The 56,715-nt window shown below is 66.3% G+C and carries 55 protein-coding genes, 1 other RNA gene and 1 pseudogene (3 of these 57 cut by a window edge); 23 read left to right on the forward strand and 34 right to left on the reverse strand.

Annotation, left to right across the window (positions count from 1 at the left end; genetic code table 11):
- The 8 genes from WI26_RS08625 to ffs all read right to left on the reverse strand — a co-directional run.
- Nucleotides 1-609, reverse strand: partial view of a peptidoglycan DD-metalloendopeptidase family protein gene (locus WI26_RS08625; RefSeq protein WP_069225750.1) — the 5' portion only. Its footprint begins 270 nt before the window's first position; only the first 609 of its 879 coding nucleotides appear in the window; the start codon lies at nucleotides 607-609; the stop codon falls past the left edge of the window.
- Between the two features lie 5 nt (nucleotides 610-614).
- The gene (locus WI26_RS08630) at nucleotides 615-1,544 is read right to left on the reverse strand and encodes a protein-L-isoaspartate(D-aspartate) O-methyltransferase (RefSeq protein ID WP_069226387.1); all 930 of its coding nucleotides are present in this window, start codon (nucleotides 1,542-1,544) and stop codon (nucleotides 615-617) included.
- The gene (gene surE, locus WI26_RS08635; RefSeq protein WP_059464399.1) at nucleotides 1,541-2,302 is read right to left on the reverse strand and encodes a 5'/3'-nucleotidase SurE; all 762 of its coding nucleotides are present in this window, start codon (nucleotides 2,300-2,302) and stop codon (nucleotides 1,541-1,543) included. The genes WI26_RS08630 and surE overlap by 4 nt, the downstream gene beginning before the upstream one ends.
- A gap of 230 nt (nucleotides 2,303-2,532) precedes the next feature.
- The gene (locus WI26_RS08640; RefSeq protein WP_069225751.1) at nucleotides 2,533-3,738 is read right to left on the reverse strand and encodes a CaiB/BaiF CoA transferase family protein; all 1,206 of its coding nucleotides are present in this window, start codon (nucleotides 3,736-3,738) and stop codon (nucleotides 2,533-2,535) included.
- Between the two features lie 48 nt (nucleotides 3,739-3,786).
- Entirely contained in the window at nucleotides 3,787-4,383 is a 597-nt protein-coding gene (gene recR / locus WI26_RS08645; RefSeq protein ID WP_069225752.1) for a recombination mediator RecR, read from the reverse strand.
- Between the two features lie 31 nt (nucleotides 4,384-4,414).
- Complete coding sequence (locus tag WI26_RS08650) at nucleotides 4,415-4,741, reverse strand: YbaB/EbfC family nucleoid-associated protein (protein ID WP_006755698.1); 327 nt, start codon at nucleotides 4,739-4,741, stop codon at nucleotides 4,415-4,417.
- A gap of 94 nt (nucleotides 4,742-4,835) precedes the next feature.
- On the reverse strand, nucleotides 4,836-7,184 hold the full coding sequence (dnaX, locus tag WI26_RS08655; protein ID WP_069225753.1) for a DNA polymerase III subunit gamma/tau: 2,349 nt from the start codon (nucleotides 7,182-7,184) through the stop codon (nucleotides 4,836-4,838).
- A gap of 129 nt (nucleotides 7,185-7,313) precedes the next feature.
- Nucleotides 7,314-7,412, reverse strand: an RNA gene (ffs, locus tag WI26_RS08660) — signal recognition particle sRNA small type.
- A 411-nt stretch (nucleotides 7,413-7,823) separates the two neighbouring features.
- Here ffs and trxA point away from each other — a divergent pair.
- Together trxA and rho are read left to right on the forward strand one after the other, a co-directional pair.
- Nucleotides 7,824-8,150: a thioredoxin TrxA gene (gene trxA, locus WI26_RS08665; protein ID WP_006402348.1), complete on the forward strand. Its 327-nt coding sequence runs from the start codon at nucleotides 7,824-7,826 to the stop codon at nucleotides 8,148-8,150.
- Between the two features lie 194 nt (nucleotides 8,151-8,344).
- Entirely contained in the window at nucleotides 8,345-9,607 is a 1,263-nt protein-coding gene (rho, locus tag WI26_RS08670; protein WP_006478662.1) for a transcription termination factor Rho, read from the forward strand.
- 56 nt (nucleotides 9,608-9,663) lie between these two features.
- Here the strand turns inward: rho and WI26_RS32180 are convergent.
- Nucleotides 9,664-11,027 (reverse strand): IS3 family transposase gene (locus WI26_RS32180; RefSeq protein ID WP_155768733.1). Its coding sequence is split into 2 segments (ribosomal slippage): nucleotides 9,664-10,565 and nucleotides 10,565-11,027, totalling 1,365 coding nucleotides; the frame shifts between segments, so codons are not numbered across the junction.
- A gap of 142 nt (nucleotides 11,028-11,169) precedes the next feature.
- Between WI26_RS32180 and WI26_RS08685 the strand changes: the two genes are divergently transcribed.
- The 6 genes from WI26_RS08685 (at nucleotide 11,170) to WI26_RS08710 (ending at nucleotide 17,867) form a co-directional block, all read left to right on the forward strand.
- Entirely contained in the window at nucleotides 11,170-11,670 is a 501-nt protein-coding gene (locus WI26_RS08685; protein ID WP_059538115.1) for a MerR family transcriptional regulator, read from the forward strand.
- Complete coding sequence (locus tag WI26_RS08690; RefSeq protein WP_069225754.1) at nucleotides 11,667-13,223, forward strand: MFS transporter; 1,557 nt, start codon at nucleotides 11,667-11,669, stop codon at nucleotides 13,221-13,223. Before WI26_RS08685 ends, WI26_RS08690 begins: the two co-directional genes overlap by 4 nt.
- Nucleotides 13,224-13,261: 38 nt before the next feature.
- Nucleotides 13,262-14,092 (forward strand): zinc-dependent peptidase, encoded by an 831-nt coding sequence (locus WI26_RS08695; RefSeq protein ID WP_059464394.1) that lies wholly within the window; start codon nucleotides 13,262-13,264, stop codon nucleotides 14,090-14,092.
- Nucleotides 14,093-14,252: 160 nt separating this feature from the next.
- On the forward strand, nucleotides 14,253-14,516 hold the full coding sequence (locus tag WI26_RS08700; protein WP_040144297.1) for a type B 50S ribosomal protein L31: 264 nt from the start codon (nucleotides 14,253-14,255) through the stop codon (nucleotides 14,514-14,516).
- A 226-nt stretch (nucleotides 14,517-14,742) separates the two neighbouring features.
- A complete protein-coding gene (locus WI26_RS08705) occupies nucleotides 14,743-16,500 on the forward strand; it encodes an ArnT family glycosyltransferase (protein ID WP_069225755.1) in 1,758 nt (585 codons plus the stop codon).
- A gap of 2 nt (nucleotides 16,501-16,502) precedes the next feature.
- Nucleotides 16,503-17,867: an MATE family efflux transporter gene (locus WI26_RS08710; protein ID WP_069225756.1), complete on the forward strand. Its 1,365-nt coding sequence runs from the start codon at nucleotides 16,503-16,505 to the stop codon at nucleotides 17,865-17,867.
- Nucleotides 17,868-17,882: 15 nt separating this feature from the next.
- Here WI26_RS08710 and lipA read toward each other — a convergent pair whose 3' ends face one another.
- From lipA to WI26_RS08735, 5 genes are all read right to left on the reverse strand, one after another.
- Entirely contained in the window at nucleotides 17,883-18,848 is a 966-nt protein-coding gene (gene lipA / locus WI26_RS08715; RefSeq protein ID WP_069225757.1) for a lipoyl synthase, read from the reverse strand.
- Nucleotides 18,849-18,850: 2 nt separating this feature from the next.
- Nucleotides 18,851-19,966 carry an acetoin dehydrogenase dihydrolipoyllysine-residue acetyltransferase subunit gene (locus WI26_RS08720; protein WP_059595191.1) on the reverse strand — a complete coding sequence of 372 codons (1,116 nt, stop codon included), beginning with the start codon at nucleotides 19,964-19,966 and terminating at the stop codon, nucleotides 18,851-18,853.
- A 4-nt stretch (nucleotides 19,967-19,970) separates the two neighbouring features.
- Nucleotides 19,971-20,975, reverse strand: coding sequence for an alpha-ketoacid dehydrogenase subunit beta (locus WI26_RS08725; protein ID WP_069225758.1), 1,005 nt, complete (start codon nucleotides 20,973-20,975; stop codon nucleotides 19,971-19,973).
- Nucleotides 20,976-21,043: 68 nt separating this feature from the next.
- On the reverse strand, nucleotides 21,044-22,027 hold the full coding sequence (locus WI26_RS08730) for a thiamine pyrophosphate-dependent dehydrogenase E1 component subunit alpha (RefSeq protein WP_069225759.1): 984 nt from the start codon (nucleotides 22,025-22,027) through the stop codon (nucleotides 21,044-21,046).
- A 101-nt stretch (nucleotides 22,028-22,128) separates the two neighbouring features.
- Nucleotides 22,129-23,187, reverse strand: coding sequence for an ATP-NAD kinase family protein (locus WI26_RS08735; protein WP_069226388.1), 1,059 nt, complete (start codon nucleotides 23,185-23,187; stop codon nucleotides 22,129-22,131).
- Between the two features lie 521 nt (nucleotides 23,188-23,708).
- Between WI26_RS08735 and WI26_RS08740 the strand changes: the two genes are divergently transcribed.
- Nucleotides 23,709-25,625, forward strand: a complete 1,917-nt coding sequence (locus WI26_RS08740) for a sigma-54-dependent Fis family transcriptional regulator (RefSeq protein WP_069225760.1) — start codon at nucleotides 23,709-23,711, stop codon at nucleotides 25,623-25,625.
- Between the two features lie 19 nt (nucleotides 25,626-25,644).
- On the opposite strand, the gene WI26_RS08745 is transcribed toward WI26_RS08740, so the two are convergent.
- Together WI26_RS08745 and WI26_RS08750 are read right to left on the reverse strand one after the other, a co-directional pair.
- A complete protein-coding gene (locus tag WI26_RS08745) occupies nucleotides 25,645-26,079 on the reverse strand; it encodes a carboxymuconolactone decarboxylase family protein (RefSeq protein WP_069225761.1) in 435 nt (144 codons plus the stop codon).
- Nucleotides 26,063-26,524: a MerR family transcriptional regulator gene (locus WI26_RS08750; RefSeq protein WP_059538103.1), complete on the reverse strand. Its 462-nt coding sequence runs from the start codon at nucleotides 26,522-26,524 to the stop codon at nucleotides 26,063-26,065. The genes WI26_RS08745 and WI26_RS08750 overlap by 17 nt, the downstream gene beginning before the upstream one ends.
- A 286-nt stretch (nucleotides 26,525-26,810) precedes the next feature.
- Between WI26_RS08750 and WI26_RS08755 the strand changes: the two genes are divergently transcribed.
- Both WI26_RS08755 and WI26_RS08760 read left to right on the forward strand, forming a co-directional pair.
- Complete coding sequence (locus tag WI26_RS08755; RefSeq protein ID WP_069225762.1) at nucleotides 26,811-27,407, forward strand: ComEA family DNA-binding protein; 597 nt, start codon at nucleotides 26,811-26,813, stop codon at nucleotides 27,405-27,407.
- Nucleotides 27,408-27,496: 89 nt separating this feature from the next.
- The gene (locus WI26_RS08760; protein ID WP_069225763.1) at nucleotides 27,497-27,928 is read left to right on the forward strand and encodes a YidB family protein; all 432 of its coding nucleotides are present in this window, start codon (nucleotides 27,497-27,499) and stop codon (nucleotides 27,926-27,928) included.
- Between the two features lie 128 nt (nucleotides 27,929-28,056).
- Here WI26_RS08760 and clpB read toward each other — a convergent pair whose 3' ends face one another.
- Nucleotides 28,057-30,654 carry an ATP-dependent chaperone ClpB gene (gene clpB, locus WI26_RS08765; protein ID WP_059464382.1) on the reverse strand — a complete coding sequence of 866 codons (2,598 nt, stop codon included), beginning with the start codon at nucleotides 30,652-30,654 and terminating at the stop codon, nucleotides 28,057-28,059.
- A 156-nt stretch (nucleotides 30,655-30,810) separates the two neighbouring features.
- Nucleotides 30,811-31,329: an Rrf2 family transcriptional regulator gene (locus WI26_RS08770; RefSeq protein WP_059464381.1), complete on the reverse strand. Its 519-nt coding sequence runs from the start codon at nucleotides 31,327-31,329 to the stop codon at nucleotides 30,811-30,813.
- Nucleotides 31,330-31,593: 264 nt separating this feature from the next.
- Between WI26_RS08770 and WI26_RS08775 the strand changes: the two genes are divergently transcribed.
- A complete protein-coding gene (locus WI26_RS08775; protein WP_059595186.1) occupies nucleotides 31,594-32,154 on the forward strand; it encodes a group III truncated hemoglobin in 561 nt (186 codons plus the stop codon).
- Nucleotides 32,155-32,221: 67 nt separating this feature from the next.
- Here the strand turns inward: WI26_RS08775 and WI26_RS08780 are convergent, their stop codons facing one another.
- The 6 genes from WI26_RS08780 to WI26_RS08805 form a co-directional block, all read right to left on the reverse strand.
- A complete protein-coding gene (locus tag WI26_RS08780; protein ID WP_059464379.1) occupies nucleotides 32,222-32,698 on the reverse strand; it encodes a molybdenum cofactor biosynthesis protein MoaE in 477 nt (158 codons plus the stop codon).
- A 10-nt stretch (nucleotides 32,699-32,708) separates the two neighbouring features.
- Nucleotides 32,709-32,966, reverse strand: a complete 258-nt coding sequence (gene moaD / locus WI26_RS08785) for a molybdopterin converting factor subunit 1 (protein ID WP_006758354.1) — start codon at nucleotides 32,964-32,966, stop codon at nucleotides 32,709-32,711.
- Nucleotides 32,967-32,985: 19 nt separating this feature from the next.
- Entirely contained in the window at nucleotides 32,986-34,233 is a 1,248-nt protein-coding gene (glp, locus tag WI26_RS08790) for a gephyrin-like molybdotransferase Glp (protein ID WP_069225764.1), read from the reverse strand.
- 264 nt (nucleotides 34,234-34,497) lie between these two features.
- Entirely contained in the window at nucleotides 34,498-35,949 is a 1,452-nt protein-coding gene (gene thrC, locus WI26_RS08795) for a threonine synthase (RefSeq protein WP_069225765.1), read from the reverse strand.
- 14 nt (nucleotides 35,950-35,963) lie between these two features.
- A complete protein-coding gene (locus WI26_RS08800; RefSeq protein ID WP_059464376.1) occupies nucleotides 35,964-37,292 on the reverse strand; it encodes a homoserine dehydrogenase in 1,329 nt (442 codons plus the stop codon).
- A 51-nt stretch (nucleotides 37,293-37,343) separates the two neighbouring features.
- A complete protein-coding gene (locus WI26_RS08805) occupies nucleotides 37,344-38,582 on the reverse strand; it encodes a pyridoxal phosphate-dependent aminotransferase (protein ID WP_059464375.1) in 1,239 nt (412 codons plus the stop codon).
- Between the two features lie 315 nt (nucleotides 38,583-38,897).
- On the opposite strand from WI26_RS08805, the gene WI26_RS08810 reads away from it, so the two are divergent.
- From WI26_RS08810 to WI26_RS08850, 9 genes are all read left to right on the forward strand, one after another.
- On the forward strand, nucleotides 38,898-39,272 hold the full coding sequence (locus WI26_RS08810) for an Mth938-like domain-containing protein (protein ID WP_069225766.1): 375 nt from the start codon (nucleotides 38,898-38,900) through the stop codon (nucleotides 39,270-39,272).
- Between the two features lie 116 nt (nucleotides 39,273-39,388).
- Nucleotides 39,389-41,065 carry a glycosyltransferase family 39 protein gene (locus WI26_RS08815; RefSeq protein ID WP_069225767.1) on the forward strand — a complete coding sequence of 559 codons (1,677 nt, stop codon included), beginning with the start codon at nucleotides 39,389-39,391 and terminating at the stop codon, nucleotides 41,063-41,065.
- 13 nt (nucleotides 41,066-41,078) lie between these two features.
- Nucleotides 41,079-41,450: an SMR family transporter gene (locus tag WI26_RS08820; protein WP_059464372.1), complete on the forward strand. Its 372-nt coding sequence runs from the start codon at nucleotides 41,079-41,081 to the stop codon at nucleotides 41,448-41,450.
- Between the two features lie 137 nt (nucleotides 41,451-41,587).
- The gene (locus WI26_RS08825; protein ID WP_069225768.1) at nucleotides 41,588-42,739 is read left to right on the forward strand and encodes a DegT/DnrJ/EryC1/StrS family aminotransferase; all 1,152 of its coding nucleotides are present in this window, start codon (nucleotides 41,588-41,590) and stop codon (nucleotides 42,737-42,739) included.
- Between the two features lie 6 nt (nucleotides 42,740-42,745).
- The gene (locus WI26_RS08830; protein WP_059464370.1) at nucleotides 42,746-43,768 is read left to right on the forward strand and encodes a glycosyltransferase; all 1,023 of its coding nucleotides are present in this window, start codon (nucleotides 42,746-42,748) and stop codon (nucleotides 43,766-43,768) included.
- Nucleotides 43,765-44,712: a formyltransferase gene (locus WI26_RS08835; RefSeq protein ID WP_059464369.1), complete on the forward strand. Its 948-nt coding sequence runs from the start codon at nucleotides 43,765-43,767 to the stop codon at nucleotides 44,710-44,712. The genes WI26_RS08830 and WI26_RS08835 overlap by 4 nt, the downstream gene beginning before the upstream one ends.
- Nucleotides 44,709-45,764, forward strand: coding sequence for a bifunctional UDP-4-keto-pentose/UDP-xylose synthase (locus tag WI26_RS08840; protein ID WP_059464368.1), 1,056 nt, complete (start codon nucleotides 44,709-44,711; stop codon nucleotides 45,762-45,764). Before WI26_RS08835 ends, WI26_RS08840 begins: the two co-directional genes overlap by 4 nt.
- A 12-nt stretch (nucleotides 45,765-45,776) precedes the next feature.
- The gene (locus WI26_RS08845; RefSeq protein WP_059538091.1) at nucleotides 45,777-46,673 is read left to right on the forward strand and encodes a polysaccharide deacetylase family protein; all 897 of its coding nucleotides are present in this window, start codon (nucleotides 45,777-45,779) and stop codon (nucleotides 46,671-46,673) included.
- Between the two features lie 106 nt (nucleotides 46,674-46,779).
- Nucleotides 46,780-47,241 (forward strand): peroxiredoxin, encoded by a 462-nt coding sequence (locus WI26_RS08850; RefSeq protein ID WP_059464366.1) that lies wholly within the window; start codon nucleotides 46,780-46,782, stop codon nucleotides 47,239-47,241.
- Between the two features lie 192 nt (nucleotides 47,242-47,433).
- Here WI26_RS08850 and WI26_RS33315 read toward each other — a convergent pair.
- A pseudogene (locus tag WI26_RS33315) lies at nucleotides 47,434-47,678 on the reverse strand (hypothetical protein); the annotation flags it as partial.
- Between WI26_RS33315 and WI26_RS08855 the strand changes: the two are divergent.
- Entirely contained in the window at nucleotides 47,574-49,382 is a 1,809-nt protein-coding gene (locus WI26_RS08855) for a PhoH family protein (protein WP_069225769.1), read from the forward strand. The pseudogene WI26_RS33315 and the gene WI26_RS08855 overlap by 105 nt on opposite strands.
- 237 nt (nucleotides 49,383-49,619) lie before the next feature.
- Entirely contained in the window at nucleotides 49,620-50,678 is a 1,059-nt protein-coding gene (locus tag WI26_RS08860; protein ID WP_069225770.1) for a C40 family peptidase, read from the forward strand.
- 115 nt (nucleotides 50,679-50,793) lie between these two features.
- On the opposite strand, the gene WI26_RS08865 is transcribed toward WI26_RS08860, so the two are convergent.
- Nucleotides 50,794-51,804: an inorganic phosphate transporter gene (locus WI26_RS08865; protein WP_059464363.1), complete on the reverse strand. Its 1,011-nt coding sequence runs from the start codon at nucleotides 51,802-51,804 to the stop codon at nucleotides 50,794-50,796.
- A 10-nt stretch (nucleotides 51,805-51,814) separates the two neighbouring features.
- A complete protein-coding gene (locus WI26_RS08870) occupies nucleotides 51,815-52,441 on the reverse strand; it encodes a DUF47 domain-containing protein (protein WP_044847234.1) in 627 nt (208 codons plus the stop codon).
- A gap of 146 nt (nucleotides 52,442-52,587) precedes the next feature.
- Complete coding sequence (locus tag WI26_RS08875) at nucleotides 52,588-53,970, reverse strand: replicative DNA helicase (RefSeq protein WP_044847233.1); 1,383 nt, start codon at nucleotides 53,968-53,970, stop codon at nucleotides 52,588-52,590.
- 135 nt (nucleotides 53,971-54,105) lie between these two features.
- Nucleotides 54,106-54,558, reverse strand: a complete 453-nt coding sequence (gene rplI, locus WI26_RS08880) for a 50S ribosomal protein L9 (protein ID WP_059449913.1) — start codon at nucleotides 54,556-54,558, stop codon at nucleotides 54,106-54,108.
- Nucleotides 54,559-54,585: 27 nt separating this feature from the next.
- Nucleotides 54,586-54,861, reverse strand: coding sequence for a 30S ribosomal protein S18 (gene rpsR / locus WI26_RS08885; RefSeq protein WP_004193360.1), 276 nt, complete (start codon nucleotides 54,859-54,861; stop codon nucleotides 54,586-54,588).
- 4 nt (nucleotides 54,862-54,865) lie between these two features.
- A complete protein-coding gene (priB, locus tag WI26_RS08890) occupies nucleotides 54,866-55,165 on the reverse strand; it encodes a primosomal replication protein N (protein ID WP_006486250.1) in 300 nt (99 codons plus the stop codon).
- Nucleotides 55,166-55,205: 40 nt separating this feature from the next.
- Entirely contained in the window at nucleotides 55,206-55,580 is a 375-nt protein-coding gene (rpsF, locus tag WI26_RS08895) for a 30S ribosomal protein S6 (RefSeq protein ID WP_006755436.1), read from the reverse strand.
- A gap of 240 nt (nucleotides 55,581-55,820) precedes the next feature.
- Nucleotides 55,821-56,715, reverse strand: the 3' portion of a protein-coding gene (locus WI26_RS08900; protein ID WP_069225771.1) for an anti-sigma factor family protein. 5 nt of this gene lie beyond the right edge of the window; only the last 895 of its 900 coding nucleotides appear in the window; the start codon falls outside the window, past its right edge; the stop codon is at nucleotides 55,821-55,823.
- Nucleotides 56,710-56,715, reverse strand: the final stretch of a protein-coding gene (locus WI26_RS08905; protein WP_069225772.1) for an RNA polymerase sigma factor. The gene runs 642 nt beyond the window's last position; the window shows 6 of its 648 coding nt (coding positions 643-648); its start codon lies off the right edge, out of view — the gene reads right to left on this strand; the stop codon is at nucleotides 56,710-56,712. The genes WI26_RS08900 and WI26_RS08905 overlap by 11 nt, the downstream gene beginning before the upstream one ends.

Raw genomic sequence — 56,715 nt, forward strand, 5'->3', positions numbered from 1 at the left:
CTCGCCGGACGTGCCGCCGATATTGACGCCCTTGTTCTTCGCGTCGTCGAAACCGTTCAGCACCGGGCCGCGCACGGGCCATGCAAACGTCACGGGGCCGCTCGGCGCAGCGGCCGTATCGCTCGATGCGGCAGCGGGCGGCGTGACCGCGGACGACGAACCCGCGGCCGGCGTGGCGGGACCGCTGCTGAGCGGTGCGGTCGCGACGGCGGCGCCGGCGATCGGCGCGGCGGCCGGCGAGCCGGCAACCGCGGCACCGCCCGGCGGCGCGACGCGCAGCAACTGGTCGACTTCGATCTGGTTCGGGTTCGCCAGGTTGTTCCACGCGGCGATGTCGCGATAGTTCTGCCCGTTTTCGAGCGCGATCCGGTACAACGTATCGCCCGGTTTCACACGGTAGAAGCCGGGCGGCGGCGGGCCGAGCGGCACCGTCGGCTGCGCGGCGGCGGTCGTGCCGAGCGTTCCGGAGCGGTCGACGACGGGCGCGTTGTCGAGCCGCGTCGCACAGGCGGCCAGTAGCGTGGAGAACGCAGCCACACAGATCGCGCGCTGGGCGAACGTGAGCGGTTCCCGGGTTCGGTTGTTTTGCATCGCGCGCAACATACTCATCGGTTTCAAATCACTCCGGATTTTAAAGGGACAAAGAAAACGCGATCAAGCCGCGACTCCCGCCATTGCGCGTGCGCGACACGCTCGACGAGCGTGAGCACCTGGGGCTGCCCGCTCTGCGCGCCGACCGGCGCGACGAGCCGCCCGCCGATCGCGAGCTGCTCGAGCAGCGCCTGCGGCACATCGAGCCCCGCCGCCGCGATTACGATCGCGTCGAACGGGCCCGCGGACGGCAAGCCGACACGCCCGTCGCCGTAATGCAGACGGATGTTCGGCACGCGCAGCGGCCGCAGGTTCAGCTTCGCGCGCTCGTAGAGCGGCTTGATGCGTTCAATCGAATACACGTCGCGTGCCACGTGACTCAGCACCGCGGCCTGGTAGCCGCAACCGGTGCCAATCTCGAGGACGCGCTCGAGCGTGCGACCGGCCATCGCGAGCTCGATCATGCGCGCGACGACCGACGGCTTTGAAATCGTTTGCTGATGGCCGATCGGCAGCGCGGCATCCTCGTACGCCTGCGTCGCGAGCCCCGGATCCACGAACATGTGGCGCGGCACCGCGGCCATCGCATCCAGCACGCGCGCGTCGGTCACGCCGTTCGCGCGCAGGCGTTCGACCATGCGCTCGCGCACACGTTCCGACGTCAGCGCGAACGCACCGGCCGGCGCGACGCTCGGCGCAGCCGGCTTGGGCACCGCAGGTTTCGGCGCGGTCGGTTTCGGCGCGGTCGCCGGCTTCGCGGCCGTCGTGCCGGGCACCGTGCGGGCGACGGCCGTCTTCACCGCCACCGGCTTCAGCACGGCGGCGGACTTGTCGACAGCCTTCGCCACCGCGCCCGCCGCATGGCGTTCGCCGGCCCGGCCTTCCGATTTGCGTGGCGCTCGCTTGAGATCTTCGAGCGCGAGCGGAAACCGCTTCGCGCGCTCGCCGCTCATGAAGTCCGCCCTCCTGCGCGCGCCCATTCGCGCGTTGCAGGCAGCATTTGCGTATGCGTGAGATCGAGTTGCAGCGGCGTGATCGATACGAAACCGTTTGCGACGGCGTGGAAATCGGTGCCTTCGCTCGCGTCCAGTGCCGCACCCGCGGCACCGATCCAGTAGATCGGCTCGCCGCGCGGGTCGGTCTGGCGAATCACCGGCTGGGACGGGTGACGCTTGCCGAGGCGCGTGACCTGCCAGCCTTTCAGTTCGTCGTACGGCAGATTCGGGATATTGACGTTCAGCAGCGGCTGACCGGGCAGCGGATTCGCGAGATAGTGCTCGACGATTTCCGCAGCGACGCGCGCCGCGTCCGTCAGATGCGCCCAGCCCTTCTCGGCCAGAGAAAACGCGATGGCCGGCACGCCGAACATGATGCCTTCGGTGGCGGCCGCAACTGTCCCTGAATAGAGCGTGTCTTCGCCCATGTTCTGGCCGTTGTTAATCCCGGACACGACGAGGTCGGGCCTCGCGTCGGCCATCCCCGTCAACGCGACGTGTACCGAATCGGTGGGCGTGCCGTTCACGTAGAAGAAACCCGTATTCGTCGCGCGCTGCACTGACAGCGGCCGCGACAGCGTGAGGGAATTCGATGCGCCGCTGCAGTTCTGCTCGGGCGCGATCACCGTGAGGTCGGCCAGCGGCTGCAGCGCGTCGCTGAGCGCGGCGAGACCGGGGGCGAGATAGCCGTCGTCGTTGCTGAGTAGGATTCGCATCCGGCGATTGTAACCGAGGAAAGATGGCGCGAGAGCGACAGTCCGGCGGCTGCGCACGGGCCGAAACGCGCGACGTGCGCGCGGTGCGCCACCGCATTGCGAGGCGGCGTGGCGCGCGTGCGAGACTACGTTGCAGCGCCCTGCATTTTCCGCCCCGAATGGCCGCCTCTCGGGAGATACCCTCTCGTGCAGGCCCGGCGCGAATCGCCGGGCCTCCGGCCTCGTCACACTCAGATCGCGCCAGCCTCGCGCAGCGCGGCAATCGCCTGCGCGTCGTAGCCGAGGCCGTGCAGCACCTCGTCCGTATGCTCGCCGAGCTCGGGCCCGAGCCAGCGCGTTTCGCCCGGCGTGTCGGACAGCTTCGGCGTGATGTTCGGCAGTGGAATATCGGTGCCATCGGCCAGCTTGAAACGCTGGATCATCTGCCGCGCGACGAACTGCGGATCGGTGAACATGTCCGCGGCGCTGTAGATGCGCCCGGCCGGCACGTCGGCCGCGTTGAGCACGACGAGCGCCTCGTCGATCGTGCGCGGCGCGAGCCACGCGGCGATCGCATCGTCGATCTCCTGCGTACGCGGCACGCGTCCGTCGTTGCTTGCAAGCGCCGGATCGTCGGCGAGGTCGTCGCGCTCGATCGCCTTCATCAGCCGCTTGAAGATCGGGTCGCTGTTGCCGCCGATCACGATGCTGCCGTCGCGGCATGCGTAGGTGTTCGACGGCACGATGCCCGGCAGCGACGCACCGGTGCGCTCGCGCACCATCCCGTACACGCCGTACTCGGGCACCACGCTTTCCATCATGTTGAATACCGCTTCATACAGCGCAACGTCGACCACCTGGCCCGCGCCGCCGTTCACCTTGCGGTGGTGAAGCGCCATCAGCGCGCCGATCACGCCGTGCAGCGCGGCGATCGAGTCGCCGATCGAGATGCCGATGCGCGGCGGCGGCAGATTCGGATAACCGGTGATGTGGCGCAACCCGCCCATCGATTCGGCGATCGCGCCGAACCCCGGCCGGTCGCGGTACGGGCCCGTCTGCCCGTAGCCGGACAGGCGCACCATCACGAGACCTGGGTTGTCGGCCGACAGCACGTCGTAGCCGAGGCCGAGCTTCTCGAGCAGGCCCGGGCGGAAGTTTTCGATCACGATATCGGCCTCGCTCGCGAGCTGCCGTGCGATTGTCTTGCCTGCATCGGATTTCAGGTTGAGCGTGACCGATTTCTTGTTGCGCGCCTGGACCGACCACCACAGCGACGTGCCGCCCTGCTCCGGATACAGCTTGCGCCATTTGCGCAGCGGGTCGCCGCCGTTCGGATCCTCGATCTTGATGACTTCCGCGCCGAATTCGGCAAAGAGGCGCGACGCGAACGGCCCCGCGATCAGCGTCCCGAATTCGAGCACTTTGACGCCCGCGAGGGGGCCCTGGCTGGTGCTCATGTGTCTCCCTGGCATGAGGAACGGCGCCGCCGGCCGGCGGCGCCCGGCTTAGATCGTCCGGCGGTCGAGCATCGCGCGGGCGATCGTGCCCGCGTCGACGTATTCGAGCTCGCCGCCCACCGGCACGCCGCGCGCAAGGCGTGTAACCGCGAGCCCGCGAGCCTTCAGCGTCTGGCCGAGGTAGTGCGCAGTGGCCTCGCCCTCGTTCGTGAAGTTGGTCGCGAGCACGACCTCCTTGACGATCCCGTCGGACGCGCGCCGCACGAGACGATCGAAATGGATTTCCTTCGGACCGATCCCATCGAGCGGGCTCAGCCGCCCCATCAGCACGAAATACAGCCCGCGATACGTCATCGTCTGCTCGAGCATGATCTGGTCGGCCGGCGTCTCGACGACGCACAGCAGCGTCGGATCACGCTCTTCGTCGCTGCACACCTCGCAAATCTGCGCTTCCGTGAACGTATTGCACTTCTCGCAGTGCTGAAGATGCTCGGTCGCGAACAGCAGCGACTGGCCGAGCCGCTCCGCGCCCTCCCGATCGTGCTGCATCAGGTGGTACGCCATGCGCTGCGCGGATTTCGGCCCGACACCGGGCAACACGCGCAACGCTTCGACGAGCGCAGACAGGGCAGACGGCTGTTTCATACGGCGGCTGAAAGCTGAACGGACGCTGCGCTCAGAACGGCAGCTTGAAGCCCGGGGGCAGCGGCAGGCCCGACGTCATGCCGCTCATTTTTTCCTGCGACGTCGCCTCGGCCTTGCGCACGGCATCGTTGAACGCGGCCGCGACCAGATCCTCGAGCATGTCCTTGTCGTCCGCGAGGAGGCTCGGGTCGATCGCCACGCGACGCACTTCGTTGCGGCAGGTCATCGTCACCTTGACGAGGCCGGCACCCGACTGCCCTTCGACTTCGATCTGCGCAAGCTGCTCCTGCATCTTCTTCATGTTTTCCTGCATTTGCTGCGCTTGCTTCATCAGTCCGGCGAGGTTGCCTTTCAACATGGGAATACTCCTTCTTGATCGTGTGAAAACCGGCACGCGGCGCGTGCCGGTCAATGTGCGCGGGCGTGATTGTGCCTGTCGCGGTGCGATTCGTTCAATGCAGCGTCGGGGGCGTGCCGTCCGGCGCCGAATCGACGAGCGGCCGCACCGAGCCTTCGACGATACGCGCACCGAAGTCACGCACGAGTTGCTGGACGAACGGATCGCCATGGATGTCCTGCTCGGCCTCGCGCTGGCGCGCCGCGCGCGCGGCCGCATCGAGCGCCGCTGCGGTGCGCCGCGCGGGCCCAATTTCGACCGCAACTTCGACAGCCTTGCCGAGCGCGTCGGCCAGAGCGGCCTTCAGCTTCGCGACCTGGGCAGCGTCCGCATACTGCGGCACCGGCACGGACAGTTTCAGCGTCGTCGCGTCGACAGCCGTCAGCTCGCTGTTGAACGCGAGCTGATACGCGACGCCCTTCAGTGGCAATCGTGCGGCCAGCGCCGGCCATTCGCCGCCGAAGCCGACCGGATCGAGCGCGATCGCAGGCGGCAGCGGGCGCGTGTCGACCGGTGCGGACGGACGCGCCTCCGCCGGCTTCGGCGCAATGCGTACGTCATCGGGGCCGCTGTCGAACACCGGCACGAAGCCGTCGTCCGCCGCACCGCCGAACATCTCGTCGGCGCTGAGCGGCACGTATTCGTCCGGCGGAATGTCTTCCCACGGCGGCGGGGCCTGACGCGTGTCGGCTGGCTGCGGCGCGCGCTCCGCCGCGCGCGGCGTCGGCACCTGCACGGCAGGTCGCGATGCCGCAGGTTTCTCCTGGGCTGGCTGGGCCGCCGCCGGTTTCGACGCGACGCCCGCCCGCGAGCGGTCGGACGACACGCGCATGCCGGCATTGCGCAGCACGTCGAGCGCGGCAGCAGCCCCCCCGCGGGCCGCCGGGCGCGCGGCGGGCTCGGCCGGGCCAGCACGCGGCGCCTGTTCGGCAGCGGGCGCTGGTTCGTCGTTGCGCTTGGCGGCAGCAGGCGATTCGGGTTCGTTGCGCACGGCAGGCAGCGCTTCGCCCGATGGCGCGGCCTGCGGTGCCGGGCCCGCTTCCGGCTGCGGCACGGCAGGCGTTGCGGCAGCAGCCGCAACCGGTGACGAGACGGGCTTCACGGCCTGCGCTGCCACTGCATCGCCGGACCGGGCCGGCGACGGACGCGCAGCGGGCGCGGCCGGAGCGGCCGCTTGCGGGCGTGCTGCGTCCGCGGCGGCTGCCGGTACCGAAGACGGCCCGGCGGGGGCCGCCGACGCGGCGGCGGCCACACGCGGCGCAGGCGCGGGTACGGCCCGCGGCACAGCCGGCTGACCGCCCGGCGCACTGCCGGTGCCGACGGTCGGTTCGAACGCGAGCATTCGCAGCAACGTCATCGTGAAGCCTGCGTATTCGTCCGGCGCAAGGCCGAGCTCCGCGCGTCCGACCGTCGCGATCTGATAGAACAGCTGAACCTGCTCGGGGCTCAGCGTTTCCGCGAAGCGGCGCAGGTCGGCCGCTTCCGGCCATTCGTCGAGGACCGAACCCGGCGCGAACTGCGCCCATGCGATCCGGTGCAGCAGGCTCGCAAGATCCTGCAGCGCGGTGGAAAAGGACAGGCTGCGCAGCGACATCTCGTCGGCGATCGCGAGAATCTCCGGGCCGTTGCCGGCCGCGAGCGCATCGAGCAGGCGCACCATATAGGTCTGGTCGAGCGCGCCGAGCATGCCCGATACGGCCGATTCGGTCACTTCGTTCGCCGAATAGGCGATCGCCTGGTCGGTCAGCGACAGCGCATCGCGCATGCTGCCCTGCGCGGCGCGCGCGAGCAGGCGCAGCGCCTGCTGTTCGAACGAGATCCGCTCTTCGCCAAGGATTCGTTCGAGATGCGACACGATGTGCCCGGCCGGCATCTGCTTCAGATTGAACTGCAGGCAGCGCGACAGCACGGTGACGGGAATCTTCTGCGGGTCGGTTGTCGCGAGGATGAACTTGACGTGCGGCGGCGGCTCCTCGAGCGTCTTCAGCATCGCGTTGAACGCATGATTCGTCAGCATGTGCACTTCGTCGATCATGTAGACCTTGAAGCGCGCATCGACGGGCGCGTACACTGCGCGCTCGAGCAGCGCGGCCATCTCGTCGACGCCGCGGTTGCTCGCCGCGTCCATTTCAACGTAATCGACGAAGCGGCCTTCGTCGATCTCGCGGCACGCGCGGCACACGCCGCACGGCTGCGACGTGACGCCGGTTTCACAATTGAGCGCCTTCGCGAAGATCCGCGACAGCGTCGTCTTGCCGACACCGCGGGTTCCGGTAAACAGATAGGCGTGATGGAGACGCCCGCCGTCGAGCGCGTGCGTGAGCGCCCTGACGACGTGCTCCTGGCCGACGAGCGAAGCGAAATCCTTCGGACGCCACTTGCGTGCGAGAACTTGATAGGTCATCGGGAAATTGTATCAGTAACGCTGCGTCGCGCCGACACGCGAAACGGTGCGGAAGACGGGCAAGGCGCAGGAAAAAAACGGAGGATGATGCGGAAATAAAAAACGCCCGGCGAACGGGGCGAGAGGAAAGGTGACGAGCCCGACCCTCGGCACTGGCGGAAAACGATTGTGGCTGCTTCGTTCCCGACCTGACCAGGTTCACCGCCCCACCATGCGAGGAGGCCCGTCACGGCATATTCTATCACCGCTTCCGCCCGAATGCGACCGTTTGTTCGCAACAAGGCGAAAGATCGCGCAAACCGACGCGCGTGCGAGCACGCCAATCCGGCGCAACTTGCAGATATATCGCAACGCTTCGTGACTCTTGCATTTTGTGCGCCGGCCTCCACCTTCAGAACACAACGGTCGAACGGCGCGCCGTACCCCTACTCGCATAGCGGCTACTATCGCCGCCCGCAGCAGATAGCAATTTAGGCTAATATGACGCCCGAACGACCCGCGAGCCGCGCCATGCAGCGCTTACGCCCCTCCTTCCGGGGAGCGGAGTGACCTGCCGCAGCGGCCGGCAGCCGACAAGGCCGCCGGAGCGCCGCAACGCGCCTAGCAGGCAGTCCCCGAACCGTAAGAGGTATTGACCCAATGAGCGAACAGATCAAACACATCAGCGACGCATCGTTCGAACAGGACGTCGTCAAATCCGACAAGCCCGTGCTCGTCGACTTCTGGGCCGAATGGTGCGGCCCGTGCAAGATGATCGCCCCGATCCTCGACGAAGTCGCGAAGGACTACGGCGACAAGCTGCAGATCGCGAAGATCAACGTCGACGACAACCAGGCAACGCCCGCGAAGTTCGGCGTGCGCGGCATCCCGACGCTGATCCTGTTCAAGAACGGCGCGGCCGCCGCGCAGAAGGTCGGCGCGCTGTCGAAGTCGCAGCTCACCGCATTCCTGGACAGCCACCTGTAATACCGGCCGTTCCTCGGACGTGTTGTCAGCCGACAACACGTCCGCCGACAAGCCGCCGATCGGCCGCTCAGGCGCGAATCGGCGTATGCTAGAATCAAAAAACGTCTACAAGACGCATTAAGTCTCAGAGCGCTTCCGCTCGCCCTCCTCCCTTATTTCTTTTCGTCGCTTCTCCTCCCTGGCGGGTTCTCCGTATGCATTTATCCGAGCTCAAGTCTCTGCACGTGTCCGAACTGATCGAAATGGCCAATGGCCTGGAGATCGAAAACGCGAACCGCCTGCGCAAGCAGGAGCTGATGTTCGCCATTCTCAAAAAGCGCGCCAAGACGGGAGAGACGATCTTCGGCGACGGCACGCTCGAAGTGCTGCCGGACGGTTTCGGCTTCCTGCGCTCGCCGGAAATGTCGTACCTCGCGAGCACCGATGACATCTACATCAGCCCGTCGCAGATCCGCCGCTTCAACCTGCACACCGGCGACACCATCGAAGGTGAAGTCCGCACGCCGAAGGACGGCGAGCGCTACTTCGCGCTGGTGAAGGTCGACAAAGTCAACGGGCAGCCGCCCGAGGCCTCGAAACACAAGATCATGTTCGAGAACCTCACGCCGCTGCACCCGAACAAGCCGCTGTCGCTCGAGCGCGAAATGCGCGGCGAGGAGAACGTCACCGGCCGCATCATCGACATGATCGCGCCGATCGGCAAGGGCCAGCGCGGCCTGCTCGTCGCGTCGCCGAAGTCGGGCAAGACCGTGATGCTCCAGCACATCGCACACGCGATCAAGCAGAACCATCCGGACGTCATCCTGTTCGTGCTGCTGATCGACGAGCGCCCCGAAGAAGTGACCGAAATGCAGCGCTCGGTCGCCGGCGAAGTGATCGCGTCGACGTTCGACGAACCGGCCACGCGTCACGTGCAGGTCGCCGAAATGGTGATCGAGAAGGCCAAGCGCCTCGTCGAAATGAAGCACGACGTCGTGATCCTGCTCGACTCGATCACGCGTCTCGCACGCGCTTACAACACCGTGATCCCGGCGTCGGGCAAGGTGCTGACGGGCGGCGTCGACGCGAACGCGCTGCAGCGCCCGAAGCGCTTCTTCGGCGCGGCGCGCAACATCGAGGAAGGCGGCTCGCTGACGATCATCGGCACCGCGCTGATCGAAACCGGCAGCCGCATGGATGACGTGATCTACGAAGAGTTCAAGGGCACCGGCAACATGGAAGTGCACCTCGAGCGCCGTCTCGCGGAAAAGCGCGTCTATCCGTCGATCAACCTGAACAAATCGGGCACGCGTCGCGAAGAAATGCTGATCAAGCCTGAGATCCTTCAGAAGATCTGGGTGCTGCGCAAGTTCATCCACGACATGGACGAAGTCGAGGCAATGGAATTCCTGCTCGACAAGATCCGCCAGACGAAGAGCAACTCCGAGTTCTTCGACCTGATGCGCCGCGGCGGCTGATCGCCCCGCCCGCAACGAACGGCTGAACTGACCCCACGAAGTTGGACGGTTAAAATCTAAGCGGCCAAGGGCTGAGTCCTGTATTGCACGGGACTCAGCCCATTTAATTTCAGCTTGATGCGTTCGTGGTTGTAGTAGTGAATGTAGCGGCTCAACGCATCTCGCAACTGCTCCACGTTCGCAAAGCGCGCCAGCCGATAGCACTCGGATTTCAGCGTGCCGAAGAAGCTCTCCATGGCTGCGTTATCAAGGCAGTTGCCTCTGCGCGACATGCTCTGGGTGAGCGCATGCTGCTTCAACAACCGACGGTAGGCGGGCATCTGATACTGCCAGCCTTGATCCGAATGCAGTAACGGCCGTCCTTCATCATCGAGCTTGGCCACCGCCTTCTTCAACATGCCGCTGACCAACTCGAAGCTCGGGCGCTCATCCATTTGGTAAGCGACGATCTCCCCGTTGTACAAGTCCATCACCGGCGACAGATAGAGCTTTGGGCCCCCTACATTGAATTCGGTCACGTCGGTCACCCACTTCTGATTCGGGCGTTCAGCATCAAACTGCCGCCGCAGTAGATTTGGGGCAACGCGGCCGACTTCGCCTCGCCAGGAACGATATCTCTTCGGGCGTACCAGAGATTTCAACTGCAGTTGTCCCATCAACCGCTGCACGGTCTTGTGATTGATCGCGTGTCCCGCTTGCCGGATCACTGTCGTGATTCGCCGATAGCCGTAACGGCCCTTGTGGTGGTCGTACACGCTCCGGATCTTCACTTTGAGATCCGCATACCGATCGCCAGCATCCAATACCTTGAGTTGGTAATAGAACGTGCTGCGTGCCAGACCTGCCGCCTTCAGTAACGCGGCTACCGGATGGCATTGCCTAAGCTCACGTATTATTTGCGTTTTTTCCTGGGCGCTGTCTGCTTCTTTGATTGCAGCAGCGCATCGAGCTTTTTTAGGTATGCCACCTCCGCTCGCAAATACACGATTTCCTTGAGCAGTTCCTCGCGGCTCGGCTCTTTCTGCACGGTATCGTCGAGGGATTTCGGTGGTGGTGAGGTGGTCATTTTCGGGGGGCGCCCTCGGCGACGAGGCGCCAACGCATCTATACCGCCCTCATGATACAGACGCTCCCAGATCGGGATGCTTCGTTCATTGCGGATGCCGAATAGCGCTGCCACCTGCGCATACGACAGCTCATCGCGCCGCATCCGCTGAAGGACTGACAACTTGAATCGCGCGTCGTAGTGGCTGTGCTTCTTGCTCAGTCCGTCTTCGCCATGCTCGCGATAGCTCGCCACCCAACGTCGCACCATCGTCCTGCCCACTCCGTAACGGTGAGCAAGTGTCTTGGTGCCGGCCTCTCCAGCCAGGTACGCCTGAACCACTCGACGCCGAAAACGTTCGTCGTACTTCGTCATGAAAAACACCCCAAAGGTTGGATCTAGTCCAACTTTTGGGCTGCAGTTCACCCGGCGGCCGTTTTTTCATGCCAACCTGAACGTGAACGTACAGGTTGATCTATAATCGCGCCATCACCCGGACCGAAGCCCCACCATACCGATGCCGAACAACGCCTCCCCCACGCTGCTGACCGTGAGCGACGCCGCGTCGCGGCTCGGCGTCACGCCGCGCACGCTGAAGTATTACGAAGAGCGCGGGCTCGTCACGCCGTCACGCAGCGGCGGCCGCTATCGCCTTTACGACGAAGCCGATCTTGAACGCTTCGCCCGCATCCTGCGGCTGCGCGCGCTCGGCTTTTCGCTACACGGCATCACCGAGATGCTCAAGCGCCCGCTGGAAGAAACGGGCGATGGCCGACGCCGCTACTCGGATGCGTCGTTGCGCGACATCCGCTCGGGGCTCGCCGGGCAAATCGACACGCTCGACCAACGGATCGCGGCAGTCCAGCGTGAGCTGAAAGAAGCCGTCGCGCTGCGCAAGGAACTGCAGCATGACATCGACTACATCGAACGGCGACTCGCAGGCGAAAACCCCGACACACTGATCGCGCAGCGGCAAGCGGAAGCCGGCACACGGCGCGCGCGCAAGGGCCGGGAATGAACGTCGCGCCCGGTCGCCCGCCGCTGTGGAGTCGTGCAAACCTGCGCGCGGACCTGTTTCCGTGGGCGCTTGCGCTCGTCACCGGCATCGACTACTTCGACAACGCGGCCTTTTCGTTCTTCGCGAGCTACATCGCTGGCGGCATCAACGCGTCGCCCGACGAGCTCGTGTGGTCGTCGAGCACGTATGCGGTCACGGCCGTGCTCGGGATCCTGCAGCAGCAATGGTGGGTCGATCGTCTCGGGCATCGCCGCTACGTCGCCGGCTGCATGCTGATGTTCTCGTTCGGCGCGATCGCGGCCGCGCTCGCGGACACGTCGCTCGAGCTCGCGTTCGCGCGCGGCTTCCAGGGCTACTTCATCGGCCCGATGATGGGCGCATGCCGGATCCTGATCCAGATCAGCTTCAAGCCGCAGGAGCGGCCGCCCGCCACACGCGCGTTCCTGATCATGATCCTGCTCGGCAGCGCGCTCGCGCCGATCGTCGGCGGGCTGCTCGTCGCGCATTCGACGTGGCGCGCGCTGTTCGCGTGCACGGCGCCGGCGGGAATTGCCTTCGCGATTCTCGCGCTCCTCACGTTACCCGATTCGGGCAGGACGCCCGACGACGAACGCGGCTCCGGACATTTCTGGCCGTACGTCGTGTTCGCGCTCGCGCAAGGCGCGCTGCAGATCGTGCTGCAGCAGGTGCACTACCAGCTCTACAGCGGCTCGCCGATGCTGATCGCGCTGACGTTCGCGGGCCTCGGCGCGCTCGCATGGTTCGCCTACCACCAGTGGAACCATCCGACGCCGCTCGTGCGGCTGCACGCGTTTCGCGAGCGCACCTTCCAGGTCGGGCTGCTGCTGTACATGTTCTATTACTACGAGTCGACGGGTTTCAGCTACCTCACCTCCCGCCTGCTCGAAGGCGGGCTCGGCTATCCGGTGGAGAACGCCGGGCGCCTGGTCGGCACGATGTCGCTGATTTCGGCAACCGCGCTGTTTGCCTACCTGCGCTATGCGAAGCTCGTCACGCACAAGAAATGGTTTGTCGTGCCCGGGTTCGCGATCGCTATCACGGCCGCTCTGTGGATGACGCGGATGACGCCGCAAATCGGCGAAGCCGCGCTGATCGTCCCGCTGCTGCTGCGCGGGCTGTTGTTGCTGTTCATCGTGCTGCCGGTCGCGAACCTGACATTCCGCATCTTCGCGATCGACGAATACACGCATGGCTACCGATTGAAGAACATCGTGCGGCAACTGACGATCTCGTTCGCGACGTCGTCGGTGATCATCGTCGAGCAGCACCGGCTGGCCGTCCATCAGACGCGGCTCGTCGAGCGTGCGAACGTGTTCGATCCGCTGTTCCAGCAAACCGTCGACGCACTCACTCGCAGCTACGCGGCTGCCGGCCATGCGCTGAACGAGGCGCACGGCCTCGCGATCGCATCGATCGCGCGGATGGTCGCGCAACAGGCGTCGTTCCTTGCGTCGCTCGACGGTTTCTATTTCCTCGCGGGCGTCGCGCTCGTCGGCGGCCTCTTCGCGGCATGGCAAAAAGAGATCGATTGAGTTAAAAGACAGGCTTTGGATTCTCCCGCGCTGCCTCCATGCTCTCGAAACTGACCCGCTGGTTCGACGACCGCCGCCGCGACCGCGCGCTGCGCAGCCATCCGATTCCCGACGCGCTGTGGCAGGACACCGTCGCGCGCCTGCCGTTCCTCGATGCGCTGCCGCCCGCCGACCTCGCCCGGCTGCGCGAGCTGACCAGCCTGTTCATCGCGAAGAAATCGTTCTCGACCGCGCACGGACTCGAGTTGACCGACGAGATGATCGTCGCGATCGCCGCGCAGGCATGCCTGCCCGTGCTGAATCTCGATTTGTCGCTGTACGATGGCTGGGTCGGCGTCGTCGTGTATCCGGGGGAATTCGTGATCCGCAAGACGGTGCAGGACGAGGACGGCGTCGTTCATGAAGTCGAGCAGGATGCGAGCGGCGAAGCGTGGGAAGGCGGCCCGGTGATCCTGTCGTGGGAAGACGCCCAGATGACGGACGGCCGCGACGCGTATAACGTCGTGATCCACGAGTTCGCGCACAAGATCGACATGGTCAGCGGCGAGGCCGACGGGTATCCGCCCCTTTTTCGCCGCTGGCACGCGCCGCACCTGGATGCGCAGGCGTGGGCCGACGTGTTCGAGCATGCGTACGACCAGTTCTGCGCGCGTGTCGACGCGGTGCCGGAGCGCGCGTGGGCGCGCTTCGAGCGCGACTCGCTGATCGATCCCTATGCGGCCGACCACCCGTCGGAGTTCTTCGCGGTGTGCAGCGAGGCGCTGTTCGTGCGCCCGCGTGCGTTCGAGTCCGAATTTCCGGAGCTCTACCGGCTGCTTGCCCGCTACTATCGGCAGGATCCGGCCCGGACCGGCGCCCTCGACGCGTGACGAAAATTATTCGTCAACCGTCTGATTTTCTGGCATAATCGCCGTTTTTCGACCTTAGGCAAGTGGCTCGCGCCGGGCTTGACGTCGGCTGAATCGCGCAAATGCGTGCGGTCCGGCACGGCAAGCGGCGGGTTGGCTACCGCTCTCACCAAGGAACATCATGAAACCTGGCATTCACCCGGACTACCGCGAAGTCGTCTTCCAAGACATGTCGAACGGCTTCAAGTTCATCACGCGCTCGACGATCCAGACGCGTGAAACCATCGAACACGAAGGCAAGACCTACCCGCTCGCCAAGATCGAAGTGTCGTCGGAATCGCACTCGTTCTACACGGGTCAGCAAAAGATCATGGACACGGCAGGCCGTGTCGAGAAGTTCAAGAACAAGTTCGGCGCACGCGCCAGCGGCAAGGTCGCGAAGTAAGCTTCGCACCGATCCGGTGGTTGCAACGCACCGGTACCGCACGAAAGGGCAGCCCAGGCTGCCCTTTTTTGTCTCCGCTCGCCGGGAAACGCCGTGTCGTCGGCAGGCGGCCCGGCAATCGTCTGACGCGCATTGGCCGGCGCGTCTACAATGCCGGATGCTCGGATCCGGCGCCGTCGGCGCATGATCGCGCCGGCCGCCCGCCCATAACAAATCGCTCATCTGCATGAAGCCAGTCGTTCGTCTCACCGCCTCCGCCACGCGCGCGCTGCCGCGCTGGCTGCTGCTCACGCTCTGCCTCGTCTACGCGGCGTTCGGCCTGTTTGGCCGCGACCCGTGGAAGAACGAGGATGCGGCAGGCTTCGGCGTGATGTGGACGATGGCCACCGGCGGCTGGCACGACTGGCTGCTGCCGAATCTGGTCGGCAAATTCATCACGACCGACGGGCCGCTCGGCTACTGGCTCGGCGCGCTGTCGATCCGCGCGCTGGCGCCGTGGGTCGACGCGAGCAATGCGTCGCGCGTCGACACGGGCGTGCTGTTCTGCGTCGCGTGCGCGTTCGTCTGGTACGCCGCCTACCTGCTCGGCCGGCGCGCCGAGGTCCAGCCGTTCAAGTACGCATTCGGCGGCGAGCCGGAGCCGCGCGACTACGGCCGCACACTCGCCGACGGCGCGCTGCTGGTCCTCGTCGCGTGCTTCGGACTCGCGGAGCGCGGCCACGAAACGACACCGCAGCTCGCGCAGTTCGCGTGGATCGCGATGTTCGTCTACGGCATCGTGCGCGGCATCGACAAGCCGATGCAGGGAGCGCTGTGGTGGGGTGTCGCGATCGGCCTTGTCGCGCTGTCCGGCAATCCGGTGCTCGTCGTCGCGCTGCTCGCCGGCACGGCCGCGCTGTGGCTCGTCACGCCGGAGATGCGCAACGTGCGCCTGCCGCTGATCGGCCTGCCGCTCGCGGCCGCGATCTTCGCACTGTGGCCGCTCGCCGCGTTCCACGCGGCGCCCGACGACGCCGCGTGGTTCTTCAACCAGTGGATCCACGGCAGCCTGATGCGCTTCTCGGGCCCGCCGACCACGGTGCTCGCCTATGCGGCGAAGAACCTGCCGCTGTTCACGTGGCCCGCGTGGCCGCTTGCAATCTGGGCCTGGTGGAGCTGGGCTGGCATGCGCCGTCGCGCGCACATCGCTATTCCGCTGTCGGTCGTGGTGCCGCTCGTCGCGCTCGTGATCCTGCAGAGCCAGCAGTCGAACCGCATGTACATGCTGCTGCTGCCGCCGCTCGCGGTGCTCGCTACCTTCGCGCTGCCGACGCTCAAGCGCGGCGCGATCAACGCGTTCGACTGGTTCGCGGTGCTGAGCTTCACGATCCTCGGCACCTTCGTGTGGCTCGTATGGCTCGCATCGCTCACCGGCTTCCCGCATCCGCTCGCGCGCAACCTCGCGCGCCTTGTGCCGGGTTACGAACCGCACTTCAAGATCCTGTCGTTCATCTGCGCGGTGATCGTCACCGCATGCTGGTGCCTGCTCGCGCGCTGGCGTATCTCGCGCCAGCCGAAGGTGCTGTGGCGCAGCGTCGTGCTGTCGGGCGCGGGCACCACGCTGATGTGGGTGCTGCTGATGACCCTGTGGCTGCCGATCGTCAACTACGGCCGGACCTACAGCGACGTCGCGCAGCAGATCGCGTCGCACCTGCCGAAAGACTATGAGTGCATCTCGCCCGTGCGGCTCGGCGATGCGCAGATCGCGACCTTCGCGTACTTCGGCGACATGCACTTCGAGTTCTCGGGCGACTGCGACGTGATCCTGCGCCAGGACCGCGCCGACTTCGGCGAGCCCAGCGCGATGTCGCAATACGTGTGGCGTCTCGTGTGGGAAGGCCGACGCGTCGCCGACCGCGACGAACGTTTCCGCCTGTACGAGCGCATCGAGCGGCCCACGACGCCCGTCAAGCGCCACGGCCCGCGCCACCGGACGGTCGATTGACGATGTTCGCCGACATCCGCCGGATCGTCGGTCTCGCGTGGCCCGTGCTCGTCGGCCAGCTCGCGATCATCGCGTTCGGCGTGATCGACACGGCGATGGTCGGCCGCTATTCGGCCATCGATCTTGCCGCGCTCGGGCTCGGTTCGTCGATCTATGTGTCGGTCTACATCGGGATGACGGGCATCCTGTCCGCGCTGCAGCCGATTACCGGGCAACTTTACGGTGCGCGGCGCTACGCCGAAATCGGCGAGGAAGTCCGCCAGGCGCTGTGGCTCGCGCTAATGCTCGCGGTGCCCGGCTTCCTGCTGCTGCATTTTCCGGAACCGCTGCTGCACATCGCCCACGCGCCGCCCGCGCTGCACGAGCGCACCGTCGATTACCTGCGGATCCTGTCGTACGGCCTGCCGGCGAGTCTCGTGTTCCGGATCTACAACGCGCTGACCAACGCGGCCGGCAAGCCGCGCCTCGCGATGATCCTGCAGGTCGGCGCGCTGCTGATCAAGTCTCCGCTCAACGTGTGGTTCATCTTCGGCGGCTTCGGCGTGCCAGCCCTCGGCGGCCCCGGCTGCGGGCTCGCCAGCACGCTGATCAACTGGGCGCTCGCGCTGATCGGCTTCACGCTGCTCGCGAAGCTCGACGTGTTCTCGCCGCTTTCGATCTTCTCGCGCTTTTGCTGGCCCGTCTGGGTACGCCAGAAGGCGATCCTGAAGCTCGGCGTGCCGATGGGCCTGTCATATCTGATCGAGGTCACGTCGTACACGTGCATGGCGCTCTTCATCGCGCAGTTCGGCACGACGACGCTGGCCGGCCACCAGATCGCCGGCAACATCGGCGCGGTGCTGTACATGACGCCGCTTTCGATCGGCGTCGCGGCGTCGACGCTGGTGGCACGCGCGCTCGGCGCCGGTCGCCCGGACGAGGCACGCCTGCTCGGCCGGCACAGCGTGATGCTCGCGTGCGCGATCGCGGCCGCGTACGGCGTGCTCGTGTTCACGCTGCGTCCGCTGATCGTCGGCGCATACACACCGAACCCGGCCGTGGCCGCGGCCGCCATGCCGCTGGTCGCGATCGTCACCTGCTATCACTTCTTCGACGCGCTGCAGATCACATCCGCATTCGTACTGCGCGCATACAAGGTCGCGGTCGTGCCGACCGTGATCTATGCGGTCGCACTGTGGGGCGTCGGGCTCGGCGGCGGCTACGTGCTCGGCTTCGACGTCGGCGGCATCGCGCCCGCCTGGCTGACCGGCGCGCGCGGCTTCTGGTTCGCAAACATGGTCAGCCTGTTGCTCGCAGGCGCAGGCCTCGCGCTCTACCTGCGCCACGTCAGCCGTGCGCAAGCGAGCGTCAGCGCATACAGCGCATGACGCACTGTCCGCGGCCTACGCGTGCTCGAGCACGTCGGCCGCATGGTACGAGGACCGCACGAGCGGACCTGCAACGACTTCCCTGAATCCGAGCGCCAACCCCTCGTCGCGCCACGCAGCGAACGCATCGGGGCTCACGTAGCGGCGCACCGGCAGATGGTGCGCGGACGGCGCGAGATACTGGCCGAGCGTCAGCACATCCACCTCGTGCGCGCGCAGGTCGCGCAGCGTGTCGCGCACCTCGTCGTCGCGCTCGCCCAGCCCGAGCATCAAACCCGATTTCGTCACGAGCGTCGGCCGCGCGGCCTTCGCCTGCGCGAGCAGTTCGAGCGAACCGCGATAATCGGCGCCCGGCCGCGCCGCCCGATACAGCGACGGCACCGTCTCGATGTTGTGATTGAACACGTCCGGCCACGCTGACGACAACGCATCGAGCGCCCGCGCGACGCGGCCACGAAAATCGGGCGTCAGCACCTCGACGCCGATGCCCGGCACGCTCGCGCGCACCGCCGCGATGCAGGCCGCAAAATGCGCGGCGCCGCCATCGCGCAGGTCGTCGCGATCGACCGACGTGATCACGACGTAGCGTAGTTCGAGCGCCGCGACCGCGTCGGCGAGCCGCGTGGGCTCGCCGGGGTCGAGCGGCTCGGGGCGGCCGTGCGCGACATCGCAGAACGGGCAGCGCCGCGTGCACAGTCCGCCCATGATCATGAAGGTCGCGGTGCGCTGCGCGAAGCATTCGCCGATGTTCGGGCACATCGCCTCCTCGCAGACGGAATGCAGCCGGTGATCGCGCAGCACGGCCGCCATGTCGGCGACCGCCCCGCTCATCATCGGCCGCGCCCGCAGCCACGGCGGCTTCGGCAGCGGCGCGCCGGCCACGGGCTCGACGCGCACCGGAATGCGCGCGAGCTTGTCGCGGCTCCGCGCGCCCGGCTGGCCGAGCGCGGTGAGGCTGGGTCGTTCGAGCGCGGCGGTCATCGTCAGTCTCCGAGAAACGCGACGATCAGGCGGTTCACGTCGGCAGCCGCCTCCATCTGCACCATGTGGCCGCTGCCGGCGATCACCTCGGCCCGCACGCCGTCCGGCAAGCCCTGCGCATGCTGCGCCGGAATCACCTGGTCGCGCTCGCCCCAGATCACGAGCGTGCGCGGCGCGAGCGATGCAACGCGGTCGCGGAACACGCGCCGCTGCGACGCGCCGTCGAACGCGGCATTCGCGATCTTCTCCAGCGCGGCCTGCACACCTTCGAGCCGCTTGTACTTGACGAGATCCTCGACCAGTTGCCGCGTGACGAGCGCGTTGTCGGCGAACAATGCGCCGAGGTGCGGCTTCAGCGTATTGCGGCTGTTGCCGGCGACGAAGCCGTCGATGTAGCTACGATTGATGTCGGTGCCGAGCCCGGCGCTCGCGATCAACGTCAACGAGGCAACGCGTTGCGGCGCGCGCTCCGCCGTCGCCATTGCGACCGCGCCGCCCATCGAATGCCCGATCAGGTGCGCACGGTCGATGTGCTGCGCGTCGAGCAGCGCGAGGACCGCGTCGGCCAGCTCGTCGAGGCTGCCGGTATCGACCGCCTTGCCCGACTCGCCATGCCCGGGCAGGTCGAGCGCCCATACGGGCCGATGCGCGGCCAACTCCGCGTGGTTGAACAACCAGTTGTTCAGGTCGCCGCCGAAGCCGTGGATCAGCACCGCGGGCGTGCCCGAACCGTCGCCGAGCTTGAGGAACCGGACCGTGCGTCCGCCGATCTGCGCCTTCTCCGGTTGCGGGCCGGCCGCGTCGTCGGCGGCCGCGGCCGGCACGAAATCGCGCTGGAATTCGGCGATCGCCGCGTCGATGTCGGCATCGCTTGCGTCGGCCGCGGCCACCACGCCGAGCAGCGCTCCGACCGGCAGCGTCTCGCCTTCCTGCGCGACCTGTCGGCGCAGCGTGCCGTCGAACGCGCACTCGACGCCCGACGAAATCTTGTCGGTCTCGACGTCGAGCACTTCGTCGCCCTTCGTCACGCGCTCGCCGATCGCCTTCAACCAGCCGTTGACCTGCCCCTGCTCCATCGACAGCCCCCATTTGGGCATCGTGATCATGTGAATCGACATCGTGTCAGCTCCTCGTCTTCAGAACCGCCTGCGCGATCGCGTCGGCGGACGGGATGTAAAGGTCTTCCAGCACGCCGGCGAACGGCGTGGGCGTGTGCGGTGCGGTCACGAGCTCGATCGGCGCCTTCAGCGATCGGAACGCGCGATGTGCGACGAGCGCGGCGATGTCGGTCGCGATCGAGCAGCGCGGGTTCGCTTCATCGACCACCACCACGCGCCCGGTGCGCTCCGCGCTTTCGAGGATCGTTTCCTCGTCGAGCGGCGACGTCGTGCGCAGGTCGATTACGTCGACCTGGATGCCGTCCTTCGCGAGCTTCGCGGCCGCGTCGGTCGCGAGATGCACCATGCGGCCGTACGTGACGATCGTCGCGTCGTCGCCGTCGCGCACGACGTTCGCCTCGCCGAACGGAATCGCATAGGATTCCTCAGGCACCTCGCCTTCGCGCGTATAGAGCAGCTTGTGTTCGAGGAAGATCACGGGATCGTTGTCGCGGATCGACTGGATCAGCAGCCCCTTCGCGTCGTACGGCGTAGACGGACACACGACCTTCAGCCCCGGGATGTGCGTAAACAGCGACGTGAGCATCTGCGAATGCTGCGCGGCCGCGCGCAGGCCGGCGCCGTACATCGCGCGGATCACGACCGGCGTCACGGCCTTGCCGCCGAACATGTAGCGAAATTTCGCGGCCTGGTTGAAGATCTGATCGAAACACACACCCATGAAATCGATGAACATCAGCTCCGCGACGGGCCGCATCCCGCACGCTGCCGCACCGACCGCCGCGCCGATGTAGCCGCCTTCCGACAGCGGCGTATCGAGCACGCGGCCCGGAAACTTGTGGAACAGCCCCTTCGTCACGCCGAGCACGCCGCCCCAAGCGTCGTCCTCGCCCGGCGCGCCCGCGCCGCCCGCGTTGTCCTCGCCCATCACGATCACGCTGTCGTCGCGCGCCATTTCCTGCGCGAGCGCCTCGTTGATCGCCTGCGAATAAGTGATCTTCCTTGCCATGTCCGTCTCCTGGAATATTGGGTTCGCCATGCCGGCCGCAGGCCGGTGGCCGCTGTGTCACATCGCGCTTACGGGTACGACACGTACACGTCGGTCAGCAGGTCGGCCGCGTCGGGCAGCGGTGCGGCCTTCGCCTGCGCGACCGCGTCGTCGATCAACGACTTCACCTGCGCATCGACCGCGCGCAGCTCGTCGGTGGTCAGCACCTCGGCACGTACCACGCGCGCTTCGAAATGCTTCAGGCAGTCCTTCTCGTCGCGCAGCTTCTGCACTTCGCCCGGCGCGCGATAGGTCTGCGCGTCGCCTTCGAAGTGACCGAAATAGCGGGTGAACTTCACCTCGACGAGCGTCGGGCCGCCACCGTTGCGTGCGCGTGCGACGGCTTCGCCGAGCGCCTCGTGCACCGCGAAGAAGTCGAAACCGTCGACGATCACGCCCGGCATCCCGAAGCCGTTCGCACGGTCGGCGATGTTGTCGGTCGCGACCGACCAGCTCGACGACGTTGCTTCCGCATAACCGTTGTTTTCGGCCACGAAGATCGCCGGCAGCCGCCACACCGACGCGAGGTTCATCGATTCGAAGATCACGCCCTGGTTCGACGCGCCGTCGCCGAAGAAGCACACGCCGACGCCGCCCGTCTTCTTGTGCTTGGCCGCGAGCGCCGCGCCGCACACGAGCGGGCCGCCCGCGCCGACGATCCCGTTCGCGCCGAGCATCCCCATCGACAGGTCAGCGATGTGCATCGAGCCGCCCTTGCCGTGGCAGACGCCCGTCTTCTTGCCGTAGATCTCGGCCATCATCCCGTGCACGTCGACGCCTTTCGCGATGCAGTGGCCGTGGCCGCGGTGCGTGGTGGCGACATAGTCTTCAAGGCCGAGGTGCAGCATCGTGCCGACGGCGGAAGCCTCCTCGCCCGCGTACAAGTGAACGAAACCGGGGATTTCACCGGTCGCGAACTCGACGTGCAGGCGCTCCTCGAATTCGCGGATCGTGCGCATCAGCCGGTAGGCGTCCAGCAGCGTGTCCCTGCTGAGCTGTGTCGAAACGGTCATGTGTGTCTCCTGGGTAGGTCTGACTGCGAATGCCGCCGCGGCAACGCCCCGGCGACGGATTGCACGACGGCCGCGGCCGTCGGTGAAACGTGACGCCGCCGTCAGCCGCGCCACGCGCCGGCGTCGCGCAACACCTGCCGCGACGACGCGTAACGCAGCGTGCGGCCGACATCGACCGTGAGCGGCCCGCGCCAGTCGAGCGCGATCTCGTAGCGCTCGCCGCGCGCGACCTCGATCTCGCGCTCGCCATCGAACGCGAGCGTGCCCTGCTCGAACGGGATCGTCTGCCACGCGCCCGGCTCGAGCCGCTCGCAGCTGCGCATCACGACGCGATCGACGCGGCCGGGTGCGATCGGTGCGACGAGCGGCGTGCCGGCGGCGTTGCCGTCGACGGCGAAACGCATCGCGAGTCCGTGCGGCGCGCTGCGCTCGAGCGGCGCCCACGCGCCGCCGAGCGCGGACAGCCCGATGCCGTCCGGCTCCGCAAAAGTCAGATAGAGCGTGTCGATGTCGTCGGGCCCCGAGATCGCACGCGCGCCGATGAAGCGCTGGCGGGCCGCGCACACGTCGACGAGCGCGATCTCCTCGCGCCCCGCGTTCGCGCCCGCCGCGCAGCGCACGACGAGTCGCTTGTTGCGCGCGAACGCGACCTCGGCCGGCACGGCGCCGGTCGCGGCGAGTCCGGCCGCGACGCCCGCGACGGTCGCCTCGCGATGTTCGGGAAACGCATTGTTGGTGCCGGTGGACAGCGCGACGAGCGGCGTCGAGCCGCAATGCGCGGCGACCGCGCGATGGGTGCCGTCGCCGCCGAGCACGACGATCAGCGCGACTTCCATCCGGCGCATGTACGCGGCGCCGGCATGCGTGTCGGCGACGGTATCGGAGATCGGCAGGTCGACGAATTCGACGTCGGGCCAGCGTTCGTGCGGCGCGACCGCGCGATGCGTATCGAGCGCACGCATCAGCAGCGTCGCGATGCCCGTCTTGTCGCGCAAGGTCAGCACGCGCTCGACGCCCATCGCGCCCAGGCCGGCGAGCAGGCGCACGACCATGTTGGCCTTTTCCGCCGTTGGGAACACGGATGCATGCGTCGTCAGGCGGCGAATGTCGCGCCCCGATGCGGGGTTCGCGATCACACCGACGGTCACGGGCGTCGTCACGGGCTTGTCTCCATCCAGTGGACCGGCGCTCGCGCCGGCCCTGCTTGTGTCGTCCGCCGTCGTCGAGGGCAGCGGATCATCGTCGCCGACGCAACCGCGCCGGGCTTGCCATGACATCTGCAAGCGGCGTGCCACCGTGCGGGCAACGATCGTGGAACCCGCTTGCAGACTGGCTCGGCGGCGATGCCGCCCATTGCCGGCCGCTGGCGCGGCAGTCCGAAGCCCCGCGAAATCGCCCGTGCGTCTCACGCCGTCGAACTCCAAGTGCGACGGTTTCGGCACCTTCATCCGGATTGCGCTTCGGCCGGCAAGCCGCGCGTATCGTGCCGCAGCGCCCAATGCCATGACGTTGGCCACCGGCACGCGCGGCAGGCCCGTGCGTCTCAGCGTCGCGAGACTGGCTGAGATGCCGCTGAGACGAACGTCTCACGCCGCGCGCGTGCTGCGATGCAATGTGATCCGCGCAGGCGGATGTGCTACAAGAACATCGAATTCCCCGCCGTACGGAACCGGAGCCGACCATGCCCTATGCCGTCCCCCAGGCCCAGCACGCCGATCGTGTGCTCGGCGCGCTCGCCGGGCGCCTGCCCGCGCCGGCCGATTCCGCGCGTCTCGTGTCGTCGTGGCAGCGCTCGCTCGAGCGCTACGCGCTCGACCCCGCGTCGTCGATCGGCCCGCGCGTGCTGACCGCGGCCGAGCTGCGCGAGGTGCGCGACAAGGAAGAAGCCTTCCTGCGCGCATCGGGCCAGTGCCTCACGCGCCTGCACGACATGATTCGCGTCGCCGATTACTGTGTGATGCTGACCGACGCGCACGGCGTGACGATCGACTACCGGATCGACCGCGAACGCCGCAACGACTTCCGTCATGCGGGGCTGCACATCGGCTCGTGCTGGTCGGAAAGCGAGGAAGGCACTTGCGGGGTCGCGAGCGTGCTGACCGATCTCGCGCCGATTACCGTGCACAAGACCGACCATTTCCGCGCAGCGTTCACCACCCTCACGTGCAGTGCAGCCCCGATCTTCGCGCCGGGCGGCGAACTCATCGGCGTGCTCGACGCGTCGGCCGTCCAGTCGCCTGACGGCCGCGACAGCCAGCGTCTCGTGTACCAGCTCGTTCGGCAGAGCGCGGCGCTGATCGAGGACGGCTATTTCGTACACAGCACCGCACAGCACTGGATATTGTTCGGGCATCCGAATCGTCACTACGTCGAGGCGCAGCCCGAATGGCTGATTGCATTCGACGAATGCGGCAACATCGTCGCCGCGAACCGGCAGGCGCGCGACGCGCTGCCGGCGCTGCGCGAACCGCGCCATATCGACGAGATCTTCGACGCAACCGAGATGCCGCTGCGCGACGCCGCGCGGCTCGACGCGATCGTCGCGCTGCGGCTGCGCGCGACCGGCGCCCCGCTCTATGCGCGGCTGCGCGCGCCGCTACGGCGCGCCGGCCGTGAAACCGGCACGGCATCGCGCCGCCCCGGCACCGCGCAGCGCCACGTCGGCGCGCTGACGCCGTTCCTGCACAGCAGCGACGCGCGCGTCGCTCAACAGGCCGAGCTCGCACTGCGTGTCGCGAGCAAGCGGCTGCCGATTCTCGTGCTGGGTGAAACCGGCGCGGGAAAAGAAGTATTCGCCCGGGCCATCCACGACGCCGGTGCGCGACGCGCACGGCCGTTCGTCGCGGTCAACTGCGGCGCGCTGCCCGAGGCGCTGATCGAAAGCGAGCTGTTCGGTTATGCGGCCGGCGCGTTCACCGGCGCGCGCAAGCATGGCGCACGCGGCAAGATCGCGCTCGCCGACGGCGGCACGCTGTTCCTCGACGAAATCGGCGACATGCCGCTTACGCTCCAGACGCGCCTGCTGCGCGTGCTCGCCGATGGCGAGGTCGTGCCGCTAGGCAGCGATACGCCCGTGCGCGTCGATCTCGACGTGATCTGCGCGACGCACCGCGATCTCGCGGGGATGGTCGGCGACGGCACGTTCCGCGAGGATCTGTATTACCGGCTGAGCGGCGCGACGTTCGAATTGCCGCCGCTGCGCGAGCGCGCGGACGTGCGCGACGTGATCGCCGCGGTATTCGCCGAGGAAGCGCAGGCGACCGGCCACGTGCTTACGCTTGATGCGTCGCTCGCCGAGCAGCTCGCCGCGTATCCGTGGCCCGGCAACGTGCGGCAGCTTCGCAACGCGCTGCGCTATGCGTGCGCGGTGTGCGACGCCGCGCGCGTGACGCGGCGCGACCTGCCGCCCGATCTCGCCGCGCGGCTCGGTGCTGGTCCGGCCGGCGCGCTGCCGGACGACGAACGCGGCCGCATCGTCGCGGCCCTCACCGCGCATCGCTGGCGACCCGACGCGGCTGCGCAGGCACTCGGCATCTCGCGCGCGACGCTGTACCGGCGGATCGCGAAACACCGGATCGTCGCGCCGCACCGCGCGTGACGCGCGGGCGCACGCTCCGTCATGCGGGCTGCCCCGCCGCTTCGTTCGCAGCGTCCGTCACGCCGGCCGCTTCGTCGCGCCGCTTAAACACCTCGTGCGCGGCAAACAATGCGTTCAGCGCGGCCGGCATCCCCGCATACACGGCCATCTGCATGAACACCTCGACGATCTCGTCGCGCGTGCAGCCGACGTTCAGCGCGGCCTCGATATGCACCTTCAGTTGCGGCTGCGCGTTGCCGAGCGCGGCCAGCGCCGCGATCGTCGCGATTTCGCGCGCTTTCAGGTCGAGCTGCGGCCGGCTGTAGATGTCGCCGAAGCTGAATTCGACCAAGAGCCGCGCGAAGTCCGGTGCGATCGGCGCAAGCGCCGAGATCACGCGTTCGCCCACTTCGCCGTCGATTTCCTTCAGTTTGTTCCAGCCGCGCGTGTAGCGATCCTCAACGAGTCGTTCCATCGTGTCCGTCCTGTTCCGATAAAGAGAGAGAAGGTTTCGCCCGTCGTTCCGTTTCCCGTTCCTGCGCCTCGTAGTACGCGATCTTGTCGCCGATCGCATCGAGGTTCGCCAGCAGCTCAGCGATATGCGCACGCACCGCGTCGCGATGCGCGACCAGCAAGTCGCGCCGCGCGCCGAACGTCGACTCGCCCTGCTCGCGCAACACCGCGAACGCCTGCATCTGCGCGATCGGCATGCCGGTCGCCTTCAGGCGCATCACGAAGGCAAGCCAGTCAAGGTCGGCCGGCGCATAGAGCCGGTGCCCGGCCGCGGTGCGCGAAATCGCGCGCAGCAGGCCAGCCTGCTCGTAATACCGCAGCGTGTGCGTCGACACGCCGGTCAGTTCGGCGACTTGCCCGATCGTCAGCGGACCGGCGGCGGAAGGTTGGGATACGGTTTTCGACATGGCAGGAACAAGGTTAGGAGTTAGAGTTCACTCTAAGTCAAGCGTGATCGCACGGCCAGCGCGACGACGATCCGCTCGCCCCCGGCGACACCGTAAACAATGGTCAAAATCGGCGCCCGGCGCGGATTTCGGCCTTTACAGCACCGCAAGCCTTCAGCAAGATTCAGTCAGCCTGTCTTAAAAAGGGCACGCATTTGTCCTATGCTTAACGGCGACGCCCGGCCAGGTCTCGCCGTGCCGTCCGTTGCAACAGCCATTCATCCGTCAGAACCAGGGAGCCTTTGCCATGCTGAAAAAGCTGCTGATGCTGTTCGTCGCGCTGTCGCTGTCGCTTGCCGCCGGCCTTGCCGCGGCCGTGGAAGTCAACACGGCCGACCAGGCCGCGCTCGAATCGGTGAAGGGCCTCGGGCCCGTGAAGTCGAAGGCGATCATCGACGAGCGCACCAAGAACGGCCCGTTCAAGGACGCGGACGATCTTGCGAACCGCGTGAAGGGGCTCGGTACGAAGTCGGTCGGGCATCTCGAGGAAAACGGCCTGACGATCGGCGGTTCGTCGACGCCGCCGAAGGGCGTGAAGCTGTCGAAGCCGGCCGCGACGGCGTCCGCAACCACGTCGGCGACGACGTCGGCAGGCACCGCTGCGACGCCGACGGCCGCAACGCCGGCCCCGGCCCCTGCCGCCAGCGCGCCGGAAGCGGCGTCGAAGCCGGCCAAGAGCAAGCGCGCGTCGAAGAAGGAAAAGGCGGCCGCGGCTGCAGCGGCATCCGCCGATGCGGGCGCGAGCGCGCCGGCCGCAGCGTCGTCCACGAAGGCGACGAAGGGTTCGAAGAAGAAGGGCAAGAAGGACAAGGCCGCCTCCGCCGCCGCGGCGTCGGGCGCCTGATGTGCGCCGCGCGCGCGAGTCGCGTGCGCGCGGCATTCGATCAACGGGCGCCGTCGTTGCGGCGCCCTTTTCAGTAAAGGTGAAGAACCATGGGTCTCCTCGACATCGTCGGCGGTCTGATCGGCGGCCAGGCCGGCGGCAACTCGCAAAGCGCGCTCATCACGACCGCGCTCGAATTCATCAATAACCAGCCGGGCGGTCTGAACGGGCTGATCGAAAAGTTCAAGGCCGGCGGCGCCGGCGACATCATCGGCTCGTGGGTCGGCAACGGCGAAAACCAGCCGATCTCGCCGGACACGCTGCAGAACGTGCTCGGTTCCGACGTCGTCGGCTCGCTGGCCAGCAAGGTCGGCATCGACCCGTCCCAGGCATCGTCGATCCTCGCGCAGGTGCTGCCCCACGTCGTCAACGGCGCGACGCCGAACGGCGAAGTGCCGGCCGGCGGTCAGGTCGACACGTCGAACGTGCTCGGCACGCTTACGCAGCTCGCCGGCATGTTCGGCGGCAGCAAGCAGGCCTGAGCCCGCACCGCGCGGCCTGACGGCCGCGACGACGGTTTCGGCCGCCCCACATGCAAACACCCCGCCTGAGCGGGGTGTTTGTTTTTGCGCGCCCGGCGCGAACCGGGCGTACTGCCGATCACCGGCGATCAGTGCACGACGCGGTCGAACACGAACCTGCCGTCGTTGACGTCGACCGGGATCACGTCCTTCGGACCGAAGCGGCCCGCGAGGATCAGCTTCGCGACCGGGTTCTCGATCTCCTGCTGAATCGCACGCTTCAGCGGTCGCGCGCCGAACAGCGGATCGTAGCCGACCTTCGCGATCTGTTCCAGCGCCGCCGGCGACACGTCGAGCGCCATGTCGAGCTTCGCCAGCCGGTCGTGCAGGCGCGCGAGCTGGATCTTCGCGATCGATTCGATGTTGCTGCGATCGAGCGCATGGAACACGACGACGTCGTCGATCCGGTTCAGGAACTCGGGGCGGAAGTGCTGCTTCACTTCGAGCCACACGGCGTCCTTGATCTCTTCCTGCGGTGAACCCGTCATGGCCTGGATCACCTGCGAGCCGAGGTTCGACGTCATCACGATCACCGTGTTCTTGAAGTCGACCGTACGCCCCTGCCCGTCGGTCATGCGGCCGTCGTCGAGCACTTGCAGCAGCACGTTGAACACGTCCGGGTGCGCCTTCTCGATCTCGTCGAGCAGGATCACGCTGTACGGCTTGCGGCGCACGGCTTCCGTCAGGTAGCCGCCTTCCTCGTAGCCGACATAACCCGGCGGCGCGCCGATCAGCCGCGCGACGCTGTGCTTCTCCATGAACTCGCTCATGTCGATGCGGATCAGGTGCTCTTCCGAATCGAACAGGAACGATGCCAGCGCCTTGCACAGCTCGGTCTTGCCGACGCCCGTCGGGCCGAGGAACAGGAACGAGCCGTACGGGCGGTTCGGATCGGCGAGACCGGCGCGCGAACGACGGATCGCGTCCGCCACCGCGCTGATCGCCTCATCCTGCCCGACCACGCGCTCGTGCAGCTTTTCCTCGATGTGCAGCAGCTTCTCGCGTTCGCCCTGCATCATCCGCGACACCGGAATCCCGGTTGCGCGCGACACGACTTCCGCGATTTCTTCCGCTCCGACCTGCGTGCGCAGCAGACGCGGACGCGTCGGGTTGTGCTGCTCCTGCTCTTCGGCCTGCGTGACCTGCTTCAGTTGCGACTCGAGTTGCGGCAGCTTGCCGTACTGCAGCTCGGCGACCTTCTCCAGCTTGCCTTCACGCTGCAGACGCGCGATGTCGGCCCGCACCTTCTCGATCTCTTCCTTCAACTGCGCGCTGCCCTGCACCGCCGCCTTCTCGGCGGTCCAGATCTCTTCCAGGTCCGCATATTCGCGGCCGAGGCGTTCGATCTCTTCCTCGATCAGCTGCAGGCGCTTTTGCGACGCCTCGTCCTGCTCCTTCTTCACGGCCTCGCGTTCGATCTTCAGCTGGATCAGTCGGCGATCGAGCTTGTCCATCTCTTCGGGCTTCGAATCGATTTCCATCTTGATCTTCGACGCAGCCTCGTCGATCAGGTCGATCGCCTTGTCCGGCAGGAAACGATCGGTGATGTAGCGGTGCGACAGCTCGGCCGCGGCGACGATCGCCGGGTCGGTGATGTCGACGCCGTGGTGCAGTTCGTACTTCTCCTGCAGCCCGCGCAGGATCGCGATCGTCGCCTCGACGCTCGGCTCGTCGACGAGCACCTTCTGGAAGCGGCGCTCGAGCGCGGCGTCCTTCTCGATGTACTTGCGGTATTCGTCGAGCGTAGTGGCGCCGATGCAGTGCAGCTCGCCGCGCGACAGCGCCGGCTTCAGCATGTTGCCCGCATCCATCGCGCCTTCCGCCTTGCCGGCACCGACCATCGTGTGGATCTCGTCGATGAACACGATCGTCTGGCCTTCGTCCTTGGCGATGTCGTTGAGCACGGCCTTCAGGCGCTCCTCGAACTCGCCGCGATACTTCGCGCCGGCGAGCAGCGCGGCCATGTCGAGCGACAGCACGCGCTTGCCCTTCAGCGTCTCGGGCACTTCACCGTTGACGATCCGCTGCGCGAGCCCTTCGACGATCGCGGTTTTGCCAACGCCCGGCTCGCCGATCAGCACCGGGTTGTTCTTGGTCCGGCGCTGCAGGATCTGGATCGAACGACGGATTTCGTCGTCGCGGCCGATCACCGGATCGAGCTTGCCCGCGCGGGCGCGCTCGGTCAGGTCGACCGTGTATTTCTTCAGCGCCTCGCGCTGGCTTTCCGCGTCCTGGCTGTGCACCTGCGAGCCGCCGCGCACCGCGGCGATCGCGGCTTCGAGCGCCTTGCGCGTGAGGCCGTGCTGACGGGCGAGCTTGCCGGCTTCGCCCTTGTCGTCGGACACGGCGAGCAGGAACATTTCGCTCGCGATGAACGTATCGTTGAGCTTCTGTGCTTCCTTGTCGGCCTGGTTCAGCAACCCGGCCAGCTCACGGCCGATCTGGATGTCGCCGCCCGTGCCCGTGACTTGCGGCAGGCGCGAAATGGCTTCGTTCAGCGCGCCTTGCAGCGCCTGCACGTGAACGCCTGCGCGCGACATCAGCGAGCGGGCGGAGCCGTCCTGCTGCGCGACCAGCGCCGCCAGCACGTGAACGGGTTCGATGTATTGATTGTCGCGGCCTGCCGCGAGGCTTTGCGCGTCCGCGAGTGCTTCCTGGAACTTGGTGGTGAGCTTGTCGATTCTCATTTGGCGAGACCTCCAATTTTCGATTAACACCAAGATGAGGATGGTTATACGGGTTTCAAGCGAAATTCCGGTTGATTCAGCGCAAAAATCGCCGTGCGGCGACGCGACGGCCCGCAGGCGCCTCCCCGCCCGAATGGCGGTGGTGGTACGGACGCGTCAGCCGACCTTCGACGGCGATTCGACCGTCGCCACTGCGTGATCCGCTGACGGCTCGGCACGCACCAACGCGACCGGACGAATGCCGAGCAGCGCGACGAGCGGCGACGCCGGCGCGGCCAGCTCACCGATCGTATGACGGTCGAGTTCGGCGAAGAACGCATCGCGCGCGGCCGCCAGCACGCCCTTGAGGCGGCACTGCGGCTCGATCACGCAGCCTCGCGACTCGCCGCCGTCGGCCGTAAAGCAGCCGACCAGCGCGAAATCGTTCTCGGTCGCGCGCACCACCTGGCCGACCGTCAGCTTCAGCGATTCGCGGAACAGCCGCAGTCCGCCGTTGCGGCCGCGGACGGTATCGACCCAGCCGAGCTCGCCGAGCTGCTGCACGACTTTCATCAGATGGTTCTTCGAGATGCCGTAGGCGTCCGAGATCTCCTGGATCGTCGCGAGCCCCTCGCCGCGCACGGCGAGATACAGCATGACGCGCAGCGAATAGTCGGTGTAGTCGGTGAGTCTCATGAGCGAATACGGAAAATGGTCGATCGCGCCCCGATCAAGCTGGCCGGGTCACTGGAACGCGCTCCGCGACGGTTCGCGAGGCCGCTCGAGGGCGCCGGGTTGCCGGGACGGCCTGCGCGCAATAAGATGCATGATATCTACGCATTTTTCAGGCATTGGTGGACGCTATTTTGCGTCAAAATTCTGTCGGCGTCCTGCGCGTTGCCAACGCTGCCGTTCCGCCGGCACGACACCGACGCCCTGATTTTCCCGGCCCTTTTTGCCATGACCGCCCTGCCCGCCTCGCCCGATACCGCCCCGGCCCGCCCTCGCGACGCCGAACCGACAGAAGACAACATCCGCGACCTCGTGTACGCGTTCTACGACCGTGTGCGCGCCGATCCGCTGCTCGGCCCCGTGTTCGACGCGAAGCTGGACGGCCGCTGGGACGACCATCTGCCGAAGATGGTGAACTTCTGGTCGAGCCTCGTGCTCGGCACCAAGGGCTATCGCGGCAACGTGCAGCAGGCGCACCAGCCGCTCGACGGGATCGAGCCCGCGCACTTCAGCCGCTGGCTGTCGCTGTTCCTGAAGACAGTCGAGGGACGCTACACGCCGCCCGCGGCCATCCGCTTCATGGAGCCCGCGCTGCGCATCGCGCAGAGCCTGCAGTTGAGCCGCTTCGGCTGGGATTATCAGATTCCACCCGAGCAGCAGGCGCTGCTCGACGCGATCGCGCCACGCCGGCGCGACACCGGCGACGATTCGCATGCGCTGCCGTCACGCGCGCGCGGCGAGCCGTTCCCGACGAAGATCATCGGGCGCGGCACGGATCCGGACGCCTGATACGACGACTCGCAGCGCCGCCGCGCGAGCGCCTGCGGCACATCGCCGCACGACACGAACACCGCGCTCAACGCGGCGTGTTGCCCGATTCGACACCCCAGCGCGCGAGCGCCGCATCGTCGGTGCTGCGGGCATCGACCCAGCGCTCCCCGTCCGGCGTCGTTTCCTTCTTCCAGAACGGCGCCTCGGTCTTCAGGTAGTCCATCACGAACTCGCACGACGCGAACGCATCGCCGCGATGCGATGCGACCGTCGCGACCATCACGATCTGGTCGAGCGGCAGCAGCCGGCCGACGCGATGGACGATCGCGACGTCGATCCCGGGCCAGCGCCGGCCGGCCTCGGCGGCGATCTTCTCGAGCGCCTTCTCGGTCATCCCCGGATAGTGCTCGAGCTCCATCGCGGCAACCGAATCGCCTTCGTTCAGGTCGCGCACGGTGCCGACGAAGCAGGCGAGCGCGCCGATCTTCGGGTTGCGCGCGCGCAGCGCCGCCACCTCGGCGTTCAGGTCGAAATCGTCGGTCTGCACTCGTACCGTAGCCATCGCCCGCCTCTCAACCGCCGGTCACGGGCGGAAAAAACGCGACTTCGCAACCGTCGGTGAGCCGCGTATCGGGGTCGGTCATCTCGTGATTGCATGCCATGCGCAACGCGCGCCCTTCGGCGAGCGTCTCGGCCCACGCGCCGCCGCGCAGGCGCAGCCATGCACGCACGTCGCCGACGGTCGTCACGCCGTCCGGCACGTCGGCCTGCTCGTCGGATACGCCCAGCGCCTCGCGCACGCTTGCAAAGAATTTCAGTTGAATCTTCATGGGTCGGGAAGCCGTCGCGTTACGACAGCAGTTCGGAAAACGGAATGAAACGCACGGTCTCGCCCGCGCTGATCGCGTGCTGCGGCGGATTGTCGATCAGGCCGTCGCCCCAGACGGTCGACGTCAGCACCGCCGAGCTCTGGTTCGGGAACAGGTCGAGGCCGCCGGCCGCGTTGACACGCGCGCGCAGGAATTCGTTGCGGCGGTCGCCCTTGCTTTGCGAGAAATCCGCCCGCAGCGACAACGCACGCGGCGCGACGTCGCGCACGCCGGACAGGCGCAGCAGGAACGGCCGCACGAACAGCAGGAACGTGACGAAGCTCGACACGGGATTGCCCGGCAGCCCGATGAAGTGGGCGTCGGAACGCGCGTCGCCGCGGCGCACCGCGCCGAACGCGAGCGGCTTGCCCGGCTTCATCGCGATCTGCCACAGCGCGAGCCGCCCTTCGGCCTCGACGGCCGGCTTCACGTGATCCTCGTCGCCGACCGACACGCCGCCGCTCGTCAGGATTACGTCGTGATCGCGCGCGGCCTCGCGCAACGTGTCCTGCGTCGCCGCGAGCGAGTCGGGTACGATCCCGTAGTCGGTCACGTGGCAGCCGAGCCGCTCGAGCAACCCGCGCAGCGTGAAGCGGTTCGAATTGTAGATCGCGCCAGGCTTCAGCGGCTCGCCCGGCATCGTCAGTTCGTCGCCGGTGAAGAACACCGCGACGCGAATCCGCCGCGCGACCGACAGCTGCGCACTGCCGACCGACGCGGCCAGCCCGAGCGCCTGCGGCGTGAGCCGCGTACCGGCCTGCAGGATCACCGAACCCTGGCGGATGTCCGCGCCCTGCGCGGTGATCCATTCACCGGCCTTGGGCGTGTGGAGAATTTCGACCGCGTCGCCGTCGGCCGACGTCTGCTCCTGCATCACGACGGCATCGGCGCCGGGCGGCACCGTCGCGCCGGTGAAGATCCGTGCGGCCGTACCCGCCGCGAGCGGCGCGGCCGGGTGGCCGGCCGGAATCCGCTGAGACACCGGCAGGCGCCGCTCGCCGTGCAGCAGGTCGGCCACGCGTACCGCATAGCCGTCCATCGCGCTCGTATGCATCGGCGGCACGTCGAGCGGCGAGCTCACGTCGGCCGCCAGCACGCGGCCGAGCCCGTCGAGCGTCGCGACGGTTTCGGCGCCGGGCAGCGGCTTTGCGGCTTCGAGCAGCGCGGCGAGCGCTTCGGCGGTCGACAGCATCGGCGCGCGCGGCGCCGCGGGATTCGGGTTCGACATCGATGGAATCGGGGATCGTTGGAATCAATACGCCATTGTAGCGACGCCATCGCGCCCACGCGCGATATGCCGGCCATGCGACAACTGTGATCGGCACGAACGCGCGGCACTGGCACTTGTTTCGCGCGTCATGTGGCAACCCGCCCGCGCGGCCGCCACCAAGCGAAACGGCCGGAACCCCGATCCGTGCGACGAATCGGCATTCCGGCCGTCCTGTCCCGCCGGGCTTGGGCCCCCGCGGCCCGGCGCTACCCTGGTGCCGCGCTATGCGCCCGTATGCGCGGCGATGAAGTCCTTCACCTGCTGCGCATCGGCCTTCACGACCTCGAAACGCTGCGGCAGCGCCTCGAGCCCGTCGAATGCAGCCGGCCGCTCGGCCTCGCGATCGAGCGCTTCGCGGATCGTCTCGCCGAACTTGATCGGTTGGGCCGTCTCGAGGACGATCATCGGCACGCCCGCATCGAGATGCTCGCGCGCGACCTTCACGCCGTCGGCCGTGTGCGTGTCGATCATCGTGTCGTAGCGCGAGAACACGTCGCGGATCGTTGCGATGCGATCCGCGTGGCTGCTGCGGCCCGACACGAAGCCGAACTCGGCGACGCGCGCGAAATCGCCGCTCGCCGCGAGATCGAACCCGCCCTTCTCCTCGACGTCGCGGAACAGCTGCATCACGCGGGCCGGATCACGGCCGAGCAGGTCGAACACGAAGCGCTCGAAGTTCGATGCCTTCGAGATGTCCATGCTCGGGCTGCTCGTGTGATACGTGTTTTCCGCGCTGCGCACGCGATATGCGCCGGTGCGAAAGAACTCGTCGAGCACGTCGTTCTCGTTGGTCGCGACCACGAGCTTCGCGATCGGCAGGCCCATCATCCGCGCGATGTGGCCCGCGCAGACGTTACCGAAGTTGCCCGACGGCACCGTAAATGACACGCGTTCGTCGTTGGACGTCGTCGCCGCGAAATAGCCCTTGAAGTAGTACACGACCTGCGCGACGACGCGCGCCCAGTTGATCGAGTTGACCGTGCCGATCTTCTGCTGCGCCTTGAACGCGTGATCGTTGGACACGGCCTTCACGATGTCCTGGCAGTCGTCGAACACGCCTTCGACCGCGAGGTTGAAGATGTTCGGATCCTGCAGGCTGAACATCTGGGCGGTCTGGAACGCGCTCATCTTCTTGTGCGGCGACAGCATGAACACGCGCACACCGGCCTTGCCGCGCATCGCGTATTCGGCCGCGCTGCCCGTGTCGCCCGACGTCGCGCCGAGGATGTTCAGCGCTTCGCCGTGCTTCGCGAGCGTGTACTCGAACAGGTTGCCGAGCAGCTGCATCGCCATGTCCTTGAACGCGAGCGTCGGGCCGTTCGACAGTTCGAGCAGCGAGATCGGCGCGCCGCTTTCGGTGCCGAGCGTCTTCAGCGGCGTGATGTCGGATGCGTTCTCGCCATGGCGCGTGTTGCTGTACACGGCGGCCGTATACGTGCGGCGCGTGATCGCGCGCAGGTCGTCGGCCGGCACGTCGTCGCAGAACTTCGACAGGATCTCGAACGCGAGATCCGCATACGGCAGCGTGCGCCAGCGCGCGAGTTCGTCGGCCGACACCTTCGGGTACTCCGCCGGCAGGTACAGCCCGCCGTCCTTCGCGAGACCACCGAGCAGAATGTCGGAGAACGTGTGGCGCTCGCCGATGCCGGCGCCGCGCGTGGAGATGTAGTTCATGTCGTTCCTGGTCCTCAGTTCAGCGCTTCCATGCGCAGCTTCGTCACCTTCGAGACCACCGTCGAGAGGCTTTCGATCTGCGCAATCGCCGCGTTCACGTGCTTCTCCAGCGTCTCATGCGTGATCAGGATGATGTCGGTTTCGCCGTTCGCGTCGTCGACCTGCTCCGATTCCTTCTGCAGCAGCGCGTCGATCGAGATGCCCGTCGCGGCGAGAATGCGCGTGATGTCCGCGAGCACGCCCGTCTGGTCGGCCACGCGCAGGCGCAGGTAATAGCCGCTCGTCACTTCCTCGATCGGCAGGATCGGCGTGTTCGACAGGCTGTCCGGCTGGAACGCGAGATGCGGCACGCGATGCTCGGGGTCGGCCGTGTGCAGGCGCGTGACGTCGACGAGATCCGCGACGACCGCCGATGCGGTCGGTTCCGCGCCCGCGCCCTTGCCGTAGTACAGCGTCGTGCCGACCGCGTCGCCGTGCACGACGACCGCGTTCATCGCACCCTCGACGTTCGCGAGCAGGCGCTTCTCGGGAATCAGCGTCGGATGCACGCGCAGCTCGATGCCGTTTTCGGCACGGCGCGTGATGCCGAGCAGCTTGATCCGGTAGCCGAGCTCTTCCGCGTAGCGGATGTCGGTCGCGTCGAGCTTGCTGATGCCTTCGACGTATGCGCGGTCGAACTGGACCGGCACGCCGAACGCGATCGCGCTCATGATGGTCGCCTTGTGCGCGGCATCGACGCCTTCGATGTCGAAGGTCGGATCGGCTTCCGCGTAACCGAGCTCCTGCGCGGCCTTCAGCGCGGTCGCGAAGTCGAGGCCACGGTCGCGCATTTCCGACAGGATGTAGTTGGTCGTGCCGTTGATGATGCCCGCGATGTACTGGATGCGGTTCGCGGTCAGACCTTCGCGCAACGCCTTGATGATCGGGATGCCGCCGGCAACCGCCGCCTCGAACGCGACCATTACGCCCTTCTCGCGCGCGGCCTCGAAGATCTCGGTGCCGTGCACCGCGAGCAGCGCCTTGTTCGCCGTCACGACGTGCTTGCCGTTCGCGATCGCGCGCAGCACGAGCTCGCGCGCGATGCCCGTGCCGCCGATCATCTCGGCGATGATCGAAATCGACGGATCGTCAACGACCGCGTTGAAATCGTCGGTGATCTGCGCGGCGCCGGCGTTACCGCCGAGCGCGGCCTGCGCCTTGGCCGGGTTGCGCACCGCAATGCGCGCGACCTCGATCCCGCGCCCCGCGCGTCGCTTGATTTCTTCCTGATTGCGGTGCAGCACCGTGAAGGTGCCGCTGCCGACGGTGCCGAAGCCCAACAGGCCAACTTTGATCGGTTCCATGCTGCGTGTGATCGATGAGTAAGAATGAATGAATGCCGGGGACCGTGCCGCTCAGACCGAATGGCGCTTGCGGTAGCCGTCGAGGAAGCGCGCGATCCGGTTGATCGAATCGGTCAGGTCGTCGAGGTTCGGCAGGAAGACCACGCGGAAGTGATCCGGTGCGCCCCAGTTGAAGCCCGTCCCCTGCACGAGCAGCACGCGTTCCTCGAGCAACAGGTCGAGGATGAACTGCTGGTCGTTCTGGATCGGATAGAGCTTCGGATCGAGGCGCGGGAACATGTACAGCGCCGCTTGCGGCTTCACGCAGGTCACGCCCGGAATCGACGTGAGCATGTCGTACGCCAGCTCGCGCTGCTTGTACAGGCGCCCGCTCGGCACGATCAGCTCGTTGATGCTCTGGTAGCCGCCGAGCGCGGTCTGGATCGCGAACTGCCCGGGCACGTTCGCGCACAGACGCATCGACGACAGGATCCCGAGCCCTTCCAGGTAATCCTTCGCGCGCCGGCGGTTGTCGCCGCCGAGGCCCGACACAGCCATCCAGCCCGCGCGGTAGCCGCACGAGCGATAGCTCTTCGACAGGCTGTTGAACGTGACGGTGATCACGTCTTCCGACAGCGAGCCCAGCGCCGTGTGCTCGAGCCCGTCGTAGACGATCTTGTCGTAGACCTCGTCGGCGAACACGATCAGCCCGTGCTGGCGCGCGATCTCGAGCAGATCGAGCAGCAATTCGTCGGAATAAAGCGCGCCGGTCGGGTTGTTCGGGTTGATCACGACGATCGCCTTGGTGTTCGGCGTGATCTTGCGGCGGATGTCGTCGAGGTCGGGCATCCATGCGTTCTGCTCGTCGCACACGTAATGCACGGGCGTGCCGCCCGACAGACTCACGGCGGCCGTCCACAGCGGGTAGTCGGGCGCCGGCAGCAGCACTTCGTCGCCGTCGTTCAGGAGCGCCTGGGTCGCCATCACGATCAGCTCGGACGCACCGTTGCCGATGTAGATGTCGTCGAGACCGACGCCGACGACGCCCTTTTGCTGCGTGTAGTGCATCACGGCCTTGCGGGCCGAGAACACGCCCTTCGAATCCGAATAGCCGGACGATGCCGGCAGATTGCGGATCATGTCCTGGATGATTTCGTCCGGCGCGTCGAAACCGAACGGCGCGAGGTTGCCAATGTTCAGCTTGATGATGCGGTGGCCTTCTTCCTCGAGGCGCTTCGCGTGCTCGAGCACCGGGCCACGGATGTCGTAGCAGACGTTGAGCAGCTTGTTCGACTTCTGAATCGGTTTCACGACGACACGGTTCCTGGGTTGGCCTTGCGGCCGGGGGACGGGATCAAAACTGGAGAGCGGCCGGTCTGTGCGCGCTGTCTAGACTGGGAAAATGCGGGCGGTCGGACGCGGCTTGTGGCGACGCACGATGCAAGTGGCGCCCGGGGGCGACCAAAAAGTTATAATTTAGCGGATTTTGGCCGACTTTCGCAATGCACCATGGCCGCTGCGGGCCCGCGCCGTCAGGCGTCCCGCGCACGGCGGTCGCGAAACCGGCCGCCCGGGCCCGTGCGGCCCTTGCCAGACATTCCCTCCACGGAACCGCGGAATACCGATTTGAAACTGCACCAGGACACGAGCGGCGCGCTCAACACCGTCACCGGCTACGGCCCCGATTATGTCGACGTCAACCTCCAACGCCACGAAGGAAGCGTCATCGTGCTGCCCGGCGCACCGGTGCGCGACTGGCCCGTGTCGTCATTCGACGCGCTCGGGCCCGAGCATTTCGCCATGCTGCTCGACCCCGCCCCCGAACTGGTGATCTTCGGCAGCGGCGCGCGGCTGCGCTTTCCGCACCCGCGCCTCGTGGCCGCGCTCACGGCCAAGCGGATCGGCGTCGAGACGATGGATTTCCAGGCTGCCTGCCGTACCTACAACATCCTGATGGCCGAGGGCCGCAAGGTCGCCGCCGCGCTCTTAATTGAACGTTAATCACCGATGCGGTAAAACTTCGGCCGGCACGCCGGGTCGATCCCCGGATCGTCGTCCGGGCCGATGACCGGCAATCCGCCGGCGGCTCTTACAACAACCAACAGGCTGAAAAATCCATGAACGATACGCCGTCGAGGCTACCGCTCAATCGCATTACGCTCGTCCTCCTGCTCGCCGCACTCGCGATCGTATGGTTCGCGCCGCTCGGGCTGCGCCACCTGATCCCGAGCGACGAAGGCCGTTACGCGGAAATGGCGCGGGAAATGTTCGTCACCGGCGACTGGATCACGCCGCGCTACAACGGCTACAAGTACTTCGAGAAGCCGCCGCTGCAGACCTGGCTGAACGCGCTAACGTTCGCGTGGTTCGGCATCGGCGAATGGCAGGCGCGTTTCTACACGGGCCTCGCCAGCTTCGCCGGCGTGCTGCTGGTCGGCTTCACGGGCGCGCGCCTGTTCAACCCGCTGTCCGGTTTCCTCGCGGCCGTCGTGCTCGCGTGCTCGCCGTACTGGAACCTGATGGGCCACTTCAACGCGCTCGACATGGGGCTCGCGTTCTGGATGGCGCTGTCGCTCTGCTCGCTGCTGCTCGCGCAGCGGCCGGGCCTGCAGGCAGGCGCGACGCGCGGCTGGATGTGGGCGTGCTGGGCCGCGATGGCGTTCGCCGTGCTGTCCAAGGGCCTCGTCGGACTGATTCTGCCCGGCGCCGTGCTGGTGCTCTATACGCTGATCGCCCGCGACTGGGCACTGTGGAAGCGGCTGTACCTGGTCAGCGGCCTCGTGATCTTCTTCGCGATCGTCACGCCGTGGTTCTTGCTCGTCCAGCAGCGCAACCCCGAGTTCTTCAACTTCTTCTTCATCGTCCAGCAGTTCCGCCGGTACCTGACCCCGGAACAGAATCGCCCGGGCCCGCTCTACTATTTCGTGCCGGTGCTGCTGGTCGGCTTCCTGCCGTGGCTGTCGGTCGCGTGGCAGAGCATCCGCCATGCAGTGCGCATGCCGCGCCAGCCGAACGGCTTCTCTCCGATGCTCGTGCTGCTGATCTGGAGCGCGTTCATCTTCCTGTTTTTCAGCGCATCGCATTCGAAGCTGATTTCCTACGTGCTGCCGGTCGCGCCGGCGCTCGCGCTGATGATCGGCGCCTACCTGCCGCTGATGAGCGCCGACCGGTTCCGCCGCCACCTGCTCGGCTATCTCGTGTTCTTCGTCGTCGCGGCGTTCGGGATCATCTTCCTCGCGTATCAGGGCGACGCCCGCACGCCGAACGCGCTGTACCGCGCGTTCCAGCTATGGCTGTACGCGGGCCTCGCGGTCGCCGGTGCGCTCACGCTCGCGGCCGCATGGCTGAACCGCCGCGCGGGCGTCACGGCCGCGATCACCGCGTTCGGCGCCGCATGGCTCGCGTTCGGCACGATCGGCGGCACAGGTCACGACGAATTCGGCCGCTACAGCTCGGGCGCGCTGCTCGCACCCGCCGTACGCGCCGAACTCGCGAAGCTGCCGCCCGACACGCCGTTCTACTCGATCGAGATGCTCGATCACACGTTCCCGTTCTACGTGGGCCACACGACGATCATGGTCCAGCGCCAGGACGAACTCGCATTCGGGATCTCGGTCGAGCCGAACAAGTGGATCCCGACCGTCGACCAATGGATCGAACGCTGGAAGCAGGAAACCCATGCGCTCGCGATCATGCCGCCCGGCCAGTACGACACGCTGGTCAAGCAAGGCGTGCCGATGCGCGTCATTGCGCGCGACAACCGCCGCGTGATCGTCGAGAAACCGCAATCCTGAGGACGCCCGCCGCATGAATCCCGTTTCCTTCGTATGCATCATCACCGGCGTGATGCTCAACGCCTGTGCGCAACTTCTGCTGAAAGCCGGCGTCAACGCCGTTGGACACTTCGAATTCAGCCGTGCGAACATCATCCCGGTCGGCCTGAAGATCGCGACCCAGTTGCCGATCATCGGCGGCCTCGGCTGCTACGTGCTGAGCGTCGTCGTATGGATCCTCGGGCTGTCGCGGGTCGACGTGTCGATCGCGTACCCGATGTTGTCGCTCGGCTACGTGGTCAACGCGTTCGCCGCCTGGTACCTGTTCGGCGAAGTGCTGTCGGTCCAGCGGCTCATCGGCATCGGCATCATCCTGATTGGCGTGCTCGTGCTCGCGCGCAGTTGAGCGCGCCCTGCCCGGCCGGCATTAAGCGTCCGCCTACAAAAAATCACGGTACGAAACCGGCAACCGGTGTTTAATGCCGGTTTCGGGCCCGATCGCCCGACCCCTTTATTACCAGCCATTACAGGCCACAAGCTTTCATGAGCCAGACTACCGCTCCGTTCCTGCCGCTCACCCGCCCCGAGATCGACGAGGAAACCATTCAGGGTGTCGTCGAAGTGCTGCGCTCGGGCTGGATTACCACCGGCCCGCAAAGCCAGAAATTCGAAGCCGCGCTGTCCGAGTATTGCGGCGGCCGTCCGGTCCGCGCGTTCAATTCGGGCACCTGCACGCTGGAGATCGGCCTGCGCATCGCGGGCGTCGGCCCCGGCGACGAGGTGATCACGACGCCGGCGTCGTGGGTGTCGACCAGCAACGTGATCCTCGAGACGGGCGCGACGCCCGTGTTCGCCGACATCGACCCCGTCACGCGCAACATCGACCTCGACAAGCTCGAGCAGGCGATCACGCCGCGCACGAAGGCGATCATCCCGGTCTACCTGGCCGGCCTGCCGGTCGACATGGACCGCCTGTACGCGATCGCGCGCGCGCACAACCTGCGTGTGATCGAGGACGCCGCACAGGCGCTCGGCTCGTCCTGGAAGGGCAAGCGCATCGGCGCGATCGGCGACATCGTGTCGTTCAGCTTCCACGCGAACAAGAACCTGACGACGATCGAAGGCGGCGCGCTCGTACTGAACAACGGGGACGAGGCGACGCTCGCGCAGAAGTACCGGCTGCAAGGCATCACGCGCACCGGCTTTGACGGGATGGACTGCGACGTGCTCGGCGGGAAGTACAACCTGACCGACGTCGCCGCGCGCGTCGGCCTCGGCCAGCTGCCCCACCTCGAGCGCTTCACCGCGCAGCGTCGCGCTCTCGTGCGCGCGTACTTCGCCGCGCTCGACGGCGGCCCGGCCGTGAAGCTCGGGCTCGGCCTGCCCGTCGCCGATTTCGAGAACAGCAACTGGCACATGTTCCAGATCACGCTGCCACTCGAGCGACTGTCGATCTCGCGCGCCGATTTCATGGCGCAGATGAAGGAACGCGGGATCGGCACGGGCGTGCACTACCCGGCCATCCATCTTTTCACGCTGTATCGTGCACGCGGCTTCAAGGAGGGCATGTTCCCCCACGCCGAACGATACGGCGCATCGACCGTCACGCTGCCGCTCTTCACGCAGATGACGGAAGACGACGTGCGTCGCGTGGCCGACGCCGTCAATCAGATTTGCGAACAATACGGAAAATAAGCGTACATGAATCACCCTGAAGCACGCGCCGGGCATCCGGGCGCCGCGAACCCGGAGGTATCGGTCATCATCCCCGTGTACAACGAGGAAGACGGCCTGGCCGCGCTGTTCGCGCGGCTGTACCCGGCACTCGACGCACTCGGCACGTCGTACGAAGTGATCCTGATCAACGACGGCAGCCGCGACCGCTCGGCCGCGATGCTGGCGGACCAGTTCCACGTACGCCCCGACACGACGCGCGTCGTGCTGCTCAACGGCAACTACGGCCAGCACATGGCGATCCTCGCCGGCTTCGCGCAGTCGCGCGGCGACATCGTCATCACGCTCGACGCCGACCTGCAAAACCCGCCCGAGGAAATCGGCAAGCTGATCGCGAAGATGCGCGAGGGCTACGACTACGTCGGCTCGATCCGCAAGCAGCGTCAGGACAGCCTGTGGCGGCGCAAGGCATCGCAGATGATGAACCGGTTGCGCGAGCGCATCACGCGGATCAAGATGACCGACCAGGGCTGCATGCTGCGCGCGTACAGCCGCCGCATCATCGACACGATCAACGTGTGCGGCGAAGTCAACACGTTCATCCCCGCGCTGGCCTATACGTTCGCGCAGAACCCGACCGAAATCGAGGTCGCACACGAGGAACGCTTCGCGGGCGAGTCGAAATACTCGCTGTACAGCCTGATCCGGCTGAACTTCGACCTCGTGACGGGCTTTTCGGTCGTGCCGCTGCAGTGGCTGTCGTTCATCGGCGTGATCCTGTCGCTCGGCTCCGCCGCGCTGTTCGTGCTGCTGCTCGTGCGCCGTTTCATCGTCGGCGCGGAAGTGCAAGGCGTGTTCACGCTGTTCGCGATCACGTTCTTCCTGCTCGGCGTGATCATCTTCGCGCTCGGCCTGCTCGGCGAATACGTCGGCCGCATCTACCAGCAGGTGCGCGCACGGCCGCGCTACCTGATTCAGGCCGTGCTCGAACAGCACGACGGCATGCCGGCTGTGCCGGCCGGCACGAACCGCACGGGGGTGTCGCAATGAAGCCGCGCGCCGTCGTCTTCGCGTATCACAACGTGGGCGTGCGGTGCCTGCAGGTGCTGCTGGCGCGCGGCGTCGACGTCGCGCTCGTCGTCACACACGAGGACAACCCGAACGAGAACATCTGGTTCGGCAGCGTCGCATCGGTTGCCGCCGAGCACGGGATCCCGGTGGTCACGCCGGCCGATCCCGCCGATCCGGCACTGCGCCGCGCGGTATCAGACGCACGGCCGGACTTCATCTTCTCGTTCTACTACCGCCACATGCTGCCGGCGGACCTGCTCGCGATCGCGCCACGCGGCGCGTACAACATGCACGGTTCGCTGCTGCCCAAGTACCGGGGTCGGGTACCGACCAACTGGGCCGTGCTGAACGGCGAAACGGAAACCGGCGCGACGCTGCACGAGATGGCCGCGAAGCCCGACGCCGGCGCGATCATCGGGCAGACCGCAGTGCCGATCCTGCCGGACGATACGGCCACGCAGGTGTTCGACAAGGTGACGGTGGCCGCCGAGCAGACGCTCTGGCGCGTGCTGCCCGCGCTGCTCGCGGGCGATGCGCCGCATCTGCCGAACGATCTCGCGAACGGCAGCTATTACGGCGGACGCAAACCGGAGGACGGCCGCGTCGACTGGTCGAAGCCGGCCGCGCAGGTCTACAACCTGGTTCGCGCGGTCGCGCCACCGTATCCCGGCGCGTTCACCGACGTCGGCGGCACGCGGTTCGTGATCGCCCGCGCGCGCCTCGCGGCGCCCGGCAGCGCGCTCGCCGCGGCCGCGGCGGATTTGCCGCCCGGCCTGCACGTAAGCGATAATGCGCTATTCGGCGTCTGCGGCGACAGCCGCGCCCTATCCATTCTCGAGCTGTGGCAGCAGCGCGACGGTAGCGAAACCGTCGTGACGCCCGCGGAATTCGCGCAGTTCATTCATTCTTCCCGTCATTCATGAAAGCAAAAAAAGTCCTGATCCTGGGTGTGAACGGCTTCATCGGCCATCACCTGTCGAAGCGCATTCTTGAAACCACCGATTGGGAAGTGTTCGGCATGGACATGCAGACCGATCGGCTCGGCGACCTCGTCAATCACGAGCGGATGCATTTCTTCGAGGGCGACATCACGATCAACAAGGAGTGGGTCGAGTATCACGTGAAGAAGTGCGACGTGATCCTGCCGCTCGTGGCGATCGCAACGCCCGCGACCTACGTCCAGCAGCCGCTGCGCGTGTTCGAGCTCGACTTCGAGGCGAACCTGCCGATCGTGCGATCGGCGGTCAAGTACGGCAAGCACCTCGTGTTCCCGTCGACCTCCGAGGTCTACGGCATGTGCTCGGACGAGCAGTTCGACCCGGATGCATCGGCGCTCACCTACGGCCCGATCAACAAGCCGCGCTGGATCTACGCGTGCTCGAAGCAGCTGATGGACCGCGTGATCTGGGGCTACGGGATGGAAGGCCTGAACTTCACGCTGTTCCGTCCGTTCAACTGGATCGGCCCGGGCCTCGACTCGATCTACACGCCGAAGGAAGGCAGCTCGCGCGTCGTCACGCAGTTCCTCGGCCACATCGTGCGCGGCGAGAACATCAGCCTCGTCGACGGCGGCTCGCAGAAGCGCGCGTTCACCGATATCGACGACGGCATCAGCGCGCTGATGAAGATCATCGAGAACAAGAACGGCGTCGCGTCGGGCAAGATCTACAACATCGGGAATCCGAAGAACAACTTCTCGGTTCGCGAGCTCGCGCACAAGATGCTCGAACTGGCCGCCGAATACCCGGAATACGCGAGCTCCGCGAAGCAGGTGCAGCTCGTCGAAACGACGTCCGGCGCGTACTACGGCAACGGCTATCAGGACGTGCAGAACCGCGTGCCGAAGATCGACAACACGATGCAGGAGCTCGCATGGGCGCCGCAATCGACGTTCGACGACGCGCTGCGCAAGATCTTCGAAGCGTATCGCGGCCATGTCGCCGACGCGCGCGCGCTGGTCGAGCAGCAGAACTGACGGGACGCTCGCTTGGCTCGTATCGTCCTAAAGATCGACGTCGACACGCTGCGCGGCACGCGCGAAGGCGTGCCGAACCTCGCCCGCATCTTCGACCGCTTCAGTGCGCGCGCGACTTTCCTCTTCAGCCTCGGGCCCGATCACACGGGCTGGGCGCTGCGGCGCGTGTTCCGCCCGGGCTTCCTGAAGAAGGTGTCGCGCACGTCGGTGGTCGAGCATTACGGCGTGAAGCAGCTGATGTACGGCGTGCTGCTGCCGGGCCCCGACATCGGCCGCCGCGCGATCGCCGACATGCGCGCGATCCACGAGGCCGGCTTCGAATGCGGGATCCACACGTGGGATCACGTGTACTGGCAGGACAACGTGCGCGTGCGCGATCGCGACTGGACCGCGCGTGAAATGCAGAAGAGCCACGCGCGCTTCGTCGACATCTTCGGCGCGCCGCCCGTCACGCACGGCGCGGCCGGCTGGCAGATGAACGACGCGGCCTTCGAGCAGATCGACGCCTGGGGAATGCGCTACGCGTCCGACGGTCGCGGCCATTCGCCGTACCTGCCGGTCGTCGGCGGCCGCACGCTGTCGCACGTGCAGATGCCGACCACGCTGCCGACGCTCGACGAAGTGCTCGGCATCGACGGCATCGACACGCACAACGTCGCCGCGCATATCCTGAAGTTCACGCAGACCAATCCGCACGACCAGGTCTTCACACTGCACGCGGAACTGGAAGGCCAGAAGCTCGCGCCGGTGTTCGAGCAATTGCTCGCCGGGTGGCGTGCACAGGGCCATACGTTTGCGACGATGGGCGATTACCACGCGACGCTGGACCGCGACTCGTTGCCATCGTACCCTGTCACGTGGGGCGAAATTCCCGGCCGCTCCGGCGAACTGATCGTCCAGCCCGACTGAGTTCGCGCGCCGGTGCAGCCGGCCCCGCCCGTGCGGCGCGCCGCCGCGACGTCCCGCCGTACCGCGCCGCCCGAGCGGCGCCTTTCCATAACAACAGGAGAAACACGTGTCCGTCGAAGTTGACCGTCAAGTTCCCGATTTCACCGCACCGGCGACGGGCGGCGACATTTCGCTGTCCGACCTGAAGGGCAAGAAGCTCGTCCTGTATTTCTATCCGAAGGACAACACGCCGGGCTGCACCACCGAGGGCCTGCAGTTCCGCGATCTCTATCCGAAGTTCAAGAAGGCCGGTGCCGAAATCATCGGCGTGTCGCGCGACAGCCTGCGCTCGCATGACAACTTCAAGGCAAAGCTCGAACTGCCGTTCCCGCTGATTTCCGATGCCGACGAAGCGCTGTGCGCGCTGTTCGATGTCATCAAGATGAAGAAAATGTATGGCAAGGAAGTACGCGGAATCGAGCGTTCGACGTTCCTGATCGACGCCGATGGCGTGCTTCGCCACGCATGGCGCGGCATCAAGGTGCCCGGCCACGTGGACGACGTGCTAAGTGCTGTACAAGCGCTTTGAGCCGCGTTATATTGGGCCGCAATGAATGCCAGTTCGCCCCATATTTCTCGTAGCTGCACCGGTGCCCGTTGCGTTGCTTCCCGGCACCTGACGCGCATTACGACGGTATCAGCCGAGCCGCATGCCCCTGTCGACGGGGCAGCGGCTTTTTTTATGGACTGCGCGCCGGCCCTCGGTCCGGCCCTCACCCCGTCAAGGAGCTGATCGACACTTAGGCGAACCGGCTAAACGAAATTCCTGTGCGCCACCGCGCGCAAACTGCATGCGTGCACGTCACGCAGGATGCGATCAGCGGCGCACTTCATGCGACACGATTCCTCCCGAGGGACACCATGCCTTTGCCTACCCCCCCCAGCAAGCTCGGCAGCCTGCTGCCGCCCGACGAATACAAGGCGAAAGCGCGGCCCGCGAAAGCCGCGAAGAAATCCGCCGAAGGGGACGCATCCACAGCCGGTGACTATGGCCCGGCCAGCGTGGCCCAACCGATGACCGAAGCCGCGAACACGGCCGCGCCGCTGCGCGCCGTCGCGTCGACGGCGCAAGAAGCCGCGAGCACATCGGCACGCGGCCGCAAGACCAAACAGACCGCGGCGCTGCTGCAGCCGATGCAGGCGCCGGTCGAAGCCACGCCCGTCGCGCCGGTCGAGGCACGCCACGACAAGCCCGCCGCAGGTAAACCGGCCGCGGCGCCCGCACGCGATACCGGCGCCGCGACGAAGTCGCGCGGCCGCAAGCCGGCCGAAGCCGAACTGCAGAAGCTGTTCGTGCTCGACACCAACGTGCTGATGCACGACCCGAGCAGCCTCTTCCGCTTCGAGGAACACGACGTCTATCTGCCGATGATGACGCTCGAGGAACTCGACAACCACAAGAAAGGAATGTCGGAAGTCGCGCGCAACGCGCGCCAGGTGAGCCGCACGCTCGACGCACTGGTCGCCGACGCGGGCCCGATCACGAACGGCATTCCGCTGTCGCGCCTCGGCAGCCGCGAGGCGCTCGGCCGCCTGTACTTCCAGACGACGCTCACCAACATTCCGCCCGTCGAAGGCCTGCCGGAAGGCAAGGCCGACAATCAGATCCTGGGCGTCGTGCGCGCGCTGCAGCGCGATCGGCCGGACCGCCAGGTCGTGCTGGTGTCGAAAGACATCAACATGCGGATCAAGGCGCATGCGCTCGGCCTGCCCGCGGAAGACTACTTCAACGACCAGGTACTCGAGGACAAGGACCTCCTCTATACCGGCGTGCGCGAGCTGCCGCAGGATTTCTGGACCAAGCATGCGAAAGGCATGGAGAGCTGGCAGGACACGAAGACGGGCACTACGTACTACCGCGTGACGGGCCCGCTGGTCGCGTCGATGCTCGTCAACGAGTTCGTCTATCTCGAGCCGCAGAACGGCGAGCCGACGTTCCATGCGATCGTGCGCGAGTTGAACGGGAAGACGGCGCTGCTGCAGACGCTGCGCGACTACAGCCACCACAAGAACAACGTGTGGGGCATCACCGCGCGCAACCGCGAGCAGAACTTCGCGCTGAACCTGCTGATGAACCCCGAGATCGACTTCGTCACGCTGCTCGGCCAGGCCGGCACCGGCAAGACGCTCGTCGCGCTCGCGGCCGGCCTCGCGCAAGTGCTCGACGACAAGCGCTACAACGAGATCATCGTGACGCGCGCGACCGTCCCCGTCGGCGAGGACATCGGTTTCCTGCCCGGCACCGAGGAAGAGAAGATGCAGCCGTGGATGGGCGCATTCGACGACAACCTCGAAGTGCTGCAGAAGACCGACGATGCAGCCGGCGAATGGGGCCGCGCGGCGACGCAGGAGCTGATCCGTTCGCGCCTGAAGGTGAAGAGCATGAACTTCATGCGCGGCCGCACGTTCGTCGACAAATACCTGATCATCGACGAAGCGCAGAACCTCACGCCGAAACAGATGAAGACGCTCGTCACGCGCGCGGGTCCGGGCACGAAGATCGTGTGCCTCGGCAACATCGCGCAGATCGACACGCCTTACCTGACCGAAGGCAGCTCGGGCCTGACCTACGTCGTCGACCGCTTCAAGGGCTGGGGCCACAGCGGCCACGTGACGCTCGCGCGCGGCGAACGCTCGCGGCTCGCCGACTACGCGTCGGACATCCTGTAACGCGCGACCGGCTGCTCGCCAGTCAATCGACGCCATGCGGCGCTCCGATTCCGGAGCGCCGTTTTTATTTTTGGGGTCGGAAGCATTCGTCACGCTTCGTTACGCACCAGCCTCACTTACGCGCGAAACTTCAAGTAAATTCTCAGGAATGGTTGCCTAAGCCCCGTCGGTACGTCTACCATCGGGTCTGTCTGTTGTCATACGATTCGCGAGCGCCTCACGCTCGTCCGCCTTGTCATGCTTCGAATCTGGGTTCCCGTTGCCGTCGTTTCACTGCTCGCGGCCTGCTCCAGCGTGCCGCCGCAGTCGGCTTCGCGCACCTCCGGCATGAAGATCACGACGCCGCGCGCGTTCCCTGCACCCGCCAATTTCCCGAAATTCGTCGATCACAGCGTCGGTCAGGAAGAAATCTCGATCCAGGCGATGAGCCTCGTCGGCGTGCCGTACCGCTGGGGCGGCAACACGCCGACAAGCGGCTTCGATTGCAGCGGGCTCGTGCGCTACGTGATCGGCCGCGCGGCCGACGTGAACCTGCCGCGCACGACCGCCGACATGAGCAGCCGTGGCGTGTCGATCGACCCCGACCAGGTCGCGCCGGGCGACCTGATCTTCTTCAATACGACCGGACGCCCGCATTCGCACGTCGGCATCTACGTCGGCAAGCTGCGCTTCGTGAATGCGCCGTCGACCGGCGGCACCGTGCGGCTCGACTACCTGACGAACCCATACTGGGCCAAGCGCTTCGACGGCATTCGCCGTGTCGCGCCGCCGCGCGGCACGCCAACGCCGTTCGATGCGCCGACCTACGAGGCACGACGCGATGCACCGGCGGCCACACCTGCGCCGGTCGTCGCAACCGCCACGCCGCGGCAGCCGGCCTACGCTTCGTCGCAAGCCGGCGCGGCCCCGTCACCGGCGCCGGTCATGCAGGCGGCATCGGTCGTATCGACCGCAGCCGTTGCCCCGGCAGCCGCCGCGCCCGCCGATCCGTACGAGCCTCCGCCGGCGCGCATGCCGGCAGCCCCGCAGCAGTCGGCGCCCGCGAATGGCGACATGACCGCGATGACGGCGAATGCAGCCCCGACGGAAATCGGCACGCAGATTCCAACCACGGCATTGACGGCTGCCCAGGCTGCCGCGTTCGATGCGGAGCCGCCTCCCGCGGCCGCCGCGCCGTCGCCGCGCGGCATCGAGCCCGTTCAGGTGCTGCGCGCGTCGACGCAATCCGCGCCGCTCGGCCCACGCGCCGGCACCACGGATGACCCGATCGCCCGCTTCGCGAACGGCAGTTACTGACCAGCCCATCCCGGCGGCAACCTCGCCATTCGCGGCCCCTTTCCCGACCAGCAAAGAAAATGCGCCGCAACCTTTCGGTTTGCGGCGCATGTCGCGTCGTCCTGCAGCGTTGGAATCAGAAGATCTGATGTCCGACCCACCATCCGCCCGCGGCAATCAGCGCGGACGCCGGAATCGTCAGCACCCAGGCCCACACGATGTTGCCGGCAACGCCCCAGCGCACGGCCGACAGCTTCTGCGTCGCGCCGACGCCGACGATCGCACCGGTGATCGTGTGCGTGGTCGACACCGGAATGCCGAGGAACGATGCGATGAACAGCGTGATCGCTCCGCCGCTCTCGGCACAGAAACCGCCGACCGGCTTGAGCTTCGTGATCTTCTGGCCCATCGTGCGAACGATGCGCCAGCCGCCGAACAGCGTGCCGAGACCCATCGACAGGTAGCACGCACCGATCACCCACGCGGGCGGCGCATCGGAGGTCGCCGACGCATAACCCGACGCGATCAGCAGCATCCAGATGATGCCGATCGTCTTCTGCGCATCGTTGCCGCCATGGCCCAGGCTGTACAGGCCGGCCGACAGCAGCTGGAACCGGCGGAAGCGCCGATCGACCTTGCTGGGTGCGGTACGGAAATACAGCCACGACACGCCGAGCATGAATAGCGAGCCGAGGATGAAGCCGAGCAGCGGCGAGATGAAGATGAACGCGACGGTCTTCATCAGGCCGTCGATGTTCAGCGAGCTCCAGCCCGATTTTGCGAGCGCGGAGCCAACGAGGCCGCCGATCAGCGCATGCGACGAGCTCGACGGAATCCCGTAATACCACGTGATCACGTTCCAGCCGATCGCACCGACCAGCGCGCCGAACACGACGTAGTGGTCGACGATTTCGGGATCGATCGTGCCTTTACCGACCGTCTGCGCGACTTTCAGGTGGAAGATGAAATACGCGATGACGTTGAACGCGGCCGCGAACACCACGGCCTGCTGGGGTTTCAGCACCCCGGTCGACACGACGGTGGCGATCGAGTTCGCCGCGTCGTGGAAGCCGTTCATGAAGTCGAATACGAGCGCGACGAGCACCAGCGTCGCGACCATCCATAGGGCGAGTTGTATCGAATGCATCGTGGTCCGCTCAGGCGTTTTCCAGCACGATGCCTTCGATGATGTTCGCGACGTCCTCGCACTTGTCGGTGATCTCCTCGAGCAGTTCGTAGATCGCCTTCAGCTTGATGAGCGTCTTCACGTCGTCTTCCTCGCGGAAGAGCTTCGACATCGCCGCGCGCAGCACGCGATCGGCCTCCGACTCCCAGCGGTCGATTTCCTCGCACTGCTTGAGGATCTGCGCCGACTGCTTCATGTCGGACAACAATCCGACGGCCTGCTGCACGTGCTGCGCCGACTGCGTGACGATGTGCGCGAGCTGGCTCGCCTCGGACGTGACGGACTGCACGTCATACAGCGACACGGCCGTCGCGACGTCTTCCATCAGGTCGAGGATGTCGTCCATCGTCGTGATCAGCTTGTGGATCTCGTCGCGATCGAGCGGCGTGATGAAGGTCTTGTGCAGCAGATCGATCGCTTCATGCGTGAGCTTGTCAGCGGCCTTCTCGGCGGTCTGCACGTTTTGCTTGTGAATCTCGGCGTCGGCGAGATTGTCGATCAGCAGTTCGAGCTCGCGGCCACCGGAAACGATGTGCTTCGCGTGCGCGTTGAAGAGTTCAAAGAACTTGCCCTCGGTGGGCATGAATCGACCGAACATGGGATTCCTGAGAGATTGTCAAACGACTGTCACGAAAACGGGCGATATTGTACCGTTTTCGGTTGCGACGCGACGCGCGCATATGCGCGCGCCGGGATTGGATACAACGCTTGGTGAAATAAGGGTTTACATCTGGCGAAGAAGTGTTATTCGCCGTAGAAGTTCTGCGCCCCCGCAAAATTGTCGAACTTCGTGTATTGACCCAGGAACGTGAGCCGAACGGGCCCGATCGGGCCGTTACGCTGCTTGCCGATGATGATTTCGGCCGTACCCTTGTCCGGGCTGTCCGGGTTGTAGACCTCGTCACGATAGATGAACAGGATCACGTCGGCATCCTGTTCGATTGCGCCCGATTCACGCAAATCGGACATCACCGGACGCTTGTTCGGACGCTGCTCCAGCCCGCGGTTCAGCTGCGACAGCGCGATCACCGGCACGTCCAGTTCCTTGGCCAGACTCTTCAGCGATCGCGAGATTTCCGAGATTTCGGTCGCGCGGTTCTCGCCCTGCGACGAACCCGACATCAGCTGCAGGTAATCGACGATGATCAGGCCGAGCTTTCCGCACTGGCGTGCCAGACGCCGCGCGCGCGAGCGCAATTCCATCGGGTTCAGGCCGCCCGTCTCGTCGATGAAGAGCTGCGCCTCGCTCATCTTCTGCACCGCGTGCGTCAGCTTCGGCCAGTCCTCGTCCGTCAGCCGGCCGGTACGCATCCGATGCTGATCGAGCCGGCCGATCGAGCCGAGCATACGCATCACGAGCTGGGTGCCCGGCATTTCCATCGAGAATACCGCGACCGGCAGCCCGTACTCGACCGCGACGTATTCGCCGATGTTCATCGAAAATGCAGTCTTACCCATCGACGGTCGTCCCGCGACGATGATCAATTCGCCGCCGTGCATCCCGGACGTCATCCGGTCGAGGTCGACGAAGCCCGTCGGCGTGCCCGTGACGTCGCTCGGGTTCGCGGTGTGATACAGCGTGTCGATGCGCTCGACGACCTGCGTGAGCAGCGGGCCGATCTCGAGGAAGCCCTGGTTGCCGCGCGCGCCTTCCTCGGCGATCGAGAACACCTTCGATTCGGCCTCGTCGAGCAATTGGCGGACTTCCTTGCCCTGCGGATTGAACGCGTCGGCCGAGATTTCGTCGGCAACCGACACAAGCCTGCGCAGCACCGCGCGGTCCCGTACGATTTCCGCGTAGCGGCGAATGTTCGCGGCGCTCGGCGTGTTCTGCGCGAGTGCGTTCAGGTAGGCGAGGCCGCCGACGTCGTCGGCCTTGCCGGACGTGGTCAACGCTTCGTACACGGTCACGACGTCGGCCGGGCGCGTCGACGCGATCAGCCGGCCGATGTGCTCGTAGATGATCCGGTGGTCGTAGCGATAGAAGTCGCCCTGCGATAAAAAGTCGGCAATCCGGTCCCATGCCGCGTTGTCGAGCAACAGGCCGCCGAGCACCGACTGCTCGGCTTCGACCGAATGCGGCGGGACTTTCAGCGATTCGATTTGAGGATCTTGCGGCGCGTTCATGGGTTGGGATTATCGCGAATTGATCGCGGCAGCGCTACCGCCACGGCGATCGGGCAATAAAAAAGGCAGGCCCCGGTTGCCCGGGCGCCTGCCCTTGTCCGGACGGCGGAAGCCGCCCGGCAAGCTTGCGTACGCTTACGCGTGGTCGCCGATCACGTTGATCGTGACGTCGACGACGACGTCCGTATGCAGCGCGATCTGAACGACGTGCTCGCCGATCATCTTCAGCGGGCCTTCCGGCATGCGAACTTGCAGCTTCTCGACTTCGAAACCTGCCTTCTTCAGCAGTTCCGCAACGTCGCCGTTCGTGACCGAGCCGAACAGACGGCCGTCGACGCCCGACTTTTGCGTGATTTCGAACGACTGGCCGTTCAGCTTCTCGCCGACTGCCTGCGATGCCGCCAGCTTTTCAGCGGCGATCTTTTCGAGTTCAGCGCGGCGAACTTCGAATTCGGCGATCGCTTCCTTCGTTGCACGGCGAGCCTTGCGGTTCGGGATCAGGAAGTTGCGAGCGTAACCGTCCTTGACCTTGACGATATCGCCCAGGTTGCCCAGATTGGCGACTTTTTCCAACAGAATGATTTGCATTCGAATTCTCCTTATTGCGTCGCCTGATTACGCCTTGTGCTGATCGGTGTACGGCAGCAGCGCGAGGAAACGCGCACGCTTGATTGCCGTATCCAGCTGACGCTGATAGTGCGCCTTCGTACCCGTCAGACGAGCCGGCGTGATCTTGCCGTTTTCGCCGATGAAGTCCTTCAGCGTTTCCGTGTCCTTGTAGTCGATCTGCTCGACGCCGGCAGCCGTGAAACGGCAGAACTTCTTGCGCTTGAAGAGCGGGTTTTGTTGCTGACGACGCTTGTCGAATTTCTTACCAGTCGGGCGGGCCATGATTTCAGTCCTTTCCTATGTCCTGCAATGCAGTGATGTGAAACACCAAGGTTCTCGCGTTGCGGCTTTTCTTTGCCAGGAAGCCCGTGAACAGCGTTTCGACGCCCATTTCACGACTTTCCAGCTTGCCGCTCGCCTCACCGGCCGCCACCGCCTCGATCGTCATTTCGACCTGACGGGGAATGCCTGCTTCGACGACTTCCGTGCGGTGATGCAACGTGGCGCTTGCGATCGGAACACCTGCCGGCGTATATCGCACCGGTGCGCGTTCGACGACGCTCGCCGTCAATTGCAACCTGTTCACGTGAGTGGCGCGCTCCTTGATGGCTTAATGAGTGACGAACTTAAGCCTGCGCTTCGGTCGGCTGAGCTGCAGCCGCCTTCTTGGCTTCTTCGCGCTGAACTTCCTTCATCATCGGCGACGGGCCGGTTTCGGCCTTCTTCATCTTGACGATGAGGTGGCGCAGCACGGCGTCGTTGAACTTGAACGCGTGTTCGAGTTCGTCGAGCGTCGTCTGGTCGCACTCGATGTTCATGCAGACGTAGTGAGCCTTCGCGAGTTTCTCGATCATGTAGGCCAGCTGGCGACGGCCCCAGTCTTCGACACGGTGGATCTGGCCGCCGTGCGTCGTGATCGTGGTCTTGTAACGCTCGATCATCGCGGGCACTTGCTCGCTCTGATCGGGGTGCACGATGAATACGATTTCGTAATGACGCATTACACACTCCTTGTGGATTGAAGCCACCCGGGCGTCTGAACCGGTGTGGCAAGTGAGAAGCCGAAGATTCTAACCCGGATACGGGGCGCATGCAACACCGATCGACGATTTCCGACCGGATTCGGCCATGTTTTCAAAGACTTGAACGGCACCGGCAGCTGAAAGGACTGTCGGTGCGCCAGTTCAGAAATCGGGGATGGAGCATCGCGCACGGGACGACGGGCCGGCGACGCGCTGCCGTCACTCGCTGCGCGGCCCGCCCAGCCGTGCGTCGAGCGCCGTCCTGAACGCGGCCAGCGCCGACGGCTCCGCATCGGTCACGGCCCACCACGTCATTCCGGCCGCATCCCAACGGTCGAGCGCGTAACCCTGCGACACGGTCGCGTACGGCGCGGCCTGCCGCCCAACGCCGGCCGGCCACACATACACGTCGATCACGTGCTGCCGGTATCGGTAGACGAGCACCGCGACGCGGCGTCGTCCCACATAGTCGAGCCGGCCGCCGGCCAGCGGGAAGCCGCTCGCCGACAGGTCCTCGACCGGTGGCGCATAGTCGAGCCGGCCGTTGAACCACGGCTTGACCGTGTGCCGGTCGGTCGAGATCACATCGATGTCGCGCGCCGACAGGCCGGCCCGCACGTGGCTCGCGACCAGTTCGTCGACCGTCTGGCCGGTTTCGGCGTGGCGCGCGGACACCGCCATCCCGGCGGCCGCGGCCAGCGCGACCACGAGCGCCACGCCCCAGCCGAGCCCCGGCAGCGCCGGTGCACGCGGCCCCGGCCCGGCAGACGCCGGGCGAGCCGGATCGCCGCGCCCGGTCGGCCATGAGAACCAGCGCCGACCGTTCGGCCGAGGTCGCGGCCGCGCCGCCACGTCGGGTTCCGCTTCCGCACGGGCCTGCCTGCGCTCCCCCGCACCGCCGGCCGCCGGCAGTTGCGCGAGGATGCTCGCCCGCAGCGCGTCCGGCGCGCGGTGATAGTCGGCCTGCCGCACGATCCGCCCCAGCGCGACGATTCGTTCGCGTTCGCGGCGGCACGCGTCGCACCCGTCGACATGCCGCTGGACGCGCAATGCATCGGGCGCCGACAGCTCGCGGTCGACGTCCGCGTCCAGCAACGCTCGCGCTTCGTTACAG

Source organism: Burkholderia diffusa (assembly GCF_001718315.1).
Classification (GTDB): Bacteria; Pseudomonadota; Gammaproteobacteria; order Burkholderiales; family Burkholderiaceae; genus Burkholderia; species Burkholderia diffusa_B.

Coding starts and splice junctions, on each gene's coding strand:
- rho (WP_006478662.1), top strand. CDS start 8,345: ATGCATTTATCCGAGCTCAAGTCTCTGCACGTGTCCGAACTGATCGAA.
- WI26_RS08755 (WP_069225762.1), top strand. CDS start 26,811: ATGCTGAAAAAGCTGCTGATGCTGTTCGTCGCGCTGTCGCTGTCGCTT.
- recR (WP_069225752.1), bottom strand. CDS start 4,383: ATGAAACAGCCGTCTGCCCTGTCTGCGCTCGTCGAAGCGTTGCGCGTG.
- WI26_RS08730 (WP_069225759.1), bottom strand. CDS start 22,027: ATGACCGTTTCGACACAGCTCAGCAGGGACACGCTGCTGGACGCCTAC.
- WI26_RS08770 (WP_059464381.1), bottom strand. CDS start 31,329: ATGAGACTCACCGACTACACCGACTATTCGCTGCGCGTCATGCTGTAT.
- WI26_RS08825 (WP_069225768.1), top strand. CDS start 41,588: ATGAGCCAGACTACCGCTCCGTTCCTGCCGCTCACCCGCCCCGAGATC.
- WI26_RS08830 (WP_059464370.1), top strand. CDS start 42,746: ATGAATCACCCTGAAGCACGCGCCGGGCATCCGGGCGCCGCGAACCCG.
- rpsR (WP_004193360.1), bottom strand. CDS start 54,861: ATGGCCCGCCCGACTGGTAAGAAATTCGACAAGCGTCGTCAGCAACAA.
- rpsF (WP_006755436.1), bottom strand. CDS start 55,580: ATGCGTCATTACGAAATCGTATTCATCGTGCACCCCGATCAGAGCGAG.
- WI26_RS08650 (WP_006755698.1), bottom strand. CDS start 4,741: ATGTTGAAAGGCAACCTCGCCGGACTGATGAAGCAAGCGCAGCAAATG.
- WI26_RS08700 (WP_040144297.1), top strand. CDS start 14,253: ATGAAACCTGGCATTCACCCGGACTACCGCGAAGTCGTCTTCCAAGAC.
- WI26_RS08740 (WP_069225760.1), top strand. CDS start 23,709: ATGCCCTATGCCGTCCCCCAGGCCCAGCACGCCGATCGTGTGCTCGGC.
- WI26_RS08705 (WP_069225755.1), top strand. CDS start 14,743: ATGAAGCCAGTCGTTCGTCTCACCGCCTCCGCCACGCGCGCGCTGCCG.
- WI26_RS08750 (WP_059538103.1), bottom strand. CDS start 26,524: ATGTCGAAAACCGTATCCCAACCTTCCGCCGCCGGTCCGCTGACGATC.
- WI26_RS08860 (WP_069225770.1), top strand. CDS start 49,620: ATGCTTCGAATCTGGGTTCCCGTTGCCGTCGTTTCACTGCTCGCGGCC.
- WI26_RS08745 (WP_069225761.1), bottom strand. CDS start 26,079: ATGGAACGACTCGTTGAGGATCGCTACACGCGCGGCTGGAACAAACTG.
- WI26_RS08815 (WP_069225767.1), top strand. CDS start 39,389: ATGAACGATACGCCGTCGAGGCTACCGCTCAATCGCATTACGCTCGTC.
- WI26_RS08855 (WP_069225769.1), top strand. CDS start 47,574: ATGCCTTTGCCTACCCCCCCCAGCAAGCTCGGCAGCCTGCTGCCGCCC.
- WI26_RS08865 (WP_059464363.1), bottom strand. CDS start 51,804: ATGCATTCGATACAACTCGCCCTATGGATGGTCGCGACGCTGGTGCTC.
- WI26_RS08710 (WP_069225756.1), top strand. CDS start 16,503: ATGTTCGCCGACATCCGCCGGATCGTCGGTCTCGCGTGGCCCGTGCTC.
- WI26_RS08875 (WP_044847233.1), bottom strand. CDS start 53,970: ATGAACGCGCCGCAAGATCCTCAAATCGAATCGCTGAAAGTCCCGCCG.
- WI26_RS08640 (WP_069225751.1), bottom strand. CDS start 3,738: ATGAGCACCAGCCAGGGCCCCCTCGCGGGCGTCAAAGTGCTCGAATTC.
- WI26_RS08690 (WP_069225754.1), top strand. CDS start 11,667: ATGAACGTCGCGCCCGGTCGCCCGCCGCTGTGGAGTCGTGCAAACCTG.
- thrC (WP_069225765.1), bottom strand. CDS start 35,949: ATGAACTACATCTCCACGCGCGGCGCCGGCATCGGCGAGCGCCACACG.
- WI26_RS08695 (WP_059464394.1), top strand. CDS start 13,262: ATGCTCTCGAAACTGACCCGCTGGTTCGACGACCGCCGCCGCGACCGC.
- WI26_RS08835 (WP_059464369.1), top strand. CDS start 43,765: ATGAAGCCGCGCGCCGTCGTCTTCGCGTATCACAACGTGGGCGTGCGG.
- trxA (WP_006402348.1), top strand. CDS start 7,824: ATGAGCGAACAGATCAAACACATCAGCGACGCATCGTTCGAACAGGAC.
- WI26_RS08725 (WP_069225758.1), bottom strand. CDS start 20,975: ATGGCAAGGAAGATCACTTATTCGCAGGCGATCAACGAGGCGCTCGCG.
- clpB (WP_059464382.1), bottom strand. CDS start 30,654: ATGAGAATCGACAAGCTCACCACCAAGTTCCAGGAAGCACTCGCGGAC.
- WI26_RS08820 (WP_059464372.1), top strand. CDS start 41,079: ATGAATCCCGTTTCCTTCGTATGCATCATCACCGGCGTGATGCTCAAC.
- WI26_RS08800 (WP_059464376.1), bottom strand. CDS start 37,292: ATGGAACCGATCAAAGTTGGCCTGTTGGGCTTCGGCACCGTCGGCAGC.
- WI26_RS08870 (WP_044847234.1), bottom strand. CDS start 52,441: ATGTTCGGTCGATTCATGCCCACCGAGGGCAAGTTCTTTGAACTCTTC.
- lipA (WP_069225757.1), bottom strand. CDS start 18,848: ATGACCGCCGCGCTCGAACGACCCAGCCTCACCGCGCTCGGCCAGCCG.
- WI26_RS08760 (WP_069225763.1), top strand. CDS start 27,497: ATGGGTCTCCTCGACATCGTCGGCGGTCTGATCGGCGGCCAGGCCGGC.
- WI26_RS08840 (WP_059464368.1), top strand. CDS start 44,709: ATGAAAGCAAAAAAAGTCCTGATCCTGGGTGTGAACGGCTTCATCGGC.
- rplI (WP_059449913.1), bottom strand. CDS start 54,558: ATGCAAATCATTCTGTTGGAAAAAGTCGCCAATCTGGGCAACCTGGGC.
- WI26_RS08780 (WP_059464379.1), bottom strand. CDS start 32,698: ATGGCTACGGTACGAGTGCAGACCGACGATTTCGACCTGAACGCCGAG.
- WI26_RS08775 (WP_059595186.1), top strand. CDS start 31,594: ATGACCGCCCTGCCCGCCTCGCCCGATACCGCCCCGGCCCGCCCTCGC.
- dnaX (WP_069225753.1), bottom strand. CDS start 7,184: ATGACCTATCAAGTTCTCGCACGCAAGTGGCGTCCGAAGGATTTCGCT.
- WI26_RS08630 (WP_069226387.1), bottom strand. CDS start 1,544: ATGAGCGGCGAGCGCGCGAAGCGGTTTCCGCTCGCGCTCGAAGATCTC.
- moaD (WP_006758354.1), bottom strand. CDS start 32,966: ATGAAGATTCAACTGAAATTCTTTGCAAGCGTGCGCGAGGCGCTGGGC.
- glp (WP_069225764.1), bottom strand. CDS start 34,233: ATGTCGAACCCGAATCCCGCGGCGCCGCGCGCGCCGATGCTGTCGACC.
- WI26_RS08685 (WP_059538115.1), top strand. CDS start 11,170: ATGCCGAACAACGCCTCCCCCACGCTGCTGACCGTGAGCGACGCCGCG.
- surE (WP_059464399.1), bottom strand. CDS start 2,302: ATGCGAATCCTACTCAGCAACGACGACGGCTATCTCGCCCCCGGTCTC.
- WI26_RS08720 (WP_059595191.1), bottom strand. CDS start 19,966: ATGTCGATTCACATGATCACGATGCCCAAATGGGGGCTGTCGATGGAG.